Annotated in this window: 55 protein-coding genes, 1 tRNA gene and 1 pseudogene (1 of these 57 only partly in view); 30 read left to right on the forward strand and 27 right to left on the reverse strand. The window is 53.8% G+C overall.

Annotated features, from left to right (window positions below; genetic code table 11):
* Positions 1 to 5: 5 nt before the first annotated feature.
* The 11 genes and pseudogenes from map to WCK51_01910 all read right to left on the reverse strand — a co-directional run bounded on the left by map (position 6) and on the right by WCK51_01910 (position 6,705).
* Positions 6 to 761, reverse strand: coding sequence for a type I methionyl aminopeptidase (gene map, locus WCK51_01860; protein ID MEI7575610.1), 756 nt, complete (start codon positions 759 to 761; stop codon positions 6 to 8).
* A complete protein-coding gene (locus WCK51_01865; protein MEI7575611.1) occupies positions 762 to 1,406 on the reverse strand; it encodes an adenylate kinase in 645 nt (214 codons plus the stop codon).
* A 63-nt stretch (positions 1,407 to 1,469) separates the two neighbouring features.
* Positions 1,470 to 2,873, reverse strand: coding sequence for a preprotein translocase subunit SecY (gene secY / locus WCK51_01870; GenBank protein MEI7575612.1), 1,404 nt, complete (start codon positions 2,871 to 2,873; stop codon positions 1,470 to 1,472).
* Positions 2,870 to 3,313: a 50S ribosomal protein L15 gene (gene rplO / locus WCK51_01875; GenBank protein ID MEI7575613.1), complete on the reverse strand. Its 444-nt coding sequence runs from the start codon at positions 3,311 to 3,313 to the stop codon at positions 2,870 to 2,872. The genes secY and rplO overlap by 4 nt, the downstream gene beginning before the upstream one ends.
* 167 nt (positions 3,314 to 3,480) lie before the next feature.
* Positions 3,481 to 3,654 (reverse strand): annotated as a pseudogene (rpmD, locus tag WCK51_01880) (50S ribosomal protein L30).
* On the reverse strand, positions 3,641 to 4,210 hold the full coding sequence (gene rpsE / locus WCK51_01885; protein ID MEI7575614.1) for a 30S ribosomal protein S5: 570 nt from the start codon (positions 4,208 to 4,210) through the stop codon (positions 3,641 to 3,643). Before rpsE ends, rpmD begins: the two are co-directional and overlap by 14 nt.
* Positions 4,211 to 4,219: 9 nt before the next feature.
* Positions 4,220 to 4,573, reverse strand: a complete 354-nt coding sequence (rplR, locus tag WCK51_01890; protein MEI7575615.1) for a 50S ribosomal protein L18 — start codon at positions 4,571 to 4,573, stop codon at positions 4,220 to 4,222.
* A 10-nt stretch (positions 4,574 to 4,583) separates the two neighbouring features.
* Complete coding sequence (gene rplF / locus WCK51_01895) at positions 4,584 to 5,150, reverse strand: 50S ribosomal protein L6 (protein MEI7575616.1); 567 nt, start codon at positions 5,148 to 5,150, stop codon at positions 4,584 to 4,586.
* A 2-nt stretch (positions 5,151 to 5,152) separates the two neighbouring features.
* Positions 5,153 to 5,548 carry a 30S ribosomal protein S8 gene (rpsH, locus tag WCK51_01900; protein ID MEI7575617.1) on the reverse strand — a complete coding sequence of 132 codons (396 nt, stop codon included), beginning with the start codon at positions 5,546 to 5,548 and terminating at the stop codon, positions 5,153 to 5,155.
* An 18-nt stretch (positions 5,549 to 5,566) separates the two neighbouring features.
* On the reverse strand, positions 5,567 to 5,827 hold the full coding sequence (locus tag WCK51_01905; protein MEI7575618.1) for an uS14 family ribosomal protein: 261 nt from the start codon (positions 5,825 to 5,827) through the stop codon (positions 5,567 to 5,569).
* A gap of 158 nt (positions 5,828 to 5,985) precedes the next feature.
* Positions 5,986 to 6,705 carry an XRE family transcriptional regulator gene (locus tag WCK51_01910; GenBank protein MEI7575619.1) on the reverse strand — a complete coding sequence of 240 codons (720 nt, stop codon included), beginning with the start codon at positions 6,703 to 6,705 and terminating at the stop codon, positions 5,986 to 5,988.
* 229 nt (positions 6,706 to 6,934) lie between these two features.
* Between WCK51_01910 and WCK51_01915 the strand changes: the two genes are divergently transcribed.
* The 4 genes from WCK51_01915 to WCK51_01930 are packed head-to-tail and all read left to right on the forward strand — an operon-like array spanning position 6,935 to position 9,175.
* Positions 6,935 to 7,981: a hypothetical protein gene (locus WCK51_01915; protein ID MEI7575620.1), complete on the forward strand. Its 1,047-nt coding sequence runs from the start codon at positions 6,935 to 6,937 to the stop codon at positions 7,979 to 7,981.
* Between the two features lie 55 nt (positions 7,982 to 8,036).
* Complete coding sequence (locus WCK51_01920) at positions 8,037 to 8,474, forward strand: hypothetical protein (GenBank protein MEI7575621.1); 438 nt, start codon at positions 8,037 to 8,039, stop codon at positions 8,472 to 8,474.
* Positions 8,475 to 8,505: 31 nt separating this feature from the next.
* Positions 8,506 to 8,895 carry a flagellar export chaperone FliS gene (fliS, locus tag WCK51_01925; protein MEI7575622.1) on the forward strand — a complete coding sequence of 130 codons (390 nt, stop codon included), beginning with the start codon at positions 8,506 to 8,508 and terminating at the stop codon, positions 8,893 to 8,895.
* Positions 8,885 to 9,175: a hypothetical protein gene (locus WCK51_01930; GenBank protein ID MEI7575623.1), complete on the forward strand. Its 291-nt coding sequence runs from the start codon at positions 8,885 to 8,887 to the stop codon at positions 9,173 to 9,175. The genes fliS and WCK51_01930 overlap by 11 nt, the downstream gene beginning before the upstream one ends.
* A 51-nt stretch (positions 9,176 to 9,226) precedes the next feature.
* Here the strand turns inward: WCK51_01930 and WCK51_01935 are convergent, their stop codons facing one another.
* Positions 9,227 to 11,227: a hypothetical protein gene (locus WCK51_01935; protein MEI7575624.1), complete on the reverse strand. Its 2,001-nt coding sequence runs from the start codon at positions 11,225 to 11,227 to the stop codon at positions 9,227 to 9,229.
* 86 nt (positions 11,228 to 11,313) lie between these two features.
* Here WCK51_01935 and prfB point away from each other — a divergent pair.
* From prfB to WCK51_01970, 7 genes are all read left to right on the forward strand, one after another.
* Positions 11,314 to 12,430, forward strand: a protein-coding gene (gene prfB / locus WCK51_01940; protein MEI7575625.1) for a peptide chain release factor 2 whose coding sequence is annotated in 2 segments (ribosomal slippage) — positions 11,314 to 11,385 and positions 11,387 to 12,430 — 1,116 coding nt in all. Because the reading frame shifts where the segments join, the coding sequence is not laid out codon by codon here.
* An 8-nt stretch (positions 12,431 to 12,438) separates the two neighbouring features.
* Complete coding sequence (locus WCK51_01945) at positions 12,439 to 14,064, forward strand: DUF1573 domain-containing protein (protein ID MEI7575626.1); 1,626 nt, start codon at positions 12,439 to 12,441, stop codon at positions 14,062 to 14,064.
* A complete protein-coding gene (locus tag WCK51_01950; protein ID MEI7575627.1) occupies positions 14,061 to 15,170 on the forward strand; it encodes a cytochrome c family protein in 1,110 nt (369 codons plus the stop codon). Before WCK51_01945 ends, WCK51_01950 begins: the two co-directional genes overlap by 4 nt.
* 231 nt (positions 15,171 to 15,401) lie before the next feature.
* Positions 15,402 to 16,352 carry a hypothetical protein gene (locus WCK51_01955; protein MEI7575628.1) on the forward strand — a complete coding sequence of 317 codons (951 nt, stop codon included), beginning with the start codon at positions 15,402 to 15,404 and terminating at the stop codon, positions 16,350 to 16,352.
* Between the two features lie 51 nt (positions 16,353 to 16,403).
* Positions 16,404 to 17,645: a GGDEF domain-containing protein gene (locus WCK51_01960; GenBank protein MEI7575629.1), complete on the forward strand. Its 1,242-nt coding sequence runs from the start codon at positions 16,404 to 16,406 to the stop codon at positions 17,643 to 17,645.
* A 26-nt stretch (positions 17,646 to 17,671) separates the two neighbouring features.
* Positions 17,672 to 19,351, forward strand: coding sequence for an AAA family ATPase (locus WCK51_01965; GenBank protein ID MEI7575630.1), 1,680 nt, complete (start codon positions 17,672 to 17,674; stop codon positions 19,349 to 19,351).
* A 108-nt stretch (positions 19,352 to 19,459) separates the two neighbouring features.
* Entirely contained in the window at positions 19,460 to 20,212 is a 753-nt protein-coding gene (locus tag WCK51_01970) for a helix-turn-helix domain-containing protein (GenBank protein ID MEI7575631.1), read from the forward strand.
* Here the strand turns inward: WCK51_01970 and WCK51_01975 are convergent.
* Entirely contained in the window at positions 20,209 to 21,552 is a 1,344-nt protein-coding gene (locus WCK51_01975) for a thymidine phosphorylase (GenBank protein ID MEI7575632.1), read from the reverse strand. The two genes, WCK51_01970 and WCK51_01975, sit on opposite strands and share 4 nt — an antisense overlap.
* Positions 21,553 to 21,570: 18 nt before the next feature.
* Positions 21,571 to 22,089, reverse strand: a complete 519-nt coding sequence (locus WCK51_01980; protein MEI7575633.1) for a DUF488 domain-containing protein — start codon at positions 22,087 to 22,089, stop codon at positions 21,571 to 21,573.
* A gap of 33 nt (positions 22,090 to 22,122) precedes the next feature.
* On the opposite strand from WCK51_01980, the gene WCK51_01985 reads away from it, so the two are divergent.
* Positions 22,123 to 22,749 (forward strand): adenylate/guanylate cyclase domain-containing protein, encoded by a 627-nt coding sequence (locus WCK51_01985; GenBank protein ID MEI7575634.1) that lies wholly within the window; start codon positions 22,123 to 22,125, stop codon positions 22,747 to 22,749.
* Here WCK51_01985 and WCK51_01990 read toward each other — a convergent pair.
* The 3 genes from WCK51_01990 to WCK51_02000 are packed head-to-tail and all read right to left on the reverse strand — an operon-like array spanning position 22,746 to position 26,949.
* Entirely contained in the window at positions 22,746 to 23,624 is an 879-nt protein-coding gene (locus tag WCK51_01990; protein ID MEI7575635.1) for an acyl-CoA thioester hydrolase/BAAT C-terminal domain-containing protein, read from the reverse strand. The two genes, WCK51_01985 and WCK51_01990, sit on opposite strands and share 4 nt — an antisense overlap.
* Positions 23,625 to 23,649: 25 nt before the next feature.
* Positions 23,650 to 24,528, reverse strand: a complete 879-nt coding sequence (locus WCK51_01995; protein MEI7575636.1) for a carbohydrate ABC transporter permease — start codon at positions 24,526 to 24,528, stop codon at positions 23,650 to 23,652.
* Positions 24,529 to 24,531: 3 nt separating this feature from the next.
* On the reverse strand, positions 24,532 to 26,949 hold the full coding sequence (locus WCK51_02000; GenBank protein ID MEI7575637.1) for an extracellular solute-binding protein: 2,418 nt from the start codon (positions 26,947 to 26,949) through the stop codon (positions 24,532 to 24,534).
* Positions 26,950 to 27,072: 123 nt separating this feature from the next.
* On the opposite strand from WCK51_02000, the gene lpdA reads away from it, so the two are divergent.
* From lpdA to WCK51_02025, 5 genes are all read left to right on the forward strand, one after another.
* Positions 27,073 to 28,653 carry a dihydrolipoyl dehydrogenase gene (gene lpdA / locus WCK51_02005; protein ID MEI7575638.1) on the forward strand — a complete coding sequence of 527 codons (1,581 nt, stop codon included), beginning with the start codon at positions 27,073 to 27,075 and terminating at the stop codon, positions 28,651 to 28,653.
* Positions 28,654 to 28,853: 200 nt separating this feature from the next.
* Positions 28,854 to 30,701 (forward strand): hypothetical protein, encoded by a 1,848-nt coding sequence (locus tag WCK51_02010; protein MEI7575639.1) that lies wholly within the window; start codon positions 28,854 to 28,856, stop codon positions 30,699 to 30,701.
* Between the two features lie 696 nt (positions 30,702 to 31,397).
* Entirely contained in the window at positions 31,398 to 32,144 is a 747-nt protein-coding gene (locus tag WCK51_02015; protein ID MEI7575640.1) for a creatininase family protein, read from the forward strand.
* Positions 32,145 to 33,401, forward strand: coding sequence for a GTPase HflX (hflX, locus tag WCK51_02020; protein MEI7575641.1), 1,257 nt, complete (start codon positions 32,145 to 32,147; stop codon positions 33,399 to 33,401).
* Between the two features lie 24 nt (positions 33,402 to 33,425).
* On the forward strand, positions 33,426 to 35,288 hold the full coding sequence (locus WCK51_02025) for a beta-N-acetylhexosaminidase (protein ID MEI7575642.1): 1,863 nt from the start codon (positions 33,426 to 33,428) through the stop codon (positions 35,286 to 35,288).
* Here the strand turns inward: WCK51_02025 and WCK51_02030 are convergent, their stop codons facing one another.
* Genes WCK51_02030 through WCK51_02045 form a run of 4 tightly spaced genes read right to left on the reverse strand, consistent with a single transcriptional unit; the run spans position 35,289 to position 38,602 of the window.
* Positions 35,289 to 36,119 carry an alpha/beta hydrolase-fold protein gene (locus WCK51_02030; GenBank protein ID MEI7575643.1) on the reverse strand — a complete coding sequence of 277 codons (831 nt, stop codon included), beginning with the start codon at positions 36,117 to 36,119 and terminating at the stop codon, positions 35,289 to 35,291.
* Between the two features lie 7 nt (positions 36,120 to 36,126).
* Positions 36,127 to 36,780 carry a lysophospholipid acyltransferase family protein gene (locus WCK51_02035; protein MEI7575644.1) on the reverse strand — a complete coding sequence of 218 codons (654 nt, stop codon included), beginning with the start codon at positions 36,778 to 36,780 and terminating at the stop codon, positions 36,127 to 36,129.
* Complete coding sequence (locus tag WCK51_02040; protein ID MEI7575645.1) at positions 36,777 to 37,862, reverse strand: rhomboid family intramembrane serine protease; 1,086 nt, start codon at positions 37,860 to 37,862, stop codon at positions 36,777 to 36,779. The genes WCK51_02035 and WCK51_02040 overlap by 4 nt, the downstream gene beginning before the upstream one ends.
* Positions 37,859 to 38,602: a YebC/PmpR family DNA-binding transcriptional regulator gene (locus tag WCK51_02045; protein MEI7575646.1), complete on the reverse strand. Its 744-nt coding sequence runs from the start codon at positions 38,600 to 38,602 to the stop codon at positions 37,859 to 37,861. The genes WCK51_02040 and WCK51_02045 overlap by 4 nt, the downstream gene beginning before the upstream one ends.
* Before the next feature lie 68 nt (positions 38,603 to 38,670).
* Here WCK51_02045 and WCK51_02050 point away from each other — a divergent pair, with 68 nt between their 5' ends.
* Entirely contained in the window at positions 38,671 to 39,261 is a 591-nt protein-coding gene (locus tag WCK51_02050) for a hypothetical protein (GenBank protein MEI7575647.1), read from the forward strand.
* Here WCK51_02050 and WCK51_02055 read toward each other — a convergent pair.
* The 3 genes from WCK51_02055 to WCK51_02065 are packed head-to-tail and all read right to left on the reverse strand — an operon-like array spanning position 39,233 to position 41,523.
* The gene (locus WCK51_02055; protein MEI7575648.1) at positions 39,233 to 39,832 is read right to left on the reverse strand and encodes an alpha/beta hydrolase; all 600 of its coding nucleotides are present in this window, start codon (positions 39,830 to 39,832) and stop codon (positions 39,233 to 39,235) included. The two genes, WCK51_02050 and WCK51_02055, sit on opposite strands and share 29 nt — an antisense overlap.
* Complete coding sequence (locus tag WCK51_02060; protein MEI7575649.1) at positions 39,829 to 40,776, reverse strand: VOC family protein; 948 nt, start codon at positions 40,774 to 40,776, stop codon at positions 39,829 to 39,831. Before WCK51_02060 ends, WCK51_02055 begins: the two co-directional genes overlap by 4 nt.
* 21 nt (positions 40,777 to 40,797) lie before the next feature.
* Entirely contained in the window at positions 40,798 to 41,523 is a 726-nt protein-coding gene (locus tag WCK51_02065; GenBank protein ID MEI7575650.1) for a copper homeostasis protein CutC, read from the reverse strand.
* Positions 41,524 to 41,574: 51 nt separating this feature from the next.
* On the opposite strand from WCK51_02065, the gene WCK51_02070 reads away from it, so the two are divergent.
* Positions 41,575 to 42,534 carry a DUF4434 domain-containing protein gene (locus tag WCK51_02070; protein ID MEI7575651.1) on the forward strand — a complete coding sequence of 320 codons (960 nt, stop codon included), beginning with the start codon at positions 41,575 to 41,577 and terminating at the stop codon, positions 42,532 to 42,534.
* A gap of 33 nt (positions 42,535 to 42,567) precedes the next feature.
* Positions 42,568 to 42,930, forward strand: coding sequence for a hypothetical protein (locus tag WCK51_02075; GenBank protein ID MEI7575652.1), 363 nt, complete (start codon positions 42,568 to 42,570; stop codon positions 42,928 to 42,930).
* A 2-nt stretch (positions 42,931 to 42,932) separates the two neighbouring features.
* On the opposite strand, the gene WCK51_02080 is transcribed toward WCK51_02075, so the two are convergent.
* Positions 42,933 to 44,012: a TlpA disulfide reductase family protein gene (locus WCK51_02080; protein ID MEI7575653.1), complete on the reverse strand. Its 1,080-nt coding sequence runs from the start codon at positions 44,010 to 44,012 to the stop codon at positions 42,933 to 42,935.
* 79 nt (positions 44,013 to 44,091) lie between these two features.
* On the opposite strand from WCK51_02080, the gene WCK51_02085 reads away from it, so the two are divergent.
* The 7 genes from WCK51_02085 (at position 44,092) to WCK51_02115 (ending at position 50,476) form a co-directional block, all read left to right on the forward strand.
* Positions 44,092 to 44,167: transfer RNA gene (locus tag WCK51_02085), tRNA-Arg, on the forward strand.
* A 238-nt stretch (positions 44,168 to 44,405) separates the two neighbouring features.
* Positions 44,406 to 45,170 (forward strand): hypothetical protein, encoded by a 765-nt coding sequence (locus tag WCK51_02090; protein MEI7575654.1) that lies wholly within the window; start codon positions 44,406 to 44,408, stop codon positions 45,168 to 45,170.
* A 74-nt stretch (positions 45,171 to 45,244) separates the two neighbouring features.
* A complete protein-coding gene (locus WCK51_02095) occupies positions 45,245 to 45,754 on the forward strand; it encodes an alpha-ketoglutarate-dependent dioxygenase AlkB (protein MEI7575655.1) in 510 nt (169 codons plus the stop codon).
* Positions 45,755 to 46,537: 783 nt separating this feature from the next.
* The gene (locus tag WCK51_02100; protein ID MEI7575656.1) at positions 46,538 to 47,755 is read left to right on the forward strand and encodes a hypothetical protein; all 1,218 of its coding nucleotides are present in this window, start codon (positions 46,538 to 46,540) and stop codon (positions 47,753 to 47,755) included.
* Positions 47,752 to 48,216, forward strand: a complete 465-nt coding sequence (locus WCK51_02105) for a hypothetical protein (protein ID MEI7575657.1) — start codon at positions 47,752 to 47,754, stop codon at positions 48,214 to 48,216. Before WCK51_02100 ends, WCK51_02105 begins: the two co-directional genes overlap by 4 nt.
* On the forward strand, positions 48,213 to 49,712 hold the full coding sequence (locus WCK51_02110; GenBank protein ID MEI7575658.1) for a hypothetical protein: 1,500 nt from the start codon (positions 48,213 to 48,215) through the stop codon (positions 49,710 to 49,712). Before WCK51_02105 ends, WCK51_02110 begins: the two co-directional genes overlap by 4 nt.
* Positions 49,709 to 50,476, forward strand: coding sequence for a hypothetical protein (locus WCK51_02115; GenBank protein ID MEI7575659.1), 768 nt, complete (start codon positions 49,709 to 49,711; stop codon positions 50,474 to 50,476). Before WCK51_02110 ends, WCK51_02115 begins: the two co-directional genes overlap by 4 nt.
* 194 nt (positions 50,477 to 50,670) lie before the next feature.
* Here the strand turns inward: WCK51_02115 and mgtA are convergent, their stop codons facing one another.
* Both mgtA and WCK51_02125 read right to left on the reverse strand, forming a co-directional pair.
* Positions 50,671 to 53,184 carry a magnesium-translocating P-type ATPase gene (gene mgtA / locus WCK51_02120; GenBank protein MEI7575660.1) on the reverse strand — a complete coding sequence of 838 codons (2,514 nt, stop codon included), beginning with the start codon at positions 53,182 to 53,184 and terminating at the stop codon, positions 50,671 to 50,673.
* A gap of 468 nt (positions 53,185 to 53,652) precedes the next feature.
* Positions 53,653 to 54,486 (reverse strand): hypothetical protein, encoded by an 834-nt coding sequence (locus tag WCK51_02125; GenBank protein ID MEI7575661.1) that lies wholly within the window; start codon positions 54,484 to 54,486, stop codon positions 53,653 to 53,655.
* A 44-nt stretch (positions 54,487 to 54,530) separates the two neighbouring features.
* Between WCK51_02125 and WCK51_02130 the strand changes: the two genes are divergently transcribed.
* From WCK51_02130 to WCK51_02140, 3 genes are all read left to right on the forward strand, one after another.
* Entirely contained in the window at positions 54,531 to 55,271 is a 741-nt protein-coding gene (locus tag WCK51_02130; GenBank protein ID MEI7575662.1) for a DUF1080 domain-containing protein, read from the forward strand.
* Between the two features lie 115 nt (positions 55,272 to 55,386).
* Positions 55,387 to 56,925, forward strand: a complete 1,539-nt coding sequence (sufB, locus tag WCK51_02135) for a Fe-S cluster assembly protein SufB (protein ID MEI7575663.1) — start codon at positions 55,387 to 55,389, stop codon at positions 56,923 to 56,925.
* 9 nt (positions 56,926 to 56,934) lie between these two features.
* Positions 56,935 to 57,671: the 5' portion of a GNAT family N-acetyltransferase gene (locus WCK51_02140; protein ID MEI7575664.1), read on the forward strand. It continues 133 nt past the right edge of the window; 737 of the gene's 870 nt are visible here — the first part of the coding sequence; it begins with the start codon at positions 56,935 to 56,937; the stop codon falls past the right edge of the window.

Here is a 57,671-nt window from a genome sequence, read left to right on the forward strand (position 1 = left end):
AACTTTTAGTCTTCTGTGGTAAGAATCTCGGGCCCAGACTTTAGGATGGCAACCGTGTGCTCGAAATGCGCGGCGAGCTTGTCGTCGGCGGTGACGACTGTCCAGCCGTCATCCAGAGTATTGACCTTGTAAGTACCCTCGTTGATCATCGGCTCGATGCAGATGCACATGCCTTCGCGTAGCTTGTCACCTCGGCCAGGTTTGCCGAAGTTTGGGACGTTGGAGGGCTCGTCGTGGAGTTTCTCGCCGATTCCATGCCCGACTAGCTCGCGCACGACGCCAAAGCCGTGGCTCTCAACGTATTTCTGCACTGCGTGACCGATGTCGCCAGTGTAGTTCCCCGGGCGAGCTTTGGCGATGCCTTGGTAGAGTCCTTCTCGAGTGACGTTAAGCAGCTTTTGGGCGATCGGTGAGATTTTTCCGACCGGGTAGGTCCAGGCGCTGTCTGCGTGCCAGCCATCTTTATAGACCCCGAAGTCCAGGGTGACGATGTCGCCTTCCTGCAGGATGTCGTTGGTGGGGATTCCGTGGACTACGACGTTGTTGATGGCGATACAAGTCGCGTTTGGGTATCCCCGGTAACCAAGGAACGACGGAACCCCACTTTCTTCGCGGATCAGTCGTTCAGCCAACTCATCGAGCTGCTTTGGAGTGGACTTTCCGGGCACGATCGTCTCGGAAACGAGACGGAGCGTTCGGGCGACAATACGTCCCGACTCCTTGATCTTAGCGATTTCCGATGCTTTCTTGATAGTTGCCATTTACTGAATGCTCTTCAAAATGTCTTGGTAGACCTGCTCGGGGTCACGGCTGGAATCGACCCTTCGAAGCAGACCAAGCTTCTCATAAAAGTCCACGACCGGGGCCGTCTCGGCGCGGAAGCTCTCAAGCCGGTTGCGAATCGCCTCCGGCTGGTCGTCCGCCCGAACCATGAGGGGACTGTTGCACTTGTCGCAGAAACCGTCCCGGGTTGGTGGCTTGGACTTGCTATTGTAGTTCTCACCGCACTTCGTGCAGCCCAGCCGATCCTTCAGTCGATTGACAATGAGTTCAACATCGACTTCGAGCGAGACAACGGACTCGATAGGCATATCAAGCTCAGCCAAGATTTCTTCTATTGCCTCGGCCTGACGGATCGTTCGCGGGAAGCCATCGAGGATGAATCCCTTCTTGCGGACCTCGGGTTCCCGAAGTCGCTTTGCCATCATCTCGATGGTGACTCCGTTAGGCACAAGGTCACCGTGCTTGATATAGCTTTGGGCAAGGCGGCCAAGGTCGGTCTGAGCCTCGATTTCCTTTCGGAAGATTTCGCCGGATGACAAAGTGAAAATCCCCATTCGACTAGCGAACAGGGCACTTTGGGTTCCTTTCCCGACTCCGGGGGGGCCAATAAAGATCAGTCTCATCGTTGAGCTTCCTAGTCCTATAAGTCTTATAGGATCTACAAGACTTATAGGCTCTGATTATGATTAGTCGTACTGCTTCATCAGCAGGTTCGCTTCAATTTGCCGCATAGTCTCAAGGGCAACGCTGACCAGAATCAGAAGCGACGTGCCGCCGACCATGCCGACTCCGTAGCGGTAGTCCAGCTTGGTCACCGCAGGGGTGATGTACTGTAGCAGAGCGACCAGCGAAATAAATCCTGCTCCAACGATGGTGATCTTGGAGATCACGTCGTCAAGGAAGTCCTTCGTCTGCTTGCCGGGTCGGACGCCAGGGATGATAGAACCGCCTCGTTTGAGGTTATTGCTGATGTCTTCAACGTTGTACTGGATCGCAGTCCAGAAGTAGCTGAAGAAGAAGATCATTGCGACGTACACCAAGCACCCGATTGGGTTGATGATGAAGTTGATCCCGAACAGTGGTCCGTTAGGAGAAGGATTGATGTAGTGCCCAAGCGAAATCAACATCGAGCCTAGTTTCCCAAGCCCTTGCGGATCCTTCACTTCCCCACCAAGCATCGTTCCAAACTGCTGTGGCAGATAGATGATTGCCGATGCAAAGATGATTGGAATCACGCCTGCCATAAGAAGCGAGAACGGTAGATAGCTGGTCTTTCCGCCGACAGCCTTCGTGCCGACCATCCGTCGCATGTGCTGAACCGGAATCCGGCGCTGCGCTGCAGTGAAGTGGACAATGAGCCAAGTGGAAGCAAGGAACAAAGCGACCAGGGTGATAACACTAAATGGAGACACCGCTCCATCCTTCAGACCATGATAGAGTTTCCCGCCTTGGTAGGGCAGAGCGATCATGATTCCCGCGAAGATCATCAATGAAACACCGTTTCCGATTCCGCGCTCAGAAATCTGCTCGCCGAGCCAGAGCGTGAACATGGAACCTGCCGTCCAGAAGGTGAGGATCATCAGCTTCGAACCGAGCGGAAGACCTTGAACTGCTTGCTCCAGCATCGTGATGTAGCCCCAACCTTGGAGGATACACATGATGACCGTCAGTCCACGGGTGCGTTGGTTCTGCTTCTTTCGAGCGTACTCACCACCCTCTTCCATCTCTTTCTTCATCTGCGGGAAAGCAGTGGTCAGGATTTGGATGATGATGGACGCCGTGATGTACGGGTTCATACCGAGCGCGAAGATGGAGAGCCGGCGCAGAGCACCACCGCCAAACGCGTCGATCAGTTGGAAAACTTGGCTCTTTTCAAGAGCTTCGAGCATTCGCTCTTCGGAAAACCCAGGAACGGGCACCGGAATGTGAACGCCTAGGGCGAACACCGCAAACATGAGAAGGACGAACTTTAGGCGGGCGCGAAGATCCTCGTCCTCCCAAGCAAGCTTAAAGATTTGCGTCAAAGGCAGCGAAAGGGATTTATCCCCTCCGCCGCCTGAGTAGCCGCCGCCAAAGCCGCCGAAGCTCACAGTGAGACTGCCTGGCCTCCGTTGGCCTCAATCGCTTCCTTTGCTTTCGCGCTGAAGCGATGTGCCTTGACCGTCAGCTTTTTGCTAAGCGTGCCGAAGGCAAGGACTTTAACTCCGTCGACCTTTGCGAGCGAAACGACGCCCTTAGCGATCAACGCTTCGATGGTGACTTCGTCACCCGCGCTGAAATGCTTCTCAAGATCGTCCAGGTTCACCACCGAGAACTCGAGGTGATTGACGTTGCGGAAGCCCTTCTTCACCGGAAGTCGGCGAAAAATTGGGCTTTGTCCACCCTCGAAATTAGGGTGAATCTGGCGTCGAGCCTTCTGTCCCTTGGTACCTCGGGTCGCGGTTTTACCCATGCCCGAGCCGATGCCACGAGCTACACGTCGCTTTGGGCGAGTGGAGCCAGGGCTTGGTGAAAAGTTATGCAGACCCATGTTTACTTGTCCTCCGTCTTCTTGGTTGCCTTCTTTTTAGGCTTTTCTTCCGACGCCGGAGCTTCTGCAACTGTTGCCTCTTTCTTTGCCGGAGCCTTCTTAGCGGGCTTTTCGGCGACTGAAGCGGCAGCCATTTGCTTAGGAGCTTTCTTCTTGGTCGGGGTTCCTTCTACTTCTTCGACATGAAGGAGTTCCTTCACGCGGTGGATCATGCCTCGGATCACTGCGGTGTCGTCGTGCTCAACCACTTGGTTGACCTTTCGGAGACCGAGCGATTCGACCACGCGGCGGGTTCGCCACTGGTGAGCCACGGTGGATCGAATGAGTTTAATGCGAAGCATTGAATTCTTCCTCCTTGCGAGCTTTCTCAAGCCACGGGACGAGCTGCTTGGTTTCGATACCACGTCGAGCCGCGATGTCTTCTGGGTTCGCCAGAGACTTGAAGGCTTCGATGGTGGCATACGCCATGTTGATGGCGTTTCGACTACCGAGCGACTTTGCGAGAACGTTGTGAATTCCGCAAGCTTCAAGGCAAGCTCGAACTGCACCGCCGGCCTTAACACCGGTACCCGGTGCGGCTGGTCGAAGCATGACCTGAGCAGTTCCGCTGACGGCGACGATCTCGTGAGGAATCGTATCGCCAATCATCGGGACCTTGAACATTGCTTTTCGCGCAGCTTCTTCGGCCTTTCGAATGGCGTCGGGGATTCCCCGAGCCTTTCCGAGACCAACGCCAACGCTGCCTTTGTTGTCTCCAACAACGACGAGGATCGACCAGCTAGCGGTTTTTCCACCTTTATGGGTCTTAAAGACCTTGTTTGTTCGGATAACTCGAACGTCAAGCTGAGGGCCTTCGGTATTCCGGCTTTCTCGCTTTCCGCTGAGTCGGTTCATCATTCTCATGGTTTAGAACTCCAACCCGGCTTCACGAGCGCCGTCCGCAAGGGATGCAACTCGGCCGTGGTACTTGAAGCCTCCACGGTCAAAGATAACGGTTGAGAGACCGGCCTTCTTGGCTCGCTCGGCAATTGCCTGACCCACCAGCTTGGCACCCTCGATGTTCCCTGTAGCCTTGAGATCCTTTTCCAAGGAGCTTGCGGCGACCAGAGTCTTACCCGTCGTGTCGTCGATAATCTGCGCTGAAATGTGCTTCAGGCTGCGATAAACGCTCAGGCGCGGCTTTTCCGGAGTACCGGTGATACGCTTGCGAAGGCGAGCGTGCCGTGCGAGGCGAAGTTCTTGTCTTGTTTGCTTTGCCATTGCTTACTCCTTACTTCTTAGCCGAGGCCCTCTTACCAGCCTTGAGCTTGATCACTTCACCCTGGTAGCGAATTCCCTTGCCCTTGTATGGCTCTGGCTTTCGTACCTTTCGGATGTCGGCGGCGACCTGACCAACGAGGGCCTTGTCGATACCGGTAACGATGATGCTTTGGGTTCGAGCCTTGTCGTCAGCCTTGATCTCAAGGGTGATTCCCTCAGGAGCTTCGACCTTAACCGGGTGCGAGTAACCCATTGCAAGGTTGAGACCTCGACCTTCCATGGTTGCGCGGTAACCAACACCGATGATGTCGAGCTGCTTGGTGTGACCCTTGGTCACGCCTTCAACCATGTTTGCAACCAGCGTTCGAGCAAGGCCGTGCTGGCTTCGAGCTTCTCGCAAGTTGTTTGGACGCTCAAGATTGACCTTTCCGTCTTCTTGCTTTACAGAGAGAAGGCGGGAGATTGGTTGCTTCAGTTCACCCTTAGGTCCCTTGACGATGACTGTATTGGTTGCTTCTTCAACCGTGATGGTCACTCCGCCCGGGACTTCGATTGGCTTAATTCCGATTCGTGACATGGTTAGTACACCTCACAGAGGACTTCGCCACCGATCTTGCGTCGGCGCGCCTCGCGGTCAGTCATCAATCCCATGTTCGTGGTCAGAATGCGCGTGGCAAGACCGTTTCGGATGGGCTTGAGTTCGGTGACGTCCGAGTAGACGCGAAGGCCGGGCTTGGAAACCCGCTTCAGCTCATGAATGAGCGGTCGTCGTCGGTTGTCATATTTGAGAACAACACGAATGTTGGGAAACTTGGATTCAGTCGTGACTTCGTAGCTTTCGACGTAGCCCTCCGCTTGAAGAAGTTTGACAATTTCAACTTTGATCTTCGAGTGAGGAACATCGACGCTAATCATCCGCGCCTGGCATCCGTTTCGAATTCGCGTGAGGAGATCTGCAATTGGATCGCTGTGCATAATTTGAAACCTTGCTGATTACCAGCTGGACTTAGTGATGCCCGGAAGTTCACCGCGGTGAGCCTTCTCCCGGAAGGACTGTCGGCAGAGGCCGAAGAAGCCGATGTAACCGTGTGCTCGACCGGTGAGGTTGCATCGGTTGTAGCGGCGAGTCTTGAACATGCGGTTCTTGATTCGCTTCGCTTTGAAAGCAGCCAAAGCCTCTTCTCGCTTCTCTTTGGGAAGTTCAAGGATAGCCTTTTCTTCCGCAATGAGCCGCGCCCATTGGGCTTGCTGCACTCTGTGCTTTTGGATTAATGATTCTTTCGCCATACGTGACCACCGTTGTCGAGTAGGTACAAGTCGCGGCGGCGAACCGGCCTTGCGGTACTCGGGGTTAGGTTTTAGCGACTGCCGAGGCAGCCAACGAGAAATGATACCTCAAAAGGTTGCGACTTTTACTCTTCGTCATCCGTCGGCTTTGGCTTGCCGAGATGCAACCGAACAGCCTGCCCGGGGAAGGGGTCGATGATGATCGAGAGCACCTTGACGGCCTGTCCTTCGACCGCAGGCTCGTAGTGATGCATCTCAGCCGCCCAAAACATGCAACTTTCCTCCTCGTCGAGGGTGATTTCTTGATCGTCAAAGACGACTCGAAGCTTGCCTGAAATGACCCAAACGAACTCGTCGCCACGGTGCGATCTCCTGGGTGTGGGCTGAGTAAGAAGAATAACGTTGGGGTTGAACACCCCATCCTTCATCTTCGATTGAAGGATGGCAAATGGTGTCACCTCTGGCCCAAGCGCGTTTTGTGCAACTTTCTCAGAATCAAGCGGCTGATCGAGCCCAGATCCTATGAAGTTGTTCATATCCATCCACACATAGTCATCCTTCATATGGCAGGCCCGTATGGATGCGTGAGGAGTTTCGGGCCCAACAATCGAGCTCGGCTTGGCCTTGAGAGCTTTGCAGACCGCCACGATTGTGCTGAGATGAGTGGGATGCCCTTGTTCCAACCGTAAAAGAGTGTTCTTGCTGACTTGGGCGACGTCCGCAAGATCTCTGATTGAGTAGTTCTGGCGAGCTCGCAGGCGGCGGATCCGATGCCCGATGACATCAAGACCCGCTTGATCAACTAACTCCTGTAACGTCGGCTTCCTGCCTTTGCGTTGACTCATCAGAGGTGAGATTATGCGTCGCTTAGCCTTCAACATTCACCACATCTCATTGATATGTTAAGAATAACCTCCAACTTTGGGACTAAGAACTTAGAGAAAATGGGACAGTGCCATCCTTTAACCTGCGAAGTGCCAGATCATGGACTGTCCCATTTTTCAGACCTTGCCTGTCCCAATTTATGTATGGAAACTAGTCACTGAAATCCCAACTCTTTGGAAAGTTGAAAACATGATTACGACCCTAATCTCAGCAATTGCTCTTAAGGCAACGTTGTCCCCACGCCCCGCTCCAATGTCCGATCTTGACCACGGAGCAGAAGTCCGCGTGATGCGAATTTTTGACGGCAAAGTCTACGTCGGTGGCCGGTTTGAACGAGCCAACCGTAAACTAGCCAACAATATCGCCGTCTGGGACGGCATGGCATGGTCCACCCTCGGAAAAGGCGTCGATGGCCCCGTCCACGACGTCTGCGCGATTGGCAAAGATATCTATGTCTGCGGCGAGTTCAGCTACGCAAACAAGGGCAAGTCCGATGCTGGAACCGAAACTGGTCGAGTTGCCAAATGGGACGGCACCAAGTGGTCGGCTATCGCGGCTCGTCCAGTCGACCGTGAAATCTTCGCCCTGGCCACCGACGGTAAGAACCTATATCTGGGAGGCAACTTCCAGAAGATCAACGATACAACCGAAACCCGTTCCGTAGCCAAGTACGACGGAACCAAGATCACCGCAATGGGCGGCCAGTTCGACCGAGGCGTGATGAATATGGTCTGGTTCAACGGCAAGCTCTATATAGGCGGAATCTTCAAAGAGAACGGCGATGACGAGTGCCTCAACACCGCAGTTTGGGACGGTAAGGTCTGGGCAGAATTGCCAGGAATGCCAAGCAGCTGCTACCAGATGCGCACCGACGGCAAGGACCTCTATGCCGCTCCTTCAGGCGGAGGAGTCTTCAAACTCGATGGCGCTAAGTGGACGAAGATCGTAGAGACCGGCGGACAGGTCTTCGGGCTCCATGCCGAAGATGGGAAGCTGTACCTCGGCGGAGACTTCACTAAGGTTAACGGAAAGGACACCTACCAACTAGCCATTGTGGACGGTCAGAATACGATCACGATTCCCGAAATTCGATACGCTCGACACAGAGCTATTGTTCCTTTCGGCGGAGCCTTCCTTGTTGGGGGCAACTACTCGGACGTCCAAGGCGCCGACTACTTGGGCGGCATGCTCAAGTGGGATGGGAAGAAGGAAATCGACGCCCTCACCAAAGACTGATCTCGCAACCAAATCGGAATCGCCTCGCGTAGACTCTACGCGGGGCGAGTTTGTTATGGCGAACGATTCGGACAAGGAGTTTTTGGGTGGATGCCTATTTGTTGCGTTCACGTCCCTGGCGACGATCTTGCCCCCGATCATCGTTTGCATGCTAGACCAGCAGGCGCCTCCGTTCCGGGTCTATTCAAACGCTGGCCTCCAGTTCTTGTTTGGCGAGAGCGTCTTGATCTCAGGAGTCATGGGGCTCATTCTTGCGAGGCTGGGCGGACTCGCGGGTTCCTTCGGTTCATTCGGAGGGTTTCTGTGCGGGGCAGCCTATTGGTTCATGCATCTCCAGCAGATGGTTCCCAAATGCCTGGCCACGACAGGGGTTCCAACCGAGTACCCCGATTCGACGGTCTTCCTGGTCCCGCTTGCTTGGGCGCTCATTGGGGCGATTGTGAGTTTTCTGCCAATGTTCAAGAATCCGCGCCTGAAACATAAGGATTCCTAGCTGGTTCTGCCGATATTGTTGCTAGGTCGCAGTGAGTTACGCAAACGGAGCTAGTGCATATCGGAAAAACGCCGCCATGGGGGCGTCACCGGTTCAATTGATCGTGATGCTTTACGATGGAGCCATTCGCTTCATGGAAGAAGGCAAGCGTGCAATGATCGATAAGAACTATGAAGTTCAAAACGCAAAGCTCCAACGATCACAGAAGATCGTGATGGAGCTCATGGGATCCCTGGACTTCTCGCAAGGTGGAGACATTGCCAAGAACTTGTTGAAGCTCTACGAATACGTTTTGGCCGAGCTGGTCGAGGCGAACATCACCGACGATCCGACCCGTATTGAGAACGCCCAATCAACGATGCGCGAGCTGCGCGAAGCTTGGGCAACGATTCAGAGTCAAGGAGCCCAGATTGCAGCCTAACGAAGTATCAAACTGGTTCGTACTAACCCTATCAGCTGAACAGGCAGCTCTTGACGAGGATTTTGAGCATCTGGACCAACTGCTAAGGCGTCGCGAGGAGATTCTCGAGGAGTGGGATGAGAGAAACGTTACATTCAACCTACGTCAGCAACGAGAGATCGAAGCAGCTGAAAATCGTCTCCTTGCTGCAATGGTCAAGCTACGAGACAAAGCTGGTGCGGACCTCAAACAGAGGAGTCAGCGCAACAAGGCTGTTGCCTCGTATCGGGCATCCGCATAAAGAAACACCTTCGGAAAAGCTTCCGAAGGTGTTTTCATCTCGCTAACTACTTTAGTTAAGCTGAGACGTGAGGACGTTCACTTTATCAATGGCGAACGAGAATGCTCCAGGCATTCTTCCTGAGCGGACGGGCAACGTAGCGCGAATCGTGATTGTCATTGCACCCAAACTCGAAACATACTTCGCCCTTGCTGCTGGTAGCAACTCGGTAGATCTGGTTTGGCGATCTGTCGTCAATCCAACGGAGTCAATCACCTCGTATACTCCGGTCTGCTGATTGAGTGCGAACACGCTCGCGCTGGCCCCTGGAACTCCTGCAACGGAGTAGGTGACCCGGAGGGTGTCGATGTTTGTGTACGGAAGCGTAAACAGCATCGTCGTGCCAGCAACTTGGCCAAGACCTCGTACGGGTTCGCTTCGGACAACAAAGTTGTTCGAATCGTCGCTGAACAAGCTGACTCTATCTCCGCTTGACAGGCGACCAGCATTGACCGTCGCAGAACCCGGAAGAGTTCTGTCTAGAGCAGTGTCCGGAAGCGTAACCACGAATGACTTGATGTAAGTCTGCCAACGGTTGTTGTCGCCAGCACCCATACCCACTGCCCAGAATTTGCCAACCGAACTAGGATCTTGTTCAACATCAAAGTAGTCGCCCCAACGGGTAGTGAAACCTTGATACTGAGTTCCAGTGGAACTATCCAAAACAACCGGTGCGCTCATCGCACCAGGCGGATCGGAAGGTCGACGACCACAGCCGATCAGCTGACCGGGAGTCGTCGTCCCGATTTTAGTGAAGGCAAGAGCGATACCGCCCCTGCTATCCAGAGCAACCGCGGGGAAATTGTATCCGTGTCCAGCTGGAGGATTGACTTGACCCGCCTGATTTAGAGTGGGAAGAGTTGCCGAAACCGGCCAGTTGTTCGTCTTGAACTCGTACCATCTCGCTGCAGGTCTCCTATCCGAAGCGCTCACGCCAGCACAGTGACTTGCTACGAGCCTTCCGTTGAGACTCGCGGCAGTCAAGATGCGCGGATCATTGTTCTGAACCGGAATTCCACCTGGGCCTTGAATTAAGGCATCGTAGTTGAACCACTGCGGAACTCCAACGATTGTCTGCTTGACGCTAAAGGCGCTCGCGGATTGTCGTTCCACCGCAGTCACGCGAACTGAGCTGTTGGATTCCTGCGAAACCGCATAAACAACCGGCGTTGTGCTGTCGTAAGTCTTAGCAAGTTGAACAGTAAAGTCATCAGCGATTGTAAACGAGAATGGAGTCGCAGTTCCGCCATAAAGCGTAGCCTTGTCAAACGCCATGATCTGAACACCGTTGAACCCTGTGCTTCCTTGCATGGCAAACATGTTGCCACTAAAAACGATCATGTCTTTGTTGTAGCCAAAGCCAGGATAGTCGAGCCAATAGTTATTGCTCCCAACCGTCTGTTTATTGTTCACCTTAAAGACCGACCAGACTCCGGTGGGATCGGAATCATCCGAAACCGCAATCAGGAAGCTACTCGTGCCGCTTGAGCCGGTGTCATTCAGACCGAGATCAACAACCACAAATCGCTTTGCAATTTGATCATAGATGACCTTCGGATCAAAATCGAACGCCTCTGGAGAAACCGATGCAAAGAACTGTTGACCAGATTGTTGGAAGGTCTTGTTACCCGCTTTGGTGAAAAATGCGATGTCCGAATTGACGACTTCAACGATATGGTTGGGACCAACTGCGATATCTGGATCAGGTGGCTCAGACCCTGTTGCTCCAATTGCAGGAAACAGAGCTCCCAGATTACCGATGCGTGGCTGCTCAAAGACCCCTCCAAGTGGGGTTGACGATCCTGGCCCGACCCCAAAAACACGTCTAAATCCGTGTTCAGGAACTTTAGCCAGCCCTTTGTGCGGGGCAACCTGAACCGCAAAGTCCTTGGTGTTGATGATGACCGCAGCCTTTGAAGCTCCGGCGCCGTGGGCGGTGACCTGACCCAAAAGTGATGCAGCTGCACCCAGCGCGAGTCCCGCGAACGCAAATGATAGTGAAACCTTCCTCATATGGGAGATACTCCTACCCTATAATAGCCCGATACGCCGCCAAACGCTCCGGCGTGTGGGTAACTCTTTACAGGTAACCTTAAGAAATGCTAACTATGGAACAGCATGAAGCGCTGTCTAAGGCTCGCCCGCGCCTGGACGCTATTGGAGGTCATCTTTGACCTACCTTCACTCAAATCCCAAATAAACCAGCTCGAAGAGCAGTCGGCACAACAAGATTTCTGGAACGATCCCACAGCGGCGAACAAGGTCCAACAAAGACTGAGTCGCCTCAAAGGAATCCTCACCCCGTTTGCGGTCCTAGATAAAACGGAAAGAGACATCGCCGAGCTCTATGAAATGCTGAAACTCGAGCCAGATGAAGCCCTTGAAAAAGAGGCAGACACGATGGCTATCCAGCTCTGTAAAGACCTGGACAACTACGAACTTCAGACCCTTCTCAACGGCGAATACGACGGGCGCAACGCGCTGCTCGAAGTCAACGCCGGTGCCGGAGGCTCGGAGGCTTGCGACTGGGCATCAATGCTCTATCGCCAGTACCTCAGATGGGCCGAGCGGCACGGGTTCAAGTGCGACCTTATCACCGAGAACCCTGGGGATGTCACTGGGTATAGAACAGTTCAGATTCTTGTCAGCGGGATGAACGCCTACGGCTACTTGAAATGCGAAGCCGGAGTCCACCGACTCGTCCGAATCTCACCTTTCGACTCGGCGTCAAGACGCCACACTTCGTTCTGCAAAGTCGAAGTCCTGCCCGAAATCGATGAGACAGAAGTCAACATCAACCCCGACGACTTGAAAGTGGAAACACTCAGAGCTGGAGGCGCAGGTGGACAGCACGTTAACAAAACCGAATCGGCCGTGCGAATCACGCACCTTCCGACCGGCATCGTTGTGAACTGTCAGAACGAGCGAAGCCAGCACAAGAACCGTGCGTCAGCGATGTCGGTTCTGCTTGGAAAGCTGATGGAGCTTGAGAAGGCGAACACTGCAGACAAGCTAAGCGACCTTAAAGGAGACGGTGGACCGGCTGCTTGGGGGCGACAAATCCGAAGCTACGTCATGCAACCCTACACCATGGTGAAAGACCACCGTACCGGTCACGAAACCGGAAACGTCACAGGTGTAATGGATGGCGACATTGATGGTTTTATCGAGGCATTCCTCAAAAAAGCTCCCTCGGAAGACAGTTATGTTGAATAGTAAATAGCATGATCTCTGCTCTCGTTTGCCTTGTCGCATTGAACCAAAAGGCTCCTGCAGCGGACTATTCAGTCCCCCTGGGAGCCTCCAGCCAGTTTCACGAAACAGTTCACCAGATCAAGACTAAGTTGGTAGCGAGGGACTTCATGGGAGCCTCCGCACTTGCAAAGGCCCTCCCTCAGTCAGTCATCACCTATCGGTTCAATTACAGTAAGGTCCCTAAGGACTTGCAAGAATCATTTAGAGACTCGACCTCCTTCGCCATCGCTTCTTGGCAGAAGAATCTGGATGGAAAAGCAACTTTGGTCGAGGCCAAGAAAGGTGTCCCTAATGTCCTAATCAGCTTCGAGCCAGTGCTCCAGAAGACGCCGGACACTAACGAGGTTCCTGGGGTTGCTCTGTTCTATGGAGCCTCCGCGTCGGAACCGAATGTCGAGGCAGTTGTCGCACTCAGACGAACGGCGCAACTGATCGAAACAAGCGCAACCGAGGCATTCAATGAGGTCATGTATGGGATCGGGAGCTACCTGGGACTAGCCCCGTCACCTGTGCCGGGTTCGGCGATGGGACGTGTCAACGGGCGCATGATGGGGCTAAATCTTGTCGGCAAGGACGAAAGCTTTGTAGCCGAGGCAAACCTGAAGCTAGCAAAAGCACTGAGAGTTGCCGCACTTTCGAAAACGGTCGTCAAGCCGACAAAACCCCAGCTCGCCGTATCAGATCGAGTCTTGCAGTTTAAGTCCGCGTTTCAGGGTGATACCGTATACCAGTTCGTCACCGTGACCAACAAAGGCGATGCGCCTCTCAGAATGAAGGCATTCGGCGATTGCTCTTGCATCTCCGGAGACGTGCTCTCCGAGCTAAAACCAGGAGAGTCAACGGCGCTCAAGGGGCGGTATCGTACCGACGAGTTGGTGGGAGACGTACAACATAACGTCGTCCTAATCTCTAACGATCCCGAACAGCCTACGCAGAAGTTTCCTGCCAAGATTCACGTTGAGCCTCGTGCAGAGGTGATCTACCCGACCAGCGATACGCTTATCCTCGACGGCGGTGAACGGAAGCTCACGTTTTACATCCACTCGGCCGAGCCGATCAAATGGAACATCCTCGCTGCCCAACTGATCCCCCTCGATAGCAAGGTCCTCTATGAGCCGTTCGAGGGAGACGTGACCGATTGGAAGACCGGCGGACAAACTAAGCACGTCAAAGGCTATAAAGTCACCACCGACTTCACATCGCTGAAAGATGAGCAGGTGTTTGGCCGAATCGCAATGACGGTCTACGCCGCGCTCTCCAACCCTAACCTTAAGCTCGTCCGAGCGCCGATCTTTATTCAAAAGGGGATCGTCGCCCAGCCAGAGCGCATCTACTTAGGCGCGCCGACCGGTCCCGCTGAAACCGTATTTGTGTTAAGTCGACCCGGCAAGCCGTTCAAGATCGTGAGTGCAACAAGCGACTCGAAGTACGTTTCGGTTCAAGTAGTTTCAAACAAACAGAATGGCGAGTACCGGATCTCCGTCAAATATGACGGTAAAGCCCCAGAGCACCGGCTAGATACCCAAATCCGGATCACGACTGATTCCGAGAAGCAACCTACCATCATCATCCCGCTCACAACGGCCCAGTCATGAAGTGGCTCCTGCCCGTCGCTGGACTCGCTTTGTTCGGCTTCGGCTTAGGCGGCCGAAATAGTGAAACGGTCTATGTCATCGTAACTGGCGGTGCCCGAGGAAGTATCGCCCCTTGCGGCTGTACGAAACCGATGACAGGGGGCCTTAGACGCATGGCGAGCATGGTCCGCGAATTAAAGACTCGGCACGGCGCGATCTGGATCGATACCGGAAACATCACCAACGCCCCCGGGCGCCAGTCAGAACTAAAAGTCGAAACCTACGCGCAGGTTCTGGGCGAATTGGGGGTTGATACCTTTGCCGTTACCCAATCCGAAAGATCCCTCGGTGAAGGCGTCGTTCTCTCCATGAAGTCTTTGGCGAAAGGAGTCGCCTTGGATCCAATAGAACGCTCTTCTATCAACTTGAAAGGATTAACGATCCTGTTGGATATTCCCGGGATTCCGCATGAGCCAGCAGAAATCACTCTCAGCGAGAGTGCGAATCATCAAGATTCAGGCTCAGTAACAGTCTTTCCCTCCGGTGGGGCCGCAATCGCGAACGGCCCCGTGGTTTCGCCTGGAGAAGCTTTGCGGGGCCTCGTCTTGTTGAAGTTTGTCGATGGCCAATTCAAAGAGTCGAAGGCGATTCCCCTCGAACCACGCGTCGCCGATGACCCCCAAGCGACGAAGGCGTTCGACAGTTACCTTTCGCGTCTGCGAGCAGAAAAGCTCGCTCAGCAAGTTCTTCGCACGGACCAAGGACGTTTTTCAGGCTCCGCAAGTTGCACGAAATGCCATCCATCTGCGGCCAAGGTGCACCTCAAGTCTGCTCATTCCCACGCCATGAAAACCCTGACAGTAGTGAAGCATGAGGCCGATCCCGACTGTATCAGTTGCCATTCTGTGGGCTTCGAAGCGAAAGGCGGATTTTCACCTCTTCAGCCAAAGAAATTTGCCGAAGTCGGCTGTGAGTCCTGCCACGGCGCATCCGCAGACCACGCGGCGAAACCAAAGCAGTTTAGGCTCCAAAAAGTTGGAGAGAAGAAATGCCTCAGTTGCCATACCACACGCACAAGCCCAGCATTCAATTTTGCGAAGAATTGGGCAAGAATCAAACACCGGTAGTGGGCAAAATGTGGATAACTCGTTAATATTTCACTAATCTCACTTTTTCAATAACCGCCGAAAACAAGAGTATTCACGAGCATTAACACATCATCCCGATAGAGTGACCGTGCATTTTCGGGTTGCGTTCTTAACGTTGACGCTCTACACTGTCTTCAGAAATCGATAGATTTCAATTCATTTTTTCGGCTCACAATCGTGGCACTCATTTCGGATAATCGGCAGGGACAATTGGTAGAAACTCGCACTCTAAGCGAGGTCTTTGCTTGCACCCGAAAGCCTTCATTTTCGACGCTGGCTCCATTGCCAAGTAACGTTGAAGCCATTGAAGCGGGACTTCTCTTCAGTCGTCAGCTACAACCTTTCGTCAGCATTTGCGGCCCGAGCGGCGTCGGCAAAAGCGAGATTCTTGCTGCCACCAAAGCTCATTGCGAAGACGCTTCGCTGATGAGTGCCGAGCACTATCTCAACACTCGCACCAGACTCAGCCCCCGTCAACCACTCATCATCGACGACTGTCAAGAGCTACTTGGAAAACCTCGAAGAATGGTCATGTTTCGCAGTGCCCTCGATCGGCGTGTTCGAGGAGGTTGCCCAACGATGCTCAGCTTCACATGCGACCAAGCCCCTAAGTCGGGCTTTGTTGTGATCCCTCAAAGCAAGCGCTGGGCAAAGTATCGAATCGAAGAGCCGAGCTTTGACGAGCGGCTACAACTCATTGCCCATGTCGCGCGCCAAGAACAAATGGCGATCAGTCCAATCTTGTGCCAACTTCTCGCCAAATGGCTCGGCGGAACCGGTCGAGGAATCTTAGGCGCGCTGCACCGGCTCAAGCTCGAACAACCAAACTGGATGAACTCGCGCGACGCTCTCCGCGCGTGCGGCGTTCTAGATGCCTACTTCAGTGGAAATCCCCATTGGGATCTTCGACATCGCGTGCTCAAAACGGCGAGCGCTTGTGAAGGGATCTTCCCACGTGTGGATTGCGTGGATATGGCTTGCTACACGCTTATCCGCACTGCAGCTCTCTGTGAGCACTCTGTCGCCCAGTTCATGTCAGAAACTCCGGGTAATTGCTACCAACGCGCGGAGCGGTTTGCTGAGCTTCGCCGCACCGAACCTTCCGTCGCACAAATTCACCATCAGTTCGTTGAACTCGTCCTAGATCGACTTCTTCGCTAATCCTCGTATTCTTGCGAACTAAAGGGTCCGTGGTTTGCAGTTACAATCCTAGTGGGCCTTTTACGCATGAACGAACCTGGCGGATTGCCAATCATCAAGGTTTGGTTGCAACCGGAGCACCTCGTTTCGACAGCAAAGCTGTTGCTGAACGGTCACAAGTTGCGTGCCCTCGGAGTGGTTGATTCAGATCGGCGACTACTCGGTCTAGTGACTCATGCTTCGCTTCAACTCGCTCCTGATGAGGCGCAACTTGCCTCGTTTCTCGCCCAAGCCGGAGAAGCGATACAGCTTCGAGCCAGTGTTCGAGAAGCAGCAAAACTTATTCAGGAGTCCACTGAAGACTATCTTCCTGTGCTCGAAGGATCCCGCTTCTGTGGCGTGCTCTCCGCCAAGGCCCTCCTCGGCCAGCTCCGTCAGTCCTTCGATCCGATGACGCAGCTGCCTTGGAGCGACGCACTTCGCGATTGGGGAGCCGACCAACTCCTGCACTCCAACGAAATCGCAGTCATCTTTATTGATCTCAACAAATTTGGTGCGTTCAATAAGCAGTACGGACACGTTGTCGGGGACAAAGTGTTGCAGGGCGTCGTCTCCGCGTTGCACCTCGCCATTGACCCGGCAACCGATCTGCTCGTGCGGTACGGTGGAGACGAATTTGCAATTGGCACCCTTCGCGATCGAGATGAGGCTGACGAACTGGTCGAGCAGCTTCGTCGTCTCGGATCAGCTTTGATGGTTGAGGGCGTCCCATCGCCGATCTCCTTTTCGGTAGGCATCCACGGCGGAAGACGTTCCAAGGTTCGCAACGACATTCACGTCCAAGCGAACTTGGATAACCTGGTGAACTTGGCAAGCCAAAACTGCCTCGCGTCCAAGGCAGGTTTGCCCGAGAAGGCAGATGCCCCAACTCCAGCTAAGAACCCGATCCCGCTCCCAACGACGTTCCCAGTGGTCGAGACAATCCAGGCCGACGATGATCCCAGCAGCCTGACCTACGTCGTCCTTAGAAACGAGGCAGGACTCTCGGTTGGTACATCCTTAAAAATGGGTCGTTCGCTCGCCGAATCGGTCGCTCTTGCCACCGCAAAGGCTCTCGAAAAAGCGTTTCCCGAATCAACTGTCACTATCGACAACCTCAAACTTACTCGAGCCGGGTCGACCGAGCTCGTCACGATGGATACAACCGTGGTTCGCGACGGCTTCCAGCGGTCTGTAACAGCAGAGGTCGAAGCAAACGACGACCTTCCCGAGTCGGTGGCTACCGGAGTGATTTCCGCCTATTTCGCAGAATAGCCGTCACTCCAGGCGTAGTATCAATCATGCCCCGCGAATCGCTCGAAATGCTCACCTTGATCGAGGGTGAACTGCCATCGGATCAGCCCAAACTTAGGGCATACATGGGCGCGCTTCGTCAAACAATTGAGGCCGAAGAGCGCGAAGCAATTGCCAGTGCGGAAGAGCTCGCCCAGTTTAGAGCAGCCTACGAAAAGCTGACCCAGCCCGCCAACCGTATTGGAGTTTTTTTGAAATGGATAGAGACAAAGGATGTGGGTCCTTTAGCTTTCGTGCTTCTTGGCGACAGCGAGTATGTCGTCACTTGGGACCCCATCATCGATCCGGAAAAGCTCGTTCTCGGGACACGAGTTCGGCTCAATGAGGCGTACGCCATCGTCGGCTTTGCTCCGTCAGCAGATCTGGGCTCTATCGCCAAAGTCTCCGAGGTGCTTGATGAGAATCGACTCCAGATCGGCGGAGACCAGCCGGGGGAAGGCACCCGTCTTGTTTTCCGAGCCGAAGCTCTTGCAAGTCAAGAACTCCACTCTGGCGATCGAGTCCGGCTCGATCCTACGGGAAGATTTGCCGTCGAACTTCTCCAGAAATCGGAAAACAAGGACTACTTCGTTGAGGAAATCCCAGCAATCAGTTGGGACCAAGTCGGTGGCCAAAAGGAGGCGATTCGACTGATTCGTGAAACCATCGAGCAACCGCTCCTGTACCCCGAGGTGTTTGAGGCGTACGGAAAGAAGCCCATCAAAGGAATTCTCCTCTACGGCCCTCCCGGCTGCGGCAAGACCCTGCTCGGCAAAGCCACTGCCCATAATCTGGCCAAGGAGTACAGCAAGCAACTTGGCCGAGAAGTGAAGGAGTGCTTCCTCAGTATCTCGGGTCCAAAGATTCTTAATATGTGGGTCGGCGAAACCGAGCGGATGGTTCGAGAAATCTTCGCGACCGCTCGAGCTCGGGCCAAAGAAGGGCAGCTCGTTTTCATCTTCATGGACGAAGCCGAATCGCTGTTGCGAACCCGATCCTCTGGTCGCAATTTCTCGATGAGCAATACAGTCGTTCCACAATTCTGCGCCGAACTCGACGGGCTGGTGGAGCTCGAAAATGTCGTCTTGATGCTCACCTCAAACCGTCCAGATTACATTGATCCTGCCATTTTGCGTCCGGGAAGAATCGACCGAAAGGTGAAGGTAGAACGACCAGACAAGGACGCCTGCCGCCAAATTCTCAACATCTATCTCGGCGCATCGCTTCCGTTCGATCCGGAGCTACTCACCGAAAATGACAACGAACCAGAGTGTGCAAGACGTTCTCTGGTTGAAACTGCGATGGACGAAATCTGGCGAAAGACTTCGAACCAGGAGATAGCGACAATTTATTTGAGAAATGGCAATCACGAAGTTCTCCACCGAAGCGACCTTGTCTCCGGAGCCATTCTAGAGAGCATCATTGACCGCGCCAAAGAAATCGCCATACGACGATCACTAGAGAACCGTCAAGTCCCGACGGGTCTAAAGTCCCAAGACATCGTGATAGCCACTCAGCAAGAGTTTGATGAGAACGATATACTTCCCAAATCGGATCAAGTTGAGGATTGGGTTCAATTGCTGGACGTTAAGGCTGAAAACTGTGTTGCCGTCAAGACAAGACGGACGGATAAGGCAAAGAATCTGGAAAACGAATTTGGAACACGCAGGAATAAAGGCATCGTCTGACGTTGGGGGCAAGACCATCCACTTGGATGAGTCTCTCAAAAAGTAAATCAAGTGGTAACAATAGCGTCATCTTCGCAAGAACCTGGCATTCGTCTCAATTCTGATCTCGTGGGCTCAACCGCCAAGTTCCAAGTCCATTTCGATATTGAAGTCAACTACCTTTTCGAAGGCTCAGCTCGGTACTTCTTTGGACGTACCGACTGGAACCTTCCCGAGCGCAGACTAGTTGCTTTTTGGGGAACAACACCACACCGTCTCATTGACGTGTCATCCAACGCCCGGTTGGCGACGTTGCGAATACCCCTGGTTGACTATTTGAAATGGGAGTCACCCAAGCCACTCTTCGAAGGGATCTTTGAAGGAGGAGTCATCATCGAACCGATCGAGCTCACGGCTCCTCAACGAATGGATCGATGGCTACTCGAGTATGCCGCAGAAGATCCGAACCTCAGATTGGCCGCTCTTTTGGAGATGCAAGCAGCAATGCTACGCTCTCAAGTGGCTGTTCCAGCGCGAAAGACATCCAATTCCAACTCAGAGGCAGAACCGGTAATGGTGATGTGTAAGCACATCAACGCAAATCTCCGAGAGTCACTCACTTCAAGCGATGTGGCCGACGTTGCTGGACTCCATCCGAACTACGCGATGCGGCTCTTCAAGCGACTCACAGGTATGACAATCCAAGAGTATGTCGTCCACAGCCGAATGGCCAATGCCCAGCGACTCCTTCTTCGCTCCAAAGAGAGTGTCGAGGATATCGGAGACAAAGCCGGTTTCCAGTGCGCTAGCCAATACTATGCGACTTTCAAGAAGGTCACGGGCTATACGCCACTCCAGTTCCGCAAAAAGCACCTAGCCTAAGCAGGACGCACTAATATCGGACGCGGTGGGACTGGTGTTGAAACCACGCTCACCGCAAAATTGATCCGGTCGCTCGCAAACTGAATTCCCTTCTGATCCCTTGCGTGAATCGTGACCAGAGGCTGTCCTTCGGTAACGAAGTCGCCAATCTTGGCATGAACCTCCAGCCCGACTGCTAAGTCGATCTCGTCATCCTTCGTCTTCCTCCCTGCTCCGAGTTCAAGGGCGATCTCGCCCAGTACTCGAGCATCCATCTTGGAAACACAACCGGAAACGGCGGCATTCACGGTCACCATTTCCGGAGCTTTGATGAGCCAACTAGGATCATCCAACTGGACCGTTGCTCCTTGCGCCGAGACCCACTCCTGCGCCTTGCGAAGTGCTCTGCCTGAGCTGAGCGTCGCCTCAACTCGTTCGAGAGCATCTCCCGCCGAAGGAGACAAACCGCTGACTCGAAGTGTCAGGGCTGCCAGGTATCTCACTAGCTCCCGGAAGCGTTTCGAGGTTGAACCGAGTTGGTCCTCGGGCTTGGTCAATACCTCGATCGCCTCTTGCACTTCGAGCGCATTTCCGATGCAGCGCCCCAAAGGCTGGTCCATATCCGTGATTGCGGCAAACACGTTCAGCCCTGCCTTCTTACCAACCGACACCAAAGCATCCGCCAGTTTCTCTGCATGCTCCCTTGTCGGATTGAACGAACCAGATCCACATTTCACATCCAATACAACCGTCTCGGCGCCACCCGCGATCTTCTTGGAGAGGATCGAGCCGACAATTAGAGGCAATGAACTCACGGTTTCCGTAACGTCCCGTAGCGCATACAACGTCTTGTCCGCCGGAGCGAGGTCCGAGGTCTGACCCGCGAGCACGATTCCGATCTTCTTGGCCTGTTCGATCATCGCCTCCGGTTCGATCTCGGTTGTCATCCCCGGAATCGCTTTCAACTTGTCCAGCGTTCCACCAGTGATCCCGAGGCCCCGTCCGGACATCTTCACCACGGATAAACCACATGCCGCTAGGAGAGGAGCCAGGACTAGGGTTGTCTTATCTCCGACCCCTCCTGTGCTGTGTTTGTCAACCCAGGGCTTCGGGACTCCGGTGAGATCAAGCCGTTGGCCGCTTCCTGCCATGGCAAGGGTTAGGTCGGCAGTTTCGGCGTCCGAGAGCGGTTTCAGATAAGCCGCCATGAGCCATGCGGCGAGCTGGTAGTCGGTTGCCGATCCATCCGCAGCGGCGGAGGCGAGTAAATCGAGGTCCGCTCGCGAGTGCACCCCGCCATCGCGCCGAGTCGCGATCAGGCTCCGAATATCCGTACTTGCTTCCTTCTTCTTCCGAGCCATGGCAGGGTCAAAGCATACTCAGAAAAGCGATTGCTGAAACCCGGCTTGCTCCTGAGCCACCAGGGTTTGGGGTTTCACTGAGTCATCACCGTCGATGTGCATCAGCTCCACCCCCCTCCGAAAAAGGGCTTCGCCGAGCAATCTTGACCGGTGGCACGAATGCGGCTTCTTGCACCCACACATCAAACAAAGCACCCGACCAGGCACCGTAGCCGCCCTCAAGAGCACATCAAGCCCTTTTGCCAGTTCCGGCACTTCGAACAAGGGGTTGATGTCCACAGAGTCGGGGTCTTTGCACAGGACGGGGGAATCCTGGACTCCGCCAAGGGTGTCTCCCATGTAGATGTACTTCAACCCCGTCGGAGGAACCAGCACTTCAAGACTCTGTCTGCGAAAGTCTTCCCAATAGATCGACTGCGGCACCGAGCGAACATCCACCAAGTGCGTGATGCCGAACCGCTCGACCAGAGCAATAAATGCGCCAAATCCCCGGTTCCCGTACCCAGCGGTGTAGATATCTGGTAATTCGCCCGTCATCCCCGCCATCCATTATGGAAGAAGCCCAGAGCAATGGAAAGCGCATGGGCTCTGTGGACCGGTTTAGGAGGAATGGTGGTAGCGACTGCTGGAACCTCTGCCTTTTGGTCTTGGAAAAACCGGCAGCGGTTCGATGCTGAGATTGATGCATTGCAGAAGGCGATGCCTTCATCGCGAGATGGCCTAGTCGTCTCAGCCCTGGCGATCGACTTGACACCAAAGGGCCATGAACCAGCCGGTTGGTTCTCCGATTTGATACCATTGCTGGACGAGATCGTTGCGAAGACAACGCTCCGCCGAGTTGGTGCGTTTCAAGGAACTTACATGGTGGTCGGAACTGACGAACGAGTTGCGAGCAGTGCGCTTCGCTCCGTCGCGCAAACCGCACTCGATCTGCGGGATCGCGTGATGTTGTACTCGGCCATGCGAGAGGTTCCGATGACGTGTGGGTGTGCCATCCACGCGGACATCGTGCCTACGATCGGCTTAGGTTCCACTGTAGCGTTGAGCCAACTTTGGAGCGAAACACTCGCACTTGCAGACCGGGCCAAGGACGGTCAAATCGACCTCAGTAGCCAGTCAGCTGAATGGCTTGGCACGGAGTTCGACATCAACATACTCGGTGAGCGGCCAGTTCTGTACGCTCGAAAGGTCGCTTAGTCACTCAAAAACTTGTTCACCTTCGGCCAAGCATCGAGTAGCGCGAACGTTACTCCGTTCTTTGTGCCGCCGTATTGCGTGGAGACGGGTGCGCCTTTCTTGAGCGAACCCGCAGGAGTGAGCAGGATGTGTCCAGCGTTTGGGTACCGCTCCCACTGCACTGCATGAGTAAAGTTCTTGGCTTTCAAACGAGCGACAGCAGCGGTTGTCAGTAACGAACTTGCCCAAACCGTGTCTCGATCTCCCGAAACAAAGAGGATTGGACCGTTGATCTGTTCAATCGGACTCCAGGCGGCTTCATTTCGCGTGCTTGTCGCCGCGGCGTTGTACTGGTCGACGACGCTTTGAGTTGACGCGAAATCAATCGTGACATGAGGCAACGGCTTTCCTCGCCATGAAAAAGCAGAATCTTTGCATGGAGTCGAGTAGTCTACGAATCCTTGGAATCGCAGGGCTGAAGGCGAAACCGCAACGACCTTCTTAATTCGCTTATCCATTGTTGCGTAAGTCAAGGCGGCCTCCGCTCCCCGAGAGACGCCTAACAAATAGATGCGGCTAGGATCAACTTCCGGTTGTTTTGAGAGCCAATCGACACCTCGTTTCACAACTTCCAGCGGTACATTGACCAGGTTCTTGGGCTGAGACTTACCCCCAAACCACTGTAGTGCCAAGCTCGGGAATCCTTCCCAAGCAAAGCCTTCGGCCGAAAAGCGAGTGAACGTGATGGCTCCTTCGCTACCGTGGAGTAGCAAGATCCCTGGCCGCCTAGTTGGCTGCATTGACTTGGCGTAATACTCTCCGATGACTTCGGGTTCGCTCAACCTGACGGGTGCAACTCTTGGTTGTAACTGGGCGGCAAGAAGGGCGAAGATCACAACTAGATACTACCGACCGTCAACCCTACTTGATTCCCGTCATCACGATGCCTTTCACGAAGTATCGCTGACCCAAGAGGAATAAGATGATGATCGGAATCATGACCAGCACAGAACCCGCCATCAGCAGCTCCCAGTTGTTCGTGTTCAGCGAGCGGTAAGTCGCCAATCCAAGTTCCAGAGTCTGGTTCTGAGGACTATTCAGGATAATGAGCGGACTCATGAACTCCTTCCAGTTGTAGATGAAGCTGAAAATACCAACCGTGGCCATTGCCGGCCCCATGTTTGGTAGCAGGAGCTTCCAGAAGATGACCGAGTGCGAAGCGCCGTCGAGCAGAGCAGCCTCATCAATATCTCTTGGAATGCCCATCAAGAACTGCCGCAACAAGAAGATATTGTAAGCTCCGCCCCCGAAAAATGCGGGGACGATGAGGGGCTTAAATGTATCGATCCATCCGAGATACTTCCATAGCGCGTACTGCGGAATCATCGTGACAATCCCTGGAAGCATCATCGTGCTCAGAAGCAGAATAAACAGTCGATCGCGACCTGGAAACTTGAGTCGCGCAAAACCGTACGCCACGATAGACGAGCTAAACATCACCCCAAAAGTCGAAAGAGTCGCGATAATGACCGAGTTCCTGAAGAACAGAAAAAACGGTGCGTTCTGGTTTGTCAGAACTGACTTGTAGTTTTCAAAAGCCCACTCTTTAGGCAGAGCCCAAACCGAAGACCCCGCGAGTTCTCCTGCCGTCTTCAGCGACATGACGACCATGATGTAAAACGGAAGCAGCGAGAGAACCACTCCAGCCACCAAAACAACCCAGAGCAGCGAGCGGAGAACGGCAGCCGTTCGCTGAGCTTTATCTGCCGACTGTTGCCAAATTTGTGATTGATCTTGCATGGCCTACTTGGTCTCCGCTTCGTAATAAACCCACTTGTTCTGCGCCCACCACTGCACGGCAGTAATGAGCATGATGATGATAAAAAGCACCCAGCCGAGAGCACTCGCATAGCCCATCCTCAGCGACTGGAACGCATTCCCAAACAGGTGGAATACGAAGAAACGAGTTGCATCGTTCGGACCACCGTTCGTCATGATGAACGCCTGGGTGAACGCCTGGAACGCCCCAACCATTCCGGTGATGAGCGTAAAGAAGATCGTTGGCGTAAGGAGCGGCAGGGTCACAGCTTTGAACCGCTTCATGATCCCGGCTCCGTCGAGAGTCGCCGCCTCATAGTAGTAGGTGGGAATCCCTTGGAGTCCGGCAAGGAACACGACAGTCCCACCGCCGATTCCCCAGAGCGACATGATGATCAACGCAGGAAGCGCCGTCCCTTCCGTCGCCATCCAGTCGACCGGTTTCGATGGGTCGGTCATGATCCACGCACTCAGCATCCGCCCAACCGGCCAGTTGCCGTTAGGACCATAGAGGAAGAAGTTCAGCATTCCTGTCTCGGCGTTGAACACACGAAGCCAGATCAGCGAAGCGGCCACTGCAGACGTAATCGAAGGCACATAGTAGAGCGTTCGGAACAGCGAGACCCCCTTCACCTTTTGATTCAACAGCAACGCCAATCCGAGCGAACCGATGATTCCCATGGGAACCGAGAAGATCACATAGATGGTGGTCACCTTCAGCGACTTCCAGAATGACGGGTCGATATTCGCCATTTCGTTGAAGTTGCCTAGCCCCCTTGCCTGAGCGGGCAAGATCATATCCCAGTTCGCAAACGCCATCATGAGAGAAAGCATCATCGGAACCAGAGTGAAAATCAAGAATCCAAGAATCCAGGGCGATAGGAACCAGTAGGCCGAGCGCGTCTCTCCGCGCTCAAGCTGTGTTAGCTTGTGCCCGAAATGCGGCTTGTAGATCCAAACCACAATCCCAACGAATATCGCCGAACAAATCGCAATCCCCAGGGGCCAGTTGAAGGGAGGCAAATTCTCTTCTTTGCGAAGAAAATCGAGTCTTGTTTGAGCATCAACCGCGTTTTCCTTAAGAACCGCTTCAGCCGTCTTTTGACCATTCCAAATCAGCTCCTGGCCCTTATTCACTCGGTCTGTAATTGCCTGAGCATACTGAGATGTGGTCTGAAACTGAACATAGGGAACGGCTTCGTCGGTCAACAACCGGTTCGCGGGATATTGCTCCTCGATCGGGGTCTCAGGGCCAGGAACCCACAGTCCTGGTTTGATCGCCAACGAGCGAATCGCCGGTTGAGCGATGCCAGCTTTTGCCATGGCGATCATCCCCGGCTCACCACCCATGAACCGCGTCAGCCGCCAAGCAGCTTCCTTGTTCTTGGTCGAGCTCATGATTCCGTAGCCAGATCCACCGGTCGGGAACTTCAAAACCTTCTTGCCATCTTTTCCGGCATACGCCGGAGCCATGGCGATATCCCAGTCAAAAAACTCTTTCGAGCCGGGCTTTAGCATCTTGCGGATGTTGGGGACCTCCCAGATACCGTTTTGATACATTGCCACCCGTTGCTGAACAAACAGCGCTTGGGCGGTTGAACCAGCAAAGGCCGAACTCTGCTCCGTCACCGAAGGAGCATAGTGATACTTGTTCATGAAGTCCGCTGCGAATTGCAACGCCTTGGCGTACTCAGGATTCCCGATCAGGACCTTCGTCGGAGACTCCATGTTGTCAAATGGCAGTAGGCCTGTCGCATAAACGATCATGTCCGCGAACAGCCCCGTCCAGCCCGACGTGTAGCCCCACTGAACGTACTTCCCTTCCGCGTTTTGTTTCTTAAACTGGTCACACACCCATAGAAAGTCTTTCTCCTTGAGCTCGGGCCGAATCTTGAAATCCCAAGTCCAATCTCCGTTGGGATACGGAAGACCAGCCTTCTTGAACATCCCCTTGTTGTAGTAAATCAACCCCATCGGAGCGATGTCGCGTGGGAGAGCATAACACGTTCCCTGGAACGAGTGTGCATCAACAATCGGCTTGTAGTACTCCTTGATGTCAAAGCCCGGAGTTTGCTCAAAAAACGGGTTCAGTGGCAAAAGTGCTTTCCGGACTGCCAATGCTTGAAAGTGCTGGGGATCCATCATTACCACGTCTGGAGCGACGCCGGCAGCGTAGGTCACCAACATCTTCTGGTGATAGAGGTTGTAGTCTGGATAGTTCTCCAGCTCTACCTTGATATCGGGATTCTGCTTCTCGAAATCTTCGACCAAGCCACGAATGGTCTCCAACGCCTTGTCGCCATCCCAGACGCTAAACCTCAGCGTGGTGACGTTTGCAAAACTGGTAACCGACACCATCAGCAAAGTCACAAGCAGTAACAGGCGAAAGAGGAGTCTTGTCATGGCAGCGTCGCCGGTGATGGCTCTGACATTTTATCGGTAAATCTCCCTTTTCGCTAGTGGAACTTTGCACATCGGCGTAAATACAACTAAAAGGGTAAAATCAAACCCACCTCGCGGTGCTCGATGAGTGAGCGAATCAACGACTCCAAGGAGCCTTCAGCGGTTGAGCTGACAAGCGGTCCGGCGGTTCAAACGCCGACCCCTGCTTCTTCCATCATCGACGCAATTACCAGTCTCAAAGCGACTGGCCACCCCGAGACCCAGGAGCAAACGCAAGCAATGGCAAATGAACAGTTCGACGCAGATTTGATCGTGATTGGAGCCGGCCCTGGTGGCTACTACGCTGCCATTCGAGCCGCACAAGAAGGACTGAAGGTCATTTGTGTCGAAAAGGATCAGCTGGGTGGAACCTGTCTCAACTGGGGCTGTGTGCCATCCAAGGCCATGATCGCCAGCGTCGAAATGCTCCACAAAACTAAGCACGCCGACACCTTTGGCCTCAAGAAGATTGTTAACGCTGAAATGGACTTCCCGGCGATGATGGCCCGAAAGGACAAGATCGTCCTCACCGAACGAAACGGGATCGGCTTCCTGTTCAAGAAGAAAAACATCAACCACGTTAAGGGATTTGCAAAGTTTGTTGATGCCAACACGATTTCTGTAAAGGGCGAAGATGGCAAGGAAACTAAGTACAGAGGAAAGAACTTCATCCTCGCCATGGGATCTTCGGTCATCCACATTCCAGTTCCCGGTCTCGAAGGCGGAAAAGACGCAGGCGTCTGGACTTCCGACGAAGCCGTTTACGCACCGTTCGTTCCGAAGAAGATGGTCGTCCTTGGCGGCGGTGCCGTCGGCTGCGAATTCAGCTTCGTCTTCAACGGTCTCGGAACCGAGGTCACCCTCGTCGAGATGATGCCAACCTTGCTCAACATCATGGATGAAGAGCTAGGCAAAGAGCTCGCCAAGAACCTCACCAAGCAAGGTGTCAAGGTCAAGACAGGCGCAACCATCGAGAAAGCCGAAAAGACCAAGACCGGATGGAAGGTCACCGTCAAGCAAGGAACCGCCGAAGAGGTCATCGAGGCCGACGTTGTTCTGCTCGGAGTCGGACGAAAGGCAAACACCGAAGGCATGAACCTGGAGGGCATCGGCGTCAAGATGCATCGACGCGGCGTCGAAATCCTCGACGACACCCTCAAAACCCACGTTCCAAACATCTGGGCAATCGGCGACGTCACTGGCCGAATCCAGCTCGCTCACGTGGCTCAGCAAGAGGGTCTCACCGCCGTCCACAACATTCTTCACCCCGAGTCGCCTAAGAAGCTCGATTACCGTTTCGTTCCGAACGCGGTCTACACCTCGCCCGAAGTCGCGTCGTGCGGACTTACGGAAAGCGAAGCCCAGGCCAAGGGTTACGACGTCGTCGTCGGACGATCCAAGTTCCAGATCTTCGCCAAAGCGATGGCAAACAACGAAACCGAAGGATTCGTTAAAGTCGTCGCTGACAAAAAGTACGGCGAAATCCTCGGCGTCCATATGATCGGCGGACACGTCACCGACCTCATCCACGAAGCCGTCGTTGCCCTCGTCCATGAAGCAACCCTCGACTCCATGGAAACCGTCATCCACGCCCACCCAACCATGGCCGAAGCCGTTATCGAAGCCTTCGAAGACGCCATGGGCCACGCGATTCACAAAGCGTAACACGCTCCGGCGCCCCCTCTCCAATTGTGGAGAGGGGGTTGGGGGGTGAGGACGCTATGGTACCAACCGAAATCCGGGAGGATATCAGCTCTGGATATTCAACCCACCCCCACACCAGAAGAAGCTTGGGTTCCAGGAGCTAACTGCGGATCCATGTTTTTTGGAACTGAGGTTCCTGCCGGCCTCGTAAGCACTAGCAGATGCTTTCCATTGCCCTCGCGAGCGCGATTTTACAATCGCAGAAATACACGGTCGTTACACACCCCAAGCTCCAGTCGGAACAAAGTTTTGATGTCCAGATCACCCAACTGCCCGCCCTGCTTGACTCAATTTCGAAGTCAACGGGCATCGAAATCCGCGCAATCAACCCGCTATACAACCTCAAACTAGACATTTTTACGGGCAAAACCAGAGTCGGAACGGTTCTCGCCAAAATCGCTGAGACCCTCAATGCCGAATGGGAACAGACCTCCACCGGATTCGTCCTCACCCAGCAGCCCAAAGCCCAGAACGACGAGCGCAACTACCTTCAGGCTGAGATTGACTACGCCCGCCAGAACGCGGATTTCGAGATCGCCGTCTGCAAACGAATCGCCCAAATCGTTCCCCCAACAACCGACCAAAGAATCGACCCGAAAATGCTGGCCGCCTGGAAAGAAGCCAAGGTCACCGGGATCGGGAACGGCGGCGACAAAAACTTCTTCGAAGAATACAAACCGGCAAGCCAAAATGCTAAGAGAGAACTTGATCAGGCGATCGCCCAGAAAAAGTCTCCCGAGGAGATTCGATCACTCCGCATAGAAGCGGAAGCCTTCAGCCGCATCGCGGCAGGCAGTCCGCCGCTCATCAAATCCAGGCTTCTCTCCAACCTCACTGTCAAGGAACTTGAGAGTTACCGTTCCGGTCTTCCCTTTGCCTGCTCTACTGAAGGAAATGGGAAATCCAAAATCTACGCTGGCGACATCGTTGGCGGCTTTGTTGCGTTCAAAAACGGCGAACCAAAACCCTGTAAAGCGTTCGGGCTCACCCAAATCATCCCTGAAACTTTTGAATTGGCATATGTCGAGTACGCGTACGGCGACGGCGGAACCGGAATCAGCGGCGGAGCTGGAAGAACCTCGCCTGTGAGTGGTATTCCTGATCTCCTGGAATCCCACCCGTTCATTCAAAGTCTTCGAAACTGGGAGCAAAATGCTCAACTGCAACCCACTTTCGGTCAGCTCCTCGACACAACTAAGGCCAAGCCCACCCCTTCACCCTATTTCGTCAAGGGTTACAGATTCGGAGACCATCTCCGCTGGTTCCACCAGTCAACCGGTATCCCGGTTGTCGCAATCGCTAATCGCAAAATGCACAAATGGGCCAAGCTTGAGCGACAATTCCGAACTGCCGGTGACTACCTGACTGCCTTCCAAAAGGCAGGAGGAGGATTCTTCCGAAAATCAGGAGACTTTGTTCTTGCCCGCACCGGCGCCTACTGGCGCGACCGTCAAACCGAGCTCCCCGAGTCCTGGTATGCCCCACTCGAAGCGCAACCCAAGCTCGACTACCGAGCCTACTGCCGCGCCGCTTTACCGCTCACTCGGATCCAGAGCATGCTCCTCTCCTCCCGTGAAGGTTTCCTAACAAAATTTGATCCCACCCCGTTCCAAGGTTCAATCTTAGCCCTAAAACTCATCGGAGGACTCTCGGATACTCAAGTCAACCAGGCGCTCAAGCCAGAAGGGCTCTCCATCTCCAACATGTCCACTACCCAAGTGCAACAAGTCCAAACAACCATTCTCCAAAGCGTTCTCGAAGGTACCTATGTCAAACCTGACTTCCTGGTTGAGATCATCGACAAAGGCTTCGACCCCCGAACGTACGCCGGAGTGAGCTTCGCGATCAAGCCGAACAGCAAGTCAAACATGATGGTCGGCGCGACCGTCGTCGACGATGGCGAAACCGTCGTGCAACCCCAGAAGGACTACAAAGATGTGCTCATGACCGACTTTGTGTTCACTCGAAACGGCCAAGAAATCATGCGCTTCCACGGCTACGGAGCCTGAGCGATCGGAAGCCCTGCTCACAGAAGGACCAAATCCATCCCGCGAAGCGGCATGACTCCGGCTCCCCCTCTCCACTCGTAGAGAGGGGGTTGGGGGGTGAGGACGACCACCGAACGGCTAGTTCCAAGCCGAAGTCTCAAAAATCAAGATGTAAGGTTGACAAACCCCCGGTTTCGTTGCCTAGTAATTGAGGATCTAATGATCTAGACTGCTGGGTCTTCAGCACAGCTCTGTTCAGCTCGCTTCAACGAGCGTGGAGACACCGAGATCTCTCGTCTACATGCGGAAATGCGAAACTCCACAACCGCTCTCCCGCCTGGAAGAATTCCCCACCAGAGGATGAGACTTATACTGCTCAAAACAGTAGTTCAGGTTCAAATGGATACGAAAAACTCGCGATCCACACGCCGTCTTTCTTATCCAATCTCCGGCAAGACTCTATCTCTCCATCATTAACTGCGTACAAACGAAACGTCAAAGAATCATTCCCCGCAGAATGAACACACGATTTCGACCCAAACTCCAGGTTTGAACCTGAAATGAACACTTCTTTCCGGGGGCGCACCCCAGAAGATGTGTTACAAATCCGACGAAGGCTGTACTCAGGACCACGATGACCCACGACGAAAAGAAAGATGAAACAACTCCACAACAAACCGCGAAGAGCTAGAACCAAAAACCTGCCAAACTCAATCTATGATTCTCGCCGAAATGACCTGGAGGGAAGTCGACGCCCTGAGTCGCGACACCATCGTGGTCATCCCTACCGGGTCGATTGAGCAGCACGGGCCGTTCCTTCCAACCGCGACCGACACGCTGATCGCAACTGCGGTCACCGACGCCGTCGAAAAGCAGACCCGCGAGAGAGTTCTCGTCACGCCCACGGTTTGGTTAGGCGCCAGCGGTCACCACCTCCCGTTCGCGGGAACCTTGTCTGCAAGCGTCACGGGCTACATTGAAACACTGACCTCGACAATCCAATCGCTGGCCAGGCACCGCTTCCATCGCTTCCTGATCATCAACGGGCACGGCGGAAACAACGAACCAAACGGAGTAACACTTCGACAGATCAAAGAGTCGCAACCGAACCTTACACTTGGCCACCGCGGCTACTACCAGTTTGCTGAGCAAGTCATCGCCGATACCCTCGAAGGATCGATCAAAGGCATCCAGCATGCCTGCGAAGCTGAAGTGTCGCTGATGCTCCATCTCCACCCGGAGAAAGTGCGAAAAGAGCTCGTCCGAGATGATGGGCTGCGACCCGTCAACCCGGTTCAAAGCCTCGTTAAGGGTTGGGATGAGATCAGCGAAGAAGGCTCGTTCGGCTTTGCGACTCTTGGCAACGCCGAAAAGGGCAAGCGAATCTTCGACGCCTGTGTGGATGGCATCGTCCAAGAAGTCGAAGCGATCCACGCTGGGGTCGTCTACCGAGGGATCTTTTAATTGTCAGGCAAACTCGAAACCACGATCGAAACCGCCGTCCTCGTCTGCGTGAACGAGGATGAAGCCGAAGATCAACTTGTCGAAGACGAGTTGATCGGGCTGTGCGAAGCCGCAGGGGTCGAGCCGCTCACAACGATTCGGCAACGCCTCGACCGTCCCTTCAAAGGCACCTACGTAGGAACCGGAAAAGTCGAGGAAATCACCGTCCTCGCCCAGGACCTCAGCGCAGACATTGTCCTCATCGACGGCGAAGTCAGTGGGATGCAACAACGCAACCTGGAGGAAGCCTTTGGTCGCAAGGTCGTCGACCGCACCCAACTCATTCTCGACATCTTTGCACGCCGCGCGCGAACGAAAGAAGGCATGCTCCAAGTCGAGCTCGCCCAGCTAACCTACATGATGCCAAAGCTCATGTCGGTGTACACCAAGTTTGAAAGGCAGAAGGGCGGAATTGGAATGCGCGGACCCGGCGAAACTAAGCTTGAAACCGATAAGCGGATGGTTCGTGACCGAATCGCTCGCCTCAAGGGAGAAATACTAGACGTCAAGCGCGTCCGCGACCAACAGCGCACTAGCCGAAGGAAACACCCCTTCCCGTTCGCCTCCATCGTTGGCTATACATCCGCTGGAAAATCGACGTTGATGAACCGGATGTCCGGCACTGATCTCCTTGCGGACGCAATGCCCTTCGCCACGCTTGATCCGACCACCCGAAAGATCGACCTTCCAGACGGCTATGCGCTATTCCTTACCGACACCGTCGGCTTCATCCGAAACCTTCCGACCCACTTGGTCGCCGCCTTTCAATCAACACTGGAAGAAGTCACGTTCAGCGATTTCATCATCCACCTCGTCGACGTCAGTCACCCCAACTGGGAAGCGCAGTGCGATGCCGTTGCCGAAACCCTTAAGCGTCTCAAGGCCGACGACAAACCCGCGATCACCGTCTTCAACAAGATCGACGCTATCACCGATCCGACCGTGCGTCGCGACCTCGTGGCAGAGTTCCCCAACTCCGTCGCAATCTCCGCGCTAACCGGCGAAGGAATGAATGACCTGATGAATGCGATTCGCCGCCAGGTACAAGATTTGCTCGGTTTTGTAAAGGCTCTGATTCCATACAATCAATCCCACCTTTTGCAGGACTGCTACAACTTCGGGCGAGTTCACAAAGAAGAGTACCGAGATGGCGGAATCTACGTTGAAGCCGAGCTAGTTTCCGAAATGAGGCACCTGTTAGAGAATTACGCGATCTAAACAGGGTGGTAGTAAACTGCGAAAATGCTCGCAACCGCCGCAGCCCTTGCCGCCGCAACTCGCTACGCAATCATCCCGCAGCCCGTCGTTCTGATTCCTCAAGAAGGCGAGTTTGAGCTGTCTCAGTCGACCCCAATCGTCGCATCCAAAGAGTTGGCAGGTGTCGCTAGTTTTGCAAAGGAGATTGTTGCTACCGCCAACAACTCCGCAACTCCTGCGAGCGCAAGCATTCGCCTGAAGCTAAACAAGAAGCAGGAAAGAATCGGTGACGAAGGCTACACTCTAGACGTCAGCCCAGACAGCATCGAGATTTCAGCAAGGACTCCAGCCGGAGCGTTTTACGGAATCCAGACACTTCGCCAGCTTGTACAAAATGGGAAGGTTCCCAGCGTCATTATCGAAGATACTCCCCGTTTTGGTTGGCGCGGTGCGATGCTCGATACTGGCCGTCACTACATGCCAATGTCGGCCATCAAGAAGTTCATCGACACACTCGCGTTCCACAAAATGAACTCCTTCCACTGGCACCTCACCGAGGACCAAGGATGGCGATTGGAGATCAAGAAGTATCCAAAGCTTACTGAGATCGGCTCCAAGCGATCCAAGACGATGCTGAAGTATAGTCCAGCAACCTTTGAGGACAAGGAGTACGGCGGCTTCTACACTCAAGCGGAAGCCAAAGAGATCGTCGCTTACGCAAAGGCTCGATTTATCAACGTCGTTCCAGAGATCGAGATGCCGGGCCACGCCCAAGCCGCAATCGCCGCATACCCCGAACTCGGGAACGGTGAGAAGGTTCCTGTAGCAACGACTTGGGGTGTCATCAAGCACGTTTACAATCCCGAGGAATCGACGATCAAGTTCCAAAAGGATGTTCTGGATGAGGTCATGGCAATATTTCCTTCAAAGTTCATCCACGTGGGCGGTGACGAATGCCCGAAAGATGAGTGGAAAGCATCATCCCGGGTTCAACAACTGATGAAGGAGCGAGGTCTGAAGGATGAGCACGAGATGCAATCCTGGTTCATCCGCCAGATCGACTCCTACTTGGCTTCAAAGGGCCGCCGACTGATCGGCTGGGATGAAATTCTTGAGGGGGGACTCGCACCAGGTGCCGCTGTGATGAGCTGGCGTGGTGAAGCAGGCGGAATCGCTGCGGCAAAGGAAGGCCACGATGTGGTCATGGCCTCGACAAATGCTCTCTATTTCGACTACTACCAAGCCGATCCAAAGACCGAGCCGCACGCAATCGGAGGTTTACTCCCGCTCCGGAAGGTCTACGATTTTGAAATCGTTCCGAAAGAGATCACCACCGAGCAAAGCAAGCACATCCTGGGTGGACAGTTCCAACTCTGGACCGAATACATCCGAACTCCGGAGTATCTTGAATACATGGCTTGGCCACGCGGAGTGGCAGTTTCCGAAATCCTTTGGTCGCCGAAGTCAAAGCGCAACTTCCGTTCGTTTGTCGATCGGCTCGGAGTACACATGGGCCGGTTGAAGGCATTAGGAGTCAATGCCCGCCCACTTGACGCAAATCTTGGATTACCGACTGCGGAGTGGAAGTCTGGTCAAGTTTCGAATGACTACCAAACCAAAGAGTGGGACATCACGAGTGCCTTTGCTGGAAATGGCAAGTACACAGTGCGCTTTCAGTACACTTCAGGTGGGATCCGGCTGGATATCGACGGGATCGAGATCGTCGTGGGCGGCAATGTTGTCGCGGCGGATTCTCACTACGGTCGCACGGGCAACGTACATGTCGACAATGTCTGGACGGTTGAACTCAAGGGAGTTCCCGCGGGTTCAAAAGTGACCCTCAGAGCCAAAGTTCGAGGCGACGGAGGTTCCGACTCGAACGGTGACATCACGGTCTCCAAGATCTAGTTAACGACGGCCAAACAAGTAAGTAAAAATTGACATCATCCGACGTGACCAGGCGAGCTCGTTATGCTCGGCATTCCCGTCGATGACCAGGGTGATGTCCCTTCCTTCTTTCCAACCTGCGGCTTTGTAAGCATCAAACAGCGCCCGTGCGTCGGCTACGGCGCCCGGGCCCTCTTTGGTGCCCATATCAATCCAGATTCGCTGGCGGTTCTTTATCGGCTTGACCGTTCTAAGCAACTGCCGTTCGCTCACCCAAACTGATGGTGAGACGATTCCGAGCTTGCCAAAAACGTCCGGACAGGTGATGCCAAGATAGCTGGTAATCACCCCGCCCAACGATGATCCCATGAGACCGGTGTTCGCAGGACCAGTCTTAGTTCGATACTTGGCGTTCACCATCGGCATGATCTCGTCGGTGAGCATCTTGCCATACAGGTCAGCCTTACCACCGCCCTCACTGTTTCCCATTTTGATCTTCCAGGGTAAATATTCGTCGGCGCGGGCCGCCTGACCGTTATCAATGCCGACGATGATGATCGGCTCTATCAACCCGGCCGAAATCAGTGCCTCGGCGGCCTCATCGGCACGCCACTCCTGGTTCGGAATGTAGCTGGTGGCTCCATCAAAGACGTTCTGACCGTCGTGCATGTACAGAACCGGAAACCGTCGAGTATTAGCCACCTCATACTGCGGCGGCAGGTAAACGCTGATGTTCCGACGGTTCTGAAGAACCTTTGACTCGAATCCTACGAGCTTCTCAATATTTCCGGTTAGACTAGCGACTCTTTGAGTTTGGAGGGCAAGCCCGGCGGCGATGATTGCGAATGGCATGTGCCAATTATGCCCAATTGGCCGCGAGTTGATCCAAGCGTTCGATCTCTGTTTCAAATGCCAACCGAATCGACTCAATCTCAGCCTCAGTTGCCTTTTCGGGAACCGTGAAGGGCTCACCAAAAACCATTCGGGCTTTTGAAAAGGGCATTGGGAACATGTACGAATCCCAACTCCCGGCGTACCAAGCCCGCTTTGCTGAGATCCCAACAGGGACAAGCTTTGCGCCCGACTTTCGCGCCATCAGCATCACACCACCTTGCACAACTTTCGACGGTCCCCGAGGGCCGTCCGGAGTAATCGCCATCGTCCCACCTTCTTTTAGGGATTGAATTCCTTGAAGGGCTGCCTTGATCCCACCGCGATCTTGCCCTGTCGAGCCACGTATCGTGCGGAAGCCGAGCGAACGGAACACTTTATCCTGGATATCCCCGTCGTTCGAGTTACTGATGATCACCCAGTATCCCCGCTTGCGGAACTGATTAGCGAAGATGAACGACTTGCCGTGCCAGCCGCAGAAGATGAGCTTCTGGTCGGCGTTTGCGTATTGGTCCCACCCTTGGAGTTCGAGCCGAAGGGTAGTGCTGATCGAACGGATGAGCCCGACTGCGATCTTGGAGAGAACGACCTTCTTGATCTTCAGCGACAGTCGATCGCTCAACTAAGCCACCCGCGCTGCTTGGCGAGTTCGGTGGCTGAGTGAATCGGATATTGCTCGGCGAGCTCCTTGAGAACCATCTCGCTCGCCTCAGGCTCATCAGCTCTCAGTAGCGTAGCTAAGTCGAGCATCGCCTCTGGTCGCTGGGGTTCACTCTTTGAACCTTGAATGATCGAGGTAAGCAATCGATGAGCCGCTGCTGGGGGAAGACCATCCGCAAGTTGTCGCCGCCGCACGGCACTGATTTTGCCTAGTCCATCAAGTTCCTCGAGCCGAGCAACAGCCTCGACTTGGGCATCTCCTTTGAGCCGAAACACCAATGCCTGAAGGTGTTCGATCTCTGCCTGCTTGTCGCCCAGCCGCGCCAATTCTTCTCCCAACCGCATTTGCATCGGCAGATCTCCGGGATGAGATTTCAGGTGCGAGCGGATGAAGGCAACTTGCTGCTCCGGATTCGTCTCGTTCAGTGCGTCCAGAACGGCGTGGCCCAGCTTCATTCCTCCAAGATCGGGCGCCCGCAGAATGAGTCCCAAAACCAAACCGCAAACCGCCCCACCGAGGTGGGCAAAAAATCCGGACGCCTGAACCGGCTGACCAACATTGACCAACGCTCCCGCCAACTGAAGTAGGAGCCACAGGACCGTAATAAACGCAACCGAGGCTGACTTCTTAGGTGCGAGGGAAACACGCAGTTTTGTATAACGAAGCGAGTAGTAACCGGCACACCCCGCGATCGCTCCGCTCGCCCCAACCAGAGCCGGGGCCTCGGTCATCCGCCGCGTTGCCATCCAGTACAAAGCGACTCCGACAAGCCCCGACAGGAAATACACCAGCGAAAAGCGACCTGAACCCGTCGCGATCTCGACGGCTACGCCGACTGCAGCAAGAAACACCATGTTCCCCATCAAATGCAATGCGTTTGCATGTACAAAAAGGGAGGTAATTGGAGTATAGACCGACGGCAACGATGCACGAAAACCGTATTCGTCGATCCAATCGGGGCGCACCAAAACGGCGAACGCCGCAAGAATATTTGCGGCGATCAGGAGGAGGGTAACTATCGGAGGTCGCGAGCGTTCGCTCAAGCCTCTTCGTATAGCTCCTCGGGAATATCCACGTTGATGTAGGTGTCCTGAACGTCGTCAAGATCTTCAAGTGCATCAAGTAACTTGAGCAACTTCCGCATCTCGTCTTCGGACGGATTCGCTTTGTTCGTCGCCAAATAGGTGAGCGAAGCCTCAGCAGACTGGTAGCCAGCGGCAATCAGGCCGTCGTTCACCTTGTGGAGGTCCGCCATCGCAGTGATGATATTAATCGACTCACCGTCGTTGTTCACGTCTTCAGCTCCGGCCTCAAGGGCGGCCATAGTGATCTCGTCTTCGTCGAGTCCTTCAGCGGCAAACTGAATTTGACCGACATACTTGAACTGCCAGCTCACCGCACCGTTGTCGGACATGCTTCCTCCGTTCTTGTTGAAGGCATTGCGTACCTCGCTAACGGTTCGGTTTCGGTTCTCGGAGTAGCACTGAAGGATGATTCCGGTTCCGCCGGGGCCTACGCCCTCGTAGATAATCTCTTCGTAATTACCTCCCTCAATTTCGCCGGTGCCCTTCTTGATCGCTCGCTCGATGTTGTCCTTCGGGAGCGATGCGGCCTTCGCCTTTTCAACGGCAACCCGCAGCCGGGGGTTCATGCCAGGGTCTCCGCCGCCCGCTTTTGCGGCGACAGTGATCTCTCGAGCCAGCTTCGTAAACGTGTTTCCGCGAAGGGCGTCCTGTTTGCCTTTGCGAATCTTGATGTTCTTCCATTTACTGTGTCCGGCCATGTTCGTTCATTTTGGCACAGACGGGAAATTCGTTGGAACGATCTCGTTAGGTTTCTCATCTGCCGTTCATGCTCGAACTCCTGACCCCCGCAGCTTTCACGCTTTATCCGAAGGATCAGAAGGATGAGAAATCGCAAGTCTTCTGCCCAATCTGCGTTGCGAATGGTTACGCAAGTGGCGTTATTAGCGACAAGGATTGGTTTTTTGCGGCGAACTCAAGCGGCGGCGCACTCTGGTACCGAGGCATCGATCGCGTCCAGCTTGGAGCTGTTTATCACCAAGGTAGTCGCGGGCTTCGGGCACTCGCTGGCTATCAGCTTCTCCAGGAAGCAGCCGGAGCTCCGGCCCTGAACATCTCCTACGGAGTTCAGAGCCAGGAAACTGGCTCCACGGGTACTTCACTAACCCTTGAGAAAAATTTTTTCCGTGGCATCGAAAGCTTGAACGTCTTTGCTGGTGTTTCTCGGCGAACCGGTGAGACTCAGAACCGAGCAGTTTATGGTTTTAAATGGTCGCCAGATGATCGATGGTTCATTGGCAACCAATTCGACGGCATCGACCACAACCCGTTCTTCCAGATTGTTCGTGGAGACAAGTCCTACGGCCTGCTCTACACGGCCACGAAGAAGGTTAGCTTGACGTTTGGAATTTCGTTCTGACCTTTTCGAGCCACTCTTTTGTGCAAAGGAAGTCGGCTTGAGTCAGGCCGTGGCCACCCGGAAGTTCGACTTGCTCGACTTCCGCGCCGCCCGCGCGGAATACTTCGGCTTGGTTCCGCGCAGATTCGAGAGGGGCCATTGGGTCGTTTTGACCGTTAACCATCAGAATCTCTTTTCCTATTAACTGCGGTTCAGCTGGTAGTGGGGTCATGCCACGCCACATCACCAACCCATCCAAAACGTCGGGATGGAGCAATACGAGGGCGGCACCAATGTTTGCGCCGTTGCTGTACCCAATGCCGATCATCGGCCCTTCCTTTTTCGATCTCAAGAATTCAGCTAGCTCTGCGGCTTGGCGTCGAATGTCTTCGTCATCGAAAACGCCTTCTGCGAAGCGGCGAAACCAGCGGTTCATTCCATGTTCATTTACCTTGCCTCTTGGGGAAATGATTCTGGCCCCCGGCAGCAGGTCCTGCCCCAGCTGGACAAGGTCGTTCTCCGTGCCCCCTGTGCCGTGTAAGAGCACAAGCGTCGGACTTTCGCCAGCAACTTCGACGTGCTGAAAACTCACCGAGTCACTCCTGGAATGCTCAGCTTTGGCAGCACGGTCTCGAGATGCTCCCGTCGGTGGACGTGCATTTGCGGTACTTGAAGAGTTTCACCCAAGGTTTCCTCAGGTTCATCGATCATCATGCCGGGTTGGTCGGTTGCGAATTCAAACAAGACTCCTCCAGGTTCGCGGAAGTAGATTGATCTGAAGTAGTCGCGCTCCATGATCGGTGATGTATGAAAACCGCTTCGACTTAGTTCCAAAAGCCACTGCTCGTGTATCTCATGGTTTTTGATTCGAAAGGCAACGTGGTGAACCGTGCCAGCTGAGCTTCGGGCCAGGGGCTCGTTTGGAGCGTCGATCACGTCGACTTCAGACACGCCGAGGCAGAACCGGGTTCGACCATCTTCAGTAGCGGTTTGCTCGGCATTGAACTTCCGGGTGAGAGTGTCTTCGGTTGTGGCAAAGTCCCCAATCGATCGTCCTCTCATCGGCATCAATGAGACACGTCGGATCGCTCGGATCGCATATTCGGCGGGAACCGGTGAGTGCTTCCAGAAGGTGAAATCCGTAGATGTTTCCACTTCTTCAAGCTCGATTCTGAGCCCGTCTGGATCGTGGGCCCAAATGACTCGCTTGCCGAAGATCATGTCTTCGCCGCTAGTCTTTGTTTCGATGGCAAGCCGGGTTACCCAGAAATCTAACGAGCCGACAGGAACCTCAAACGTGATAGATGCCGTTTCGCCACGGCCCCGCTTTCCCGGCAGGATATGACCGTAGGGAAAGGTGGTCATCAGGGTTCCGGGGCGGCCTATGCCGTCACCGTAGTATAGGTGGTAAACAGTGGGATCGTCGAAGTTGACGGTCTGCTTAACCAGTCGCAGGCCCAGCACCCCGACGTAGAAGTCGACGTTTTGCTGTGCATCGCCGGAGATCGCAGTGACGTGGTGAATTCCTAAAACCATGCTTCTATTTACGCATCCCAGCTACTTGGAATCTGTATGCGACGATACACCTTTTGCGGCTTGTACGAATCGGCGCACTTCCTCCGCGAGCACCCTTGGTGCCGGTCCAAAGTCGACCGGTTTTGGAGTATGTGGTTGCATGGCGGCGACGACGCTGGCGTGGATTTGTGAGACTCCCGTGGCCGCGATGAGGGCTTGTACGTTATGGTAACGGATTCCGGCTGCAGGAGCTATCTCGATGTCCTTCCCCGCGAGTTTGATAAGTCTCGCGATCATGTCCGCCCCTTCGGCGGCTGTCTTTCTGGCACCACTGGTTAGGGTTCGCCGGTAGCCAAGCTGGACCAGTTGTTCCAATGCTTTTTCGAGGTCCGGAGTCTGGTCGAAGACCCTATGGCAGACCATCGGGGTTCCCGTTGCTGCGTCTTGAAAATGCTTCATGGCTTCAAGATTAAGTGTGTCGTCCGGGTTCGACGCGCCGACGACAATGAAGTCAGCGCCCCGCTCAGCAAACCAACTGATCTCACGGCACATGAAATCAATTTCACCCTGACTATACTGATAGCCCCCCGTTCTAGGTCGAACCATTACGGCGACCGGAACATCGCCTTCAATCGCCATCTCAGAGAGAGCTTTGCTAGGAGTCAGCCCTCCGACTTCGAGTGCGCAGCAGAGCTCAATCCGATCGGCCCCTCCTTCTTGGACCGCAACAACCTCCTCTGGAGAGCAAGCAATGACTTCAACGAGCATGGCGGTAGTTTATCGCTTCGTCGCCCGCTCGCCCGGTAACCTTAGTCGCAAATGCCAACTCTGCCCCGCATCACCGGAACGTTTCTCGACGAAATCACTCATGACATCCCGAGTCAGAACTGGACGGAGCGGCACTGGCGGCGCGAATTCGAGCTTTATAGCAAGATCGGTCTCGACACCCTGATCATCATTCGGGCCGGTTACAAGAACAAGTGCATCTACCCCTCGCAGGTGATTCCGTCACTGCTTCCGGTTTACGACGACATTGGAGAGATGTTTTTCTCATTGGCCGATGAGTTTAATCTGAAGCTATTCTTTGGAACCTACGACAGTGGGTTCTACTGGTGGCGGCGAACTTGGTGGAAGGAAGTCGATCTGAACAAGGCATTCATCGACGAAGCTTACAACCGATACGGTCATCACAAAAGCTTTGCCGGTTGGTACCTAACACACGAGACGGGGAAGAACGATGCGCACATCATCGAGATCCACAACCACATCGGCCAGCATTGCAAGTCAAAAGCCGATCTGCCCGTTCTGATCTCGCCTTATCCCCAGGGCGCAAAGCAAAGCGGTGAAAACGCGCTTGCGCTCGAAGAGAGCTTTGATCACTGGGATCGGGTTTTCGCCGAGACAAACAAATCGTTCGACCTCTGCGCCTTTCAAGACGGTCAGGTGCATTACGAAGAACTTCCGAAGTTCATCGAGGGTATCGCCGCTCTCGGCAAGAAGTACGGGATCACCATCTGGTCGAACCTCGAAACCTTTGACCGAGACATGCCCATCAAGTTCCCTCCGGCAGATTGGCGCTACCTGCGCTTTAAGCTAGAAACCGCCGCCCAGATCGCAGAAAAGATCATCACGTTTGAGTTCCCACACTTCGTCTCGCCGTTCAGCTGCTACCCCTCGGCGCATAACCTGTTCGAGCGCTACATGACCTACGAAGGTGCAAAATGGAACCAAGGATTCGACCGAGAAATCCTCGATTGGGTGAAGTCGCAACGAGACTGAACGCGGAAAGACTAATCGTGATAAAGTGTGGTCATGAAGAAGACAATCTCAGCCTTCATCGCCGGACTCGTCGTTGCCTCGATTCCCTACATCCTGCTCGCTCGAGCTGATGCCCAAGGTGCCGGTCCAGGTAGAGCACCCCAAGGACAATTCCAAGGCGGCCCAGCTCAACTTCCTCCGGGGCAATCCGTTCCTGGCGGCCCAGGAGGATTCCAACAAGGCTTCGCGCCAATCACTACCATCACGGTTGACGGCGATTACGTTTACGCCGGTGCCGGAAACTGGCTGTACAAGATCACAAAGAGCGATATGCGAGTGATCCAGCAGGTTTCGGTCCGACCACCGCAGAGAGCCGAGCGACAACCAGGCGGAGGCCCCGGCGGTGGGCAGAAGTAACCCTAGTTCTCCGCTAACAGCTCCTCGATGACCTTCCGGCGATCAGCCGGACGGTCAGTGTAGCGAAGGATCCCTTTCTTGTCAACCAGGAACTGGGTTGGCCAGCTGCTGATGCCCCACTCGCGGGCAATGCCCCCGTTGGGTCCTTTTCCATCCCAAAGATTCGGCCATGTGATGGACTGCTGCTGGATATAGTCACTAAGCATTTTCTTTCCCTCATCTCCGGGAACATCGCCGCTGATCCCTACAATCTCAAATCCTCTGGGCCGTAGCTCCTTATACATCGCCAGCATTTCGTTTTCGATGTCTCGTCGACACGGGCCGCACCAAGTCGCCCAAAAGTCAACAAGAACAACTTTGCCTCTCAGCTCTTTGAAATTCACATCTCGGCCGGTTGTGAAATCCTTGAAGTTCATCTCAAACGGTTTTCCGACGGCATCGAGGATTCTTAGTTTTCCGGCAGCTCCTTTGCCTAAGTTTGAGTTCGGATAGAACTTTGCCAGGTAGCCAATCGCAGTTCGTTCGCGAGAAGTGCCAGCGCACATGTCGCTGTACTTGTAGAAGTTGTAGACCCCCGACTCTTCATTTGGATAAACACGTTGAAAGTCCAAGCATGCCTTCTCTGCTTTGTCCAGCAATGGCTTAGCTTGAGGGTCACTCAACTTCAGCTTGCGATCCAGGGCAATTCGCCACTGCCGCATCAAGACTTCCTTTGCGTCATAGTTTTTGGCGATTGCCAGGTTCGCTTTCGAAGGCTTCGTTCTGTAAAACTCGTTAATATCCTTTCGGATCATGTCAAGCCGAGGCATCTTTGGAACCCGCACATGGCCAATGAAATCTTCCCACCGGGAGACCAGCAACTTTGGAGTCCGCTCATGGTCCGGATACTTCTTGTAGAACTCAAGGACGAGTTTGCCTCGCTTGTCCGCGAGAACGTAGCACTCGTCGACCCATTTCATGATGTCGGTCTCTGGGCCAGGAATGGCTTCTTTGATGGAGTCGATTTCCGCCAATCGAACCTGAACATCACTTTGACCGGAGCCCGGAAAGCAGAGAAAAGCGGTTAGGGCAAGAATGCTCATTGACGGGGAATTACCGCCAAACGTACAAGAATGGTTCCCGAGCGCGGTGCAAATGATACGCCATAATAAAAGAGTCCGCGGCTCCGTAGCTCAGGGGATAGAGCGCCTCCGTCCTAAGGAGGGCGTCGGGGGTTCGAGTCCCTCCGGGGCCGCCAGGGTTTTGATTGTCCGATCCAGAGACAGAGTCTGCAATTTTTTCCATAGATGCAGTTGACACCATCGGGAGGTGAGGTCAGGTTCTTCTGGTAATCGGAAATGGTTCTGGCAGAGTTTGATGAATATTGCAGGATTTTGAGGCATCGTCAACCTGCGCCAAGCACTCGTTTTGCCATAAACAAAACAAAACTGCGTTCTCTAGGTTGACAAACACTCGATACAGCAGCCTTATATAGTGTGTTTGAAAACTTTTACAAATCGGTGTGGGAATCACTTGAGAAGAACGAGAAGATCAAGTGGCTACTTCGGCAACACGGAGATGACTTTGACTCGCATGTTAGCAACGAGCTTCTCGGACGCGGTCAAACAGTTTGCGATACTGCTCTTCTAGGTCAACTCTATGCGTACCGTTATGCCCCAATGCATTTCTTTGCGCTGAGAAAGGTTCTCCCCTGCATGAAATGCGAGACTAGGTTGATCGACTTTGGAACGGGGCCTGGAACCGCATTGTTAGCGATTGCAGACAAAACAAACCAGATAATCCATCACGTTGGACTGGAGATTGCCGAGGGAATGCGACTTGTTTGCGAAGATGCGATAACTCTTCTCGCAAGTCATATCGGAGAAAGCGTTTCTCACGCACTCCCTGGAAAAGCATTCTGGGAAGACGCAGAAGGCTCATCACCAGAGCAACAGAGGGTCTTTATGTTCTCATACTTTTTCGGTCAAGATCTCAACGCCTCATTTGTTCAGGCAGTAGCAAGAACGATAAAATCCATCAAAAGAACAAACATGACACTTATATACACAAACCCCGTCGGACCGTATGCGAGTTGGATGCCTAACAATGATATTCATCACTGGTATCGCCGGTTCTGTGAAGTCCTAGGTCATGAACCGAAGATTAGAACGACATCATACTCTTATGAAGCACTCTCGAATCTTGCCAAGCGAACCAAGAGAAGAGGCGAATGTGCGTATGAAGTCTGGAGTCTAACTTGAGTCTTTTCGAATCGAAGGGTACAGCGCCAGTCGGATTACAGATAATCAATCAGTTCCTATCATTATCGGAAGCCATGGTTGTTCTTGAGAAAATAGACTCTAATCTTTGGCTTTCCGATTTATCCCGAAGGGTTCAGCATTATGGATGGCGTTATGACTACCGGACAAGGAAATTGCATCCAGATTCTTATCTCGGACCACTTCCGGATTTTCTCTCAGGTCTTTGCCAACGAATCAAGCAAGAGCAATTGATGGAGGTTGTTCCGGATCAGGTGATCGTCAACGAATACTTGCCTGGTCAAGGGATTGCGCCTCACATCGATTGTGAGCCTTGCTTTGGTCCCGAGATTGCGACGATCTCGCTAGGTGACGAGTATCCGATGAATTTTCGGCACACGATCACAAACGAAGAGTTTCAACTGTTTCTTCCCGTCGGGTCGATCTGTGTTCTAAGTGGAGAGTCGCGATACTTGTGGACACATGAGATTGCGAAGCGCAAAAGCGATTTACTTCCAGGTGGTGGTCGGAAAGCTAGATTGCGTCGAGTCTCAGTAACCTTTCGCTCTGTGTTGGTCTCTCTCTAAGTCTCTCAGTTAGGGTGGATTTTGGGAGACATCCAGAGACGTCCGTAGATTCAAAATCGAGTTTTTTTACCCAACTTATTTCAGTCCTAAGGAGGGCGTCGGAGGTTCGAGTCCCTCCGGGGCCGCCAGGGTTCTCAGCCAGAAAAGGTAGTCTTTCACTTCGGATTAGTCCTGATGGAACCCTGTTGTGGAAGGGGCGTACTAAGTTATTAGGATGCGAGACTTGAAGCTCATCAAGCGATGTTTGATTCTTCTTGCACTGGTTTGGGCTCAGATCCCTGCCAGTGTGCTCGCTCAGCTTTGCCAGCCAACAGTCACTTGCGCGATGCCATGCTGTGTGGCCAAAGCGATTCATCCTACGGCTAAAGCGAAGCCCGTTTGTGCGATGTGTCCTGATGAGGGTGCCACTGATTCTAAAGATTCGAGCAAATCCCACGAGACTGAGATTTCATCAAAATCCACCTCAGAATCGTGCCCTTGCAAAATCGCACCTCGAACCTATCCCGCAGAGCATTCCTTTACTGCTTGTTTCACAAACGCTTCAGGCCATGATCAGGCGTTTTACGCGTGCACGGACGTAAAGCCGCTCAGGTTTGAACTGGCTATTTTTACGACAATGCGCCCTGGAATCATTGGATCCGATTCGGGTCCGCCAATTCGAGGACCAAGTTGCGTCTGGCTTGGCCGCGCTCCTCCTACTGCAGTTGCTTAATCTAGCTGTGCTCCATCACTGAGCCGGTCACTTTGCGTCTCATCGTACTTATCAACCCATTAGGAAAACACATGTTAACAACCATCGCTCTATCGGCGGTTTTGATCGGACGGGCCCCCTCACTCTTGGGCCCTGCCGTTGCAGAATCGACCTCATTCAATTCGATTCACACTGGATTCACGCCACAGAATTTAGCTACTCAAACGAACAAGGTCACGTTCGGCAAGTATCAAGCCGAACTCCGTATTCCAGAAGGCGGGCTCTTCGCTGGAGAGGAGCTCGATGTTGAGTTTCGGGTGACCGATACCACTCAGAAGGATGCCGTAGAAGAAGGCTTCAAAGGCGTGGGAGCGATCGAAGCAACCGCAGTGATGACGATGCCGAGCATGATGGGAATGCCAGAGGTGAGACCCAAAGTTCATCGTGAGGGAGTGCCGGGTGACTACGGCATGGAACTGTACTTCGCCCACGGCGGAGAGTACAAGATCGACCTGGCTCTGAACATTCCGGGAGAGGGTGTGAAGAACATCTCGTTTTTGGTAGATGTCAAAGATGAAAAGCCAGCGACCATCAAAGCTCAGCCGTACAAACTGAAAGTCGTTAACTGGCCGAAAAATGCCAATGCTGGAGTAAGAACCAACCTTAAATTGCAAGTCATAGACTCAAAGACCGGCGCTGTACAAACGTCGTTTGACGAAGCCCATACGAAGCTCTTTCACCTGCTTATCGCTAGTAAGGATTTGAACTGGTTCGTACACGAACACCCGGTCATGGATGCCAAGGGCACCTGGTCCGTTCCGATCACGTTCCCAGCTGGGACAAAGTATTGGGTCTACGGCGACGTCGCTCCGACGGGCAAAGGCTCTCGTGTGCTCATCACTTCCGTCCAAGTTCAAGGTGCTAAGCCTGCTTGGAACACGAAGTTGAGCCTCAGTCGAACTGGCTCGGATGGTGGTCTAAAGGGACTCCTCTCTACGTTGGAGCCTATTGAAACTGGCCGCAAGGCGACCCTCCAAGTGAAGCTCTTTGACACTAAAACCGGGATTCCGGCTGGAAATACCGTTAAATGGCTGGGAGCCGCGGGTCATATGATGATCTTTCACAAAGATGGTCAAACCGTTGTCCACAGCCACCCAGCCGAAGATGCTGAGAATGAGGCGTTGGTAAAACGTGGCATTGTGCGGTTTACCGGGAGATTCCCGAAGGTCGGAACTTATAAAGTCTACGCCCAGTTTGACTGGAACGGAAAAGTCCGAACTCTGCCTTTTGCCGTCGAGGTCACAGAATGAAACGAATCCTAGTTGCCCTTCTTTTCATGATTTCCGCTTTTGCATTCTCTCACGAGGGCGATTGTCCACACTGCAAGATGCCATTGCTCCAAAACACAAAGGATCAGGACAACGAGGTTGTGGTCAAGTTTGGGAACAAGCGGATTGAGTACCGATGTGTCTATTGCGTTTTCAAAGACCAGAAGCGATACAAGAGCGACCTGATTGTTTACGCTCCCGGCGAAAAAGTCGGTGAGCCGATTGTTCTCAAGCGAACAGACGGCAAATGGTCGGCTCCAGAAGGCGCGGTTTTTCTGAATACATTCAAGAAGCACTCCGAATGCGCCGAGCTCTCGCGGGCGTTTAGCTCTAAAGCAGCCTTCGAAAAGTATGTTGCGGATAAGAAAGTTGTCGACGCAAAACCACTATCGCTCACCGAGTTCATTGATCTGGTGATGAAGCCAGTTGGAACTGACAAATGAGCGTCACGGCCCTTCTTTTGGGCGCGAGCCTTCTCGCCCAGGAGACTCCTCGATTGCAATCGGAGATGCCTGTACCTCCGAAAAATCTGCCTCGCTGGCTCGACGGTCGCGGGGCGGATCACTTGTTTTATCGGACTGCTCCGTACAACTGGGCGATCAATCGGATCCCGGATTTTGCGAAGGACATGTTTGCCACGGGCGTTGGCCACGCCATGGCCTATGAAGCACTTGTTACGGGAAAACAACGAGAGCTGGAAGGCAAGACATTTGCGACGATCGACTACGTTCTGAGGCATCCGCCCTCAAAGCCAGTTGATGAGGCGGCGATCTCTCCGCGATTTGTTCAGAAGTTTGGCTACTTGGAGAAAGTATTTGACTGGGCGCACACACTGCACTTTCAGACCATCGATGTTTTCATGCACCCTGGCTGGACCGAAGCCCAGAAGGAAGCCGCGATCGAGCGGCTTTGGACGTTTTATTCGGCTGAGCCCTATGCTATCTCGGGTCTTCCGATGAACATGGAGTACTTGGATAGCTTCCCGTACAGCGGAGCATTTCGTCAGAACTATCCGAAGGTCAACGGTCTCTTCTGGGGTTACCACTGGCTCCAGACCGTGAACTACGACATGCTTTTCCGGGTTCCTGTAAGCGACCAAAAGCCACAGTACAGCTTGGTCGGCCAGAGATATCACGAAACCGAGCTCTACAAAACGGATCGCGATTTCATGCCGATGACGGCGGAGATGAGCCCACGATTTGCTCGTCGCTTTCCTCAGATTGCCAACGCTTTTGACAATCTGCACATGCTTCACGACAACGTGAACGACATTCTTGCCCAGACCAATCTGTCGGATGCCGAGAAGGAGACACAGGTGAAGATCGCGATCTACCGCGTTCTGGATTCGACGCACAAAGGCGAAGAACCAGGCGACGGAGAACCAAGAACCGTGCATGACCACCGATTTCCAAATGGGATGCCCGGCATGGGAATGATGGTGGGCAGTGATGAAGACACTATGTACATGTCCGGTATGGGCTGGATGGACATGAGCGGGTGCGCCCACTGCTCGATCTCCCTTCCTGAAGAGGGTCCGTGGGGAGCAACGGTTTCTGCCGAAGGCTGGACAATGACCGTGCGGTGCATGATGTGCGCTCGGGATATGGCCGCCGAGACTCCGGGGCGTGCCATTATTAGGGCTGCCACCGAAGACGAGAATCGTCTCCTTGTGATGATCTCGGATGAAGAAGGAAACTGGAGCTCGAATATCAAGGGAATCGTGTTCTTGGAGGTCTTTGGCGAGCACCCGAACTGCTCGGTGTGGTCAAGGGTGTTCACCTCTCGATCTGCCTTCGACAAGTTTGTCGCAACCGTCCCCGAACTCAAAGGAGCGAAAGCACTGAGCCTCGAGGAGTGGGCCAAACTGAACCACGGAACTCCTGACACTTACACGAAGATTAACAAGCCAAACCCCTACCGAAAGGGTGGTGCAAAGTGAAGCACATTGGACCTGGAATCTGCGTTAGCCTTCTCGGTTCTGCAACGGCCTTTGGGAGCGATCATAACAATATCGACAAGGAGCGTCCGCTGCGATTCGATGACGCTTACTCGATTGCTTATCGTTCGTTCGAGTTTCAGAGTGGATTCAGGCTAGACACGTTCAACCGGGAAAGACCCGTCTATAACTTCAGAACGGAGGTTCAGTATGGCTTCGCCAAAAACAAGGACTTTTCCATCGGACTGGAGCCGTTTGTGAGTAATCAAAGTGGAAAGCTCATCGGGAACGTGCTGGAGCTGAGCTACTTCGAAGGAGTTTCAAGGGAGATTGGGAACAACCCAGCCTTTGGATATCGAATCGACGCGGGTCTGCCGGTCTCGGGTGGGAATGGAACCGAGTTTCGAGTGCGAGGAATTCTAACAAAAACTGTGAGCCACTACGACAGGCTCCACCTAAACGTCGATTTCTACAACTCGACATCGGGCTTAAGCAGTGAGCGATCAAAGCGGATAGGATTCATCCTTGGTTATTCCAATCCGGTGGGATATCCGACAAGTTTTGACCAAACTTTTTTGGCAGAGCTTGGCTTTGAGCAGGGGCGGCTGACCGGCTCAGGATATAACAGTTGGGTCGGATTGGGAATCCGAAGGCAACTCTCGGCGACCGGGGTTCTCGACCTTGGGGTTCAGCTTGACCTGCAAGGAGCTGGTTCAGAGCCACTCTCACCGTTTCGGCTTTCGGTTGGTTACTCGAAGAGCTTCTGAAATATGAGAGACTGCTATCAAGCAAGCTCCAAGTTCACATTGAGAGACTTGTCGGAAGTTGCTTCGCAAGGGGCCAGGTCTCTCAATAGCCAGCGCGTCGGTAGATTCAAATCAGAATTTTTGAACCTATTTTTCTTCAGTCCTATGGAGGGCGTCAGGGGTTCGAGTCCCTCCGGGGCCGCCAAGATTTGAACTTAGCGTGGTTTCGAAACAGGGGTCATAGTCGCCATCTGCATTCGAAAGAACCAATGTTTAGCAAGCTCGGCACACAAAACGTAGGAAGCCACAATGCCCAGCAATCCGCCAATCATCGGCACGGGGAGCTGAGTGAATCCGAGGGAAATCGACAGAGCTGTAAACGGAAGGACAAGCACCGCAATGCAAGTAGCAATCGTGGTGAAGAGCAAAGCAATTGAAGGACGGGACTGGCCCAGCCAGCGCCGAGATCGAAAAACGAGCACGATCAAACTCGCAGAGATGACGGATTCCGTAAACCATGCCGTTCGAAAGACTTCTGGAGTGGTCTTGAGCCAAATCAACAATCCGAAAGTTGCAAAATCGAAGACCGAGCTGAGTAAGCCGAAAATTAGCATAAACCTTCGCAAAAATCCTAAATCCCACTTCTGCCGTTGCTGAAGCACCTCATCGTCCACGTTATCGCCCGCAATGGTCATTTCTGGGAGGTCTGTCAGAAGGTTAGTCAGAAGCACTTGCTTCGCGAGAAGTGGTAGGAACGGAATCAGAAGGCTTGCTCCGGCAAGACTGAACATGTTTCCGAAGTTCGCACTGGTTGCCATGAAGATGTACTTCATCGTGTTCGAAAACGTTCTCCGACCCTCCAGTACAGCACCGACGAGAACCCCAATATCTGGCTTCAACATAACGAAGTCGGCTGCTTCTTTGGCTACATCAGCGGCGTTGGCGACAGAGATGCTTACGTCTGCACTGTGAAGGGCTGGACCGTCGTTGACTCCGTCGCCGATGTAACCCACAACAGAACCGCCTCGTTTGAGGGCCAAGATGATACGCTGCTTCTGACGTGGCTCTATTTCGGCAAAGACAGAGACGTTCTTGGCTCTCACCAGTAGAGCGTCATCTGAGAGTCCATCCAGCTCAGTACCAGTGATGAGTTGTCTGTTCAGGGCAAGGGTTGTTGCGATATAGGCGGCAACGTGTGCGTTGTCTCCTGTAATCATCTTGAGCTCAATTCCAATATCGGCAAGTCTCTTGATCGTAGCAGCACTCTCCGCCCGGAGCGGATCATGGAGCAGGAGCATCCCCTCAAAGGTCATACGTACCTCGCTCATATCAGTCTGTTCAGACTCATTCGCTAGTTCGCGACTTGCAACACCAAGAACGCGAAAACCTTGTTCACTGAAGGTCTTAAAGCTGGCTTCGATCAAAGGTCGCACATCCGATATCTCAACCATCCCATTGGCCGTGCGCACCTCAGAGCAACATTCTAAAACTGTGATCAACGCTCCTTTCATGATGAGTGTAAGCGTTGCCTGAGAGCGAACCAAGACACTGATTCGTTTTCGCTGGAAATCGTAAGGCGTTTCTCCCAACTTCTCATATCCCTGTTGAACCCCTGGAGATGCACTCTTTCGTAGGGCTTCATCAATTGGATTCACGTAGCCAGATTCAAAAATTGCGTTCAGCTGACTGAGTTTTAGCACGTTTGGCGAGTCGTTACTCAGTGCATCTACCGCTCGGGCCACTTCGACAGTGCCTAGAGTGAGAGTCCCAGTTTTATCCGAGCAAAGAACATCCATTGATCCAAAGTTTTCGATGGAGGACAGTCTCTTCACGATCACGCAATCTTTGGACATCGCCATTGCGCCACGAGACAAGTTTAAGCTTACAATCGCTGGTAGAAGTTGAGGGGTGAGTCCCACCGCTAAGGCCAGGGAAAACATGAATGACTCAAGCACCGGCCGGTGGGCAATTAGATTCACCATCAGTACAAAGAGAGTCAAGAAGATCGTCAATTGAATGAGCATCGCTCCGAGCTGCTTGATCCCCTTTTGAAAGTCTCCCTCAGGACGCTTAAGACTAAGCGCACTTGCGATGCCGCCTAGTCTCGTGGCTGAGCCTACGTTTACGACAAGCATCTTGGCTCTCCCGCTAACCACGTTTGTGCCCGCGAAGACCTGGTTTCCTGCGGACTCAACTGACTTTTCGACCGGAAAACTCTCACCAGTCAGACTAGATTGGTCTACGAAGAGTGAGTCTTCCTCGAGCAGCAAGCCATCACCCGGGATGACTGAGCCTGCCGATAAAATGGCAATATCGCCACGAACAACCGAGGTAAAAGGGACATCTTTTTCACAACCATCTCTAAGCACCACGGCTTTTGTTTCCACGAGTTTCATCAGCTCTGCGACTTCGTTACCAGCTCTGAACTCTTGGACAAAACTCAACAAGCCACTGGCCACAAGGATAAAGACGATAATGAGGCAGTCCGTCATCTCTCCAAAAAATGCACTCAAGATCGCAGCTACGATAAGCAGGATTTGGATGGGATTGATGAATTGCGCAATGAGACCCAAAAAGATTGAATTAGATCTTCCACCGGGGCTGGGCAACTCTGAGTGTCGCCTCTCGGCCTCCTTAGTTGTCAGGCCCTCCGAAACCGTTTGGCAACGTCTCAACTGCTCCAGCACGTTCAAGGATGAATCTAGATCAGGAATATTGACTTTGTCCATTTGGGTAGTAGTCCACCTTAGCATCTTTGATTGACTCAAGAGTTCTCCCAAAATGGCCAATAGACGGTTCAAAAACAATTACTAGTCGGATCAAAGCGGGATGATCTAAGCGCTTATCGGCACCATCGATCAATGTGGAGACCCGCCGTTTACGGTTTACGAACGCTGAGTATAGAAGGAGACGTTCGGAGACGTTCGTAGAGCTGAACAGCCGTTTTCAATGCAGTTTGTCTTCGGTTCCAAAGAGGGCGTCGGGGGTTCGAGTCCCTCCGGGGGCGCCAAGGTTTTGTTTTGTCAATACTGGTACATGCTCGAAAAGTCTTAACTCATTTTTCACGCCGACTCGCCTTGTCAGCGAGGCAGTGTCGCACTTCCGGTTGCAAATTACTCACATTTTTCTCCAACCCCATAGAGGAGGAAGGCCGTTTGGAAACCACTAGCCGTACGTTTACAGGTAATCCTAGCGAGTTACTCAACCCACCTCATGAAGGTGAAGACCTCCGACAACTCCTCTCGCGTCAGCCGATTCCGGACCACCAACAGAGCCTTTGGCTCCATGCCTTTGCTGACCGCGGGAATCTTGCCGATCACTAGGCAGAAGTCACCGACCGAGGGCACCTTCTCGCACGAACTATATTTCAGAAATCGCCGTGTGAACTTAGAAATCCCCTTTGCGCTACCGGAAGAATCAACCGTCCCTGCAATGTCGATCTTCACGTAGTTCTTCTCCTGGTTCACCTCCCGAACTTCGCCGTCCCAGCGAATCTCATCTTCGTGCAACGGCACGAACTCAGGAAACTCTGGGTAATGAATCGACTCGGCTAAGTGAGTTGCTGTCATCAGAGAAGGTGCGGCATTGATCGCCCCAACATCCTTGAGCCAAAGCTCAAAGTGGAGGTGAGGTATCGTGTCTTCGGCATTCCCACTATCTCCCAGATAGGCAACAAATTGACCAGCCCGAACCGGGACTCCCGCCCACACCCCCGGCGCCATCGCATACTCGTCACCACCCAAACCGTCGTCGGTCCCCGGCGTGTCGTTGTTGATGTGATAGTAGTTTAGTGTCGTTCCATCCGGACACCGGATACCCGAACCATTCAGTGCCGAGCCGTACCAGACCCCATCTCGAGCCGCCACCAACGGTCGCATCTTCTCAGCCGGCAAGTCCTGGCCAATATGCCTCCGAGCTCCGCCTTCCCGTTCCGCGCCCCAAGTATCCGTCCAGACAACCTTTCCCAAAACCGGAAAGGTCAACGGAACCTCCTGTCGCGCCAAAACCAACCCAGCCGTCCATGGCAACATTCTTCTATTCTAAAGGAAATCCAAGCGAGTAAGATGGACAAACGATGCTTTTCGCCCTCGCTTTAGCCCTTACTCAACCAGACGAGAAGTGGATCAAGCTCTTCAACGAGCGAAACTTAGCCGGTTGGAAGCCCAAGATCACTGGCTACAAATACGGCGAAAACTTCGGGAACACGTTTCGGGTGAAGGACAAAGCGATCCAGGTCGGCTATGAAGCCTACGCGGACGGCTTCAACGGCCGCTTCGGACACCTGTTCTACAAAACGCCGTTCTCGAACTACATCCTGAAACTCGAATACCGATTCACCGGCGACCAGTGCAAAGGCGGCCCCGGCTGGGCATACCGCAACAGCGGAGTGATGATTCACGGCCAAGACCCTGCCACGATGGGCCTTAAACAAGAGTTCCCGGTCAGTGCCGAAGTCCAGATGCTGGGAGGCGATCCGACTGGGATCCGGCACACCGGCAACCTGTGCACCCCCGGCACCAACGTCGTGAGGAACGGCAAGCTGTGGACACCCCACTGCCTCGATTCAACATCCGAGACATTCCGGGGCGAGACTTGGGTGCAGCTAGAGGTCGAGGTTCACGGCTACGGCGAGGTCATTCACCGCGTTAATGGGGCCGAGGTCATGCGTTACGAGCAAATCCAGCTTGATCCAAACGATAACGATGCCAAGACACTGATCAAAAACGGTAACCTTAAGATTGAAGGTGGAACGATCAGCCTCCAATCCGAGAGCCACCCGGTTGAGTTCCGCAACATCTTCCTGCGCAAGCTGTGAACTCCCGCCTTCAACTGGCCCTCAATCTATACAACAAAGTAAACTATCTCAGCGTAGAATTACGCAGAGCAAAGGTGATGCTGGTGATGCCAGGTGGACCCGCGCAGGATACAACATGTCAGAGAAGGTTTTGGACGAGTCAACGGCTCTATTAGAGCAATTTGCCAATCGCGAGTACGAGCACGGGTGGGAGACCACCATTGAGACCGAGACCATTGAGCCTGGCCTCAACGAGGACACGGTTCGCCGAATCTCTGCGAAGAAGAACGAGCCGCAATGGTTGCTCGACTGGCGACTGAAGGCTTACCGACACTTCTTGACGATGACGGAGCCAACCTGGCCGAACGTCCACTACAAGCCAGCTGATCTCCAGGCGATCTCCTACTACTCATCACCCAAGATGAAGCCGCTGCTGGACTCCCTTGAGGATGCCGACCCCGAAATCCTCCGCACCTTCCAAAAACTAGGAATCCCGGTCGAGGAGCAAAAGGTTCTGCTGAATGTCAAGGGCGCTGCCTCTTCTGCCGCCGATGCGCTGGCTAAGCCAACCGACTGGTCTGAGCTAGAAGGCAAGGTAGCTGTCGACGCCGTCTTCGATTCGGTTTCGGTTGTCACGACCTTTAAAAAGAAGCTCGCGGAACTCGGAATCATCTTCTGCTCCATCTCCGAAGCCGTCCACGAGCACCCCGAGCTGGTTCAGAAGTATCTCGGCTCAGTCGTGCCCTACAGCGACAACTACTACGCGACCCTGAACTCAGCAGTCTTCTCCGACGGCTCCTTCGTCTACATCCCTAAGGGTGTCCGATGCCCGATGGAGCTCAGCACCTACTTCCGAATCAACGCCGAAAACACCGGTCAATTCGAGCGAACCCTCATCGTCTGCGAAGAAGGCGGTTACGTCAGCTACTTGGAAGGTTGCACCGCGCCGATGCGCGATGAGAACCAGCTCCACGCCGCCGTCGTCGAGCTCTACGCCGCCGGCGATAATGCGACGATCAAGTACAGCACCGTCCAAAACTGGTATCCCGGCGACCCCAAGACCGGCATCGGCGGAATCTTCAACTTCGTCACCAAGCGAGCCATTTGCGCCGGCCGAGCTTCCAAGGTCACCTGGACCCAGGTCGAAACCGGGTCCGCAATCACCTGGAAGTACCCATCGGTCATCCTCAAAGGCGACGACTCCGTCGGCGAATTCTACAGCGTCGCTCTCACCGCCGGAAAGCAACAAGCCGACACTGGCACCAAGATGATCCACATCGGCAAGCGCACCAAGTCGACCATTGTCGCCAAAGGAATCTCCGCCGGAAACGGTCAGAACACCTACCGTGGGCTCGTCAAAATCAACCCCGGCGCCGACAACGCCCGCAACTACTCCCAGTGCGACTCCATGCTCATGGGCGACCGCTGCGGAGCCCACACCTTCCCCTACATTGAGGTGAAGAACCCCTCGGCAACCGTCGAGCACGAAGCTTCCACGTCGAAGATTGGCGAAGACCAAATCTTCTACTGCAACCAACGCGGAATCCCCACCGAAGACGCCGTCAACATGATCGTCAGCGGCTTCTGCAAAGACGTCTTCCGAGAACTCCCCATGGAATTCGCGGTTGAGGCTCAGAAGTTGCTCGGTGTTAGCTTGGAAGGCTCAGTCGGCTAAGCTAGCTGAGTGGAGTTTTCCCTCGCGGATGACCTAATCGCCGCCCTGGATGGAGTAGGTCTGATGCTGTCTGCTCAGATCAGGCAGGATGCTGACTTCCGGACAATCGTCTGGAAGTCAGGCAACCCAAGTGTTAGCGAAGATTTGGAACTGCGGCTGTCCGCGTATCCAAGCTTGTATTGGTTCGGCGGCTACGTGTACGACTTCCCGGGTCATGCAAGAGATGCGATCCCAGAAGTGGTCAAGTTTCTTCAAGGTTTCTTTCGGGAGCGGATTCTTCGCGGTATCGATCCGAACGGCGGCGGTGGTCCGATATGGATGAATGAAGTTGCGTATCCAGAATTCATCAACTGGGAACGCGAACCGGGCACTGAGATCCGTTCTTGGCTTGGAACACATGACACCACCGTCACCGGTAAGAGCACCCTCCTCTGGCTCCGTTCAATCCGCCCACTCCGCCTCGAAGAAGTCCCCGAAGTCGCCGCCTTCTACATCGACATCCAAGTCGATACCGTCCCGACGATCCACCCACTCCACGAAGTGATCGAATACATCACAGACGTCCGGGTGGCCAGCGGCTCAAGCTACGTCCTCGAACAAAACGGCAAAATCCTCGGCTGGCTCGACGTCGCCGACGGCTGGGTCCATCACCTTTGCGTCCGCCGAGGCGAAAATGGCAAGGGAATCGGCAAGGAACTTCTCGACTACGCGAAACTCAAATCTCCCCAAGGCCTCCAGCTTTGGAC

It is taken from the genome of Armatimonadota bacterium (assembly GCA_037138755.1).
Lineage (GTDB): Bacteria > Armatimonadota > Fimbriimonadia > Fimbriimonadales > Fimbriimonadaceae > Fimbriimonas.

Excerpts from the sequence above, each read along its gene's own strand:
- WCK51_02095 (MEI7575655.1), top strand. The coding sequence starts at position 45,245 with ATGGTTGTTCTTGAGAAAATAGACTCTAATCTTTGGCTTTCCGATTTA.
- rplR (MEI7575615.1), bottom strand. The coding sequence starts at position 4,573 with ATGGCAAAGCAAACAAGACAAGAACTTCGCCTCGCACGGCACGCTCGC.
- WCK51_01980 (MEI7575633.1), bottom strand. The coding sequence starts at position 22,089 with ATGACGGGCGAATTACCAGATATCTACACCGCTGGGTACGGGAACCGG.
- rplO (MEI7575613.1), bottom strand. The coding sequence starts at position 3,313 with ATGGGTCTGCATAACTTTTCACCAAGCCCTGGCTCCACTCGCCCAAAG.
- WCK51_02050 (MEI7575647.1), top strand. The coding sequence starts at position 38,671 with ATGCTCGAACTCCTGACCCCCGCAGCTTTCACGCTTTATCCGAAGGAT.
- WCK51_02125 (MEI7575661.1), bottom strand. The coding sequence starts at position 54,486 with ATGTTGCCATGGACGGCTGGGTTGGTTTTGGCGCGACAGGAGGTTCCG.
- WCK51_02015 (MEI7575640.1), top strand. The coding sequence starts at position 31,398 with ATGATTCTCGCCGAAATGACCTGGAGGGAAGTCGACGCCCTGAGTCGC.
- WCK51_01920 (MEI7575621.1), top strand. The coding sequence starts at position 8,037 with ATGGCGAACGATTCGGACAAGGAGTTTTTGGGTGGATGCCTATTTGTT.
- sufB (MEI7575663.1), top strand. The coding sequence starts at position 55,387 with ATGTCAGAGAAGGTTTTGGACGAGTCAACGGCTCTATTAGAGCAATTT.
- WCK51_02075 (MEI7575652.1), top strand. The coding sequence starts at position 42,568 with ATGAAGAAGACAATCTCAGCCTTCATCGCCGGACTCGTCGTTGCCTCG.
- WCK51_02065 (MEI7575650.1), bottom strand. The coding sequence starts at position 41,523 with ATGCTCGTTGAAGTCATTGCTTGCTCTCCAGAGGAGGTTGTTGCGGTC.
- WCK51_02025 (MEI7575642.1), top strand. The coding sequence starts at position 33,426 with ATGCTCGCAACCGCCGCAGCCCTTGCCGCCGCAACTCGCTACGCAATC.
- WCK51_01995 (MEI7575636.1), bottom strand. The coding sequence starts at position 24,528 with ATGCAAGATCAATCACAAATTTGGCAACAGTCGGCAGATAAAGCTCAG.
- WCK51_02105 (MEI7575657.1), top strand. The coding sequence starts at position 47,752 with ATGAAACGAATCCTAGTTGCCCTTCTTTTCATGATTTCCGCTTTTGCA.
- mgtA (MEI7575660.1), bottom strand. The coding sequence starts at position 53,184 with ATGGACAAAGTCAATATTCCTGATCTAGATTCATCCTTGAACGTGCTG.
- WCK51_02070 (MEI7575651.1), top strand. The coding sequence starts at position 41,575 with ATGCCAACTCTGCCCCGCATCACCGGAACGTTTCTCGACGAAATCACT.
- WCK51_01985 (MEI7575634.1), top strand. The coding sequence starts at position 22,123 with ATGGAAAGCGCATGGGCTCTGTGGACCGGTTTAGGAGGAATGGTGGTA.
- WCK51_01965 (MEI7575630.1), top strand. The coding sequence starts at position 17,672 with ATGCCCCGCGAATCGCTCGAAATGCTCACCTTGATCGAGGGTGAACTG.
- WCK51_01975 (MEI7575632.1), bottom strand. The coding sequence starts at position 21,552 with ATGGCTCGGAAGAAGAAGGAAGCAAGTACGGATATTCGGAGCCTGATC.
- WCK51_01910 (MEI7575619.1), bottom strand. The coding sequence starts at position 6,705 with ATGAGTCAACGCAAAGGCAGGAAGCCGACGTTACAGGAGTTAGTTGAT.
- WCK51_01945 (MEI7575626.1), top strand. The coding sequence starts at position 12,439 with ATGATCTCTGCTCTCGTTTGCCTTGTCGCATTGAACCAAAAGGCTCCT.
- WCK51_02060 (MEI7575649.1), bottom strand. The coding sequence starts at position 40,776 with ATGGTTTTAGGAATTCACCACGTCACTGCGATCTCCGGCGATGCACAG.
- WCK51_02080 (MEI7575653.1), bottom strand. The coding sequence starts at position 44,012 with ATGAGCATTCTTGCCCTAACCGCTTTTCTCTGCTTTCCGGGCTCCGGT.
- WCK51_01865 (MEI7575611.1), bottom strand. The coding sequence starts at position 1,406 with ATGAGACTGATCTTTATTGGCCCCCCCGGAGTCGGGAAAGGAACCCAA.
- rplF (MEI7575616.1), bottom strand. The coding sequence starts at position 5,150 with ATGTCACGAATCGGAATTAAGCCAATCGAAGTCCCGGGCGGAGTGACC.
- WCK51_02010 (MEI7575639.1), top strand. The coding sequence starts at position 28,854 with ATGCTTTCCATTGCCCTCGCGAGCGCGATTTTACAATCGCAGAAATAC.
- WCK51_02110 (MEI7575658.1), top strand. The coding sequence starts at position 48,213 with ATGAGCGTCACGGCCCTTCTTTTGGGCGCGAGCCTTCTCGCCCAGGAG.
- rpsH (MEI7575617.1), bottom strand. The coding sequence starts at position 5,548 with ATGCACAGCGATCCAATTGCAGATCTCCTCACGCGAATTCGAAACGGA.
- WCK51_01935 (MEI7575624.1), bottom strand. The coding sequence starts at position 11,227 with ATGAGGAAGGTTTCACTATCATTTGCGTTCGCGGGACTCGCGCTGGGT.
- WCK51_01915 (MEI7575620.1), top strand. The coding sequence starts at position 6,935 with ATGATTACGACCCTAATCTCAGCAATTGCTCTTAAGGCAACGTTGTCC.
- lpdA (MEI7575638.1), top strand. The coding sequence starts at position 27,073 with ATGAGTGAGCGAATCAACGACTCCAAGGAGCCTTCAGCGGTTGAGCTG.
- WCK51_02130 (MEI7575662.1), top strand. The coding sequence starts at position 54,531 with ATGCTTTTCGCCCTCGCTTTAGCCCTTACTCAACCAGACGAGAAGTGG.
- rpsE (MEI7575614.1), bottom strand. The coding sequence starts at position 4,210 with ATGATGAACCGACTCAGCGGAAAGCGAGAAAGCCGGAATACCGAAGGC.
- WCK51_02100 (MEI7575656.1), top strand. The coding sequence starts at position 46,538 with ATGTTAACAACCATCGCTCTATCGGCGGTTTTGATCGGACGGGCCCCC.
- WCK51_02000 (MEI7575637.1), bottom strand. The coding sequence starts at position 26,949 with ATGACAAGACTCCTCTTTCGCCTGTTACTGCTTGTGACTTTGCTGATG.
- WCK51_02045 (MEI7575646.1), bottom strand. The coding sequence starts at position 38,602 with ATGGCCGGACACAGTAAATGGAAGAACATCAAGATTCGCAAAGGCAAA.
- WCK51_02030 (MEI7575643.1), bottom strand. The coding sequence starts at position 36,119 with ATGCCATTCGCAATCATCGCCGCCGGGCTTGCCCTCCAAACTCAAAGA.
- WCK51_01950 (MEI7575627.1), top strand. The coding sequence starts at position 14,061 with ATGAAGTGGCTCCTGCCCGTCGCTGGACTCGCTTTGTTCGGCTTCGGC.
- map (MEI7575610.1), bottom strand. The coding sequence starts at position 761 with ATGGCAACTATCAAGAAAGCATCGGAAATCGCTAAGATCAAGGAGTCG.